Origin of the sequence: Streptomonospora nanhaiensis, from assembly GCF_026642255.1 — a bacterium.
Lineage (GTDB): Bacteria > Actinomycetota > Actinomycetes > Streptosporangiales > Streptosporangiaceae > Nocardiopsis > Nocardiopsis tropica.
The window spans coordinates 6,569,580-6,627,060 of record NZ_CP113264.1 but is presented as its reverse complement, the minus strand read 5'-3'; the positions used below and the strand labels follow the sequence as shown (position 1 = coordinate 6,627,060).

General features: G+C 71.9%; 52 protein-coding genes (2 of these 52 only partly in view). 41 read left to right on the top strand and 11 right to left on the bottom strand.

What is annotated here, in order from left to right; genetic code table 11:
• From folK to OUQ99_RS28535, 10 genes are all read left to right on the top strand, one after another.
• Positions 1–445, top strand: the 3' portion of a protein-coding gene (gene folK, locus OUQ99_RS28580) for a 2-amino-4-hydroxy-6-hydroxymethyldihydropteridine diphosphokinase (protein WP_267946858.1). The gene continues 92 nt to the left of window position 1, outside the view; only the last 445 of its 537 coding nucleotides appear in the window; the start codon falls outside the window, past its left edge; its stop codon occupies positions 443–445.
• The gene (locus OUQ99_RS28575) at positions 445–933 is read left to right on the top strand and encodes a DUF3180 domain-containing protein (RefSeq protein WP_267946857.1); all 489 of its coding nucleotides are present in this window, start codon (positions 445–447) and stop codon (positions 931–933) included. Before folK ends, OUQ99_RS28575 begins: the two co-directional genes overlap by 1 nt.
• 388 nt (positions 934–1,321) lie before the next feature.
• The gene (locus OUQ99_RS28570) at positions 1,322–1,768 is read left to right on the top strand and encodes a PH domain-containing protein (protein ID WP_346660255.1); all 447 of its coding nucleotides are present in this window, start codon (positions 1,322–1,324) and stop codon (positions 1,766–1,768) included.
• Positions 1,769–2,362: 594 nt separating this feature from the next.
• Complete coding sequence (locus tag OUQ99_RS28565) at positions 2,363–3,757, top strand: PH domain-containing protein (protein ID WP_267946855.1); 1,395 nt, start codon at positions 2,363–2,365, stop codon at positions 3,755–3,757.
• A 243-nt stretch (positions 3,758–4,000) separates the two neighbouring features.
• Positions 4,001–4,240, top strand: coding sequence for a chaplin family protein (locus tag OUQ99_RS28560; protein ID WP_267946854.1), 240 nt, complete (start codon positions 4,001–4,003; stop codon positions 4,238–4,240).
• Positions 4,241–4,741: 501 nt separating this feature from the next.
• Complete coding sequence (locus OUQ99_RS28555; RefSeq protein ID WP_267946853.1) at positions 4,742–4,984, top strand: hypothetical protein; 243 nt, start codon at positions 4,742–4,744, stop codon at positions 4,982–4,984.
• Between the two features lie 176 nt (positions 4,985–5,160).
• Complete coding sequence (locus tag OUQ99_RS28550) at positions 5,161–6,045, top strand: Rossmann-like and DUF2520 domain-containing protein (protein WP_267946852.1); 885 nt, start codon at positions 5,161–5,163, stop codon at positions 6,043–6,045.
• A gap of 80 nt (positions 6,046–6,125) precedes the next feature.
• Positions 6,126–7,004, top strand: a complete 879-nt coding sequence (panC, locus tag OUQ99_RS28545; RefSeq protein ID WP_267946851.1) for a pantoate--beta-alanine ligase — start codon at positions 6,126–6,128, stop codon at positions 7,002–7,004.
• 43 nt (positions 7,005–7,047) lie between these two features.
• Complete coding sequence (locus OUQ99_RS28540) at positions 7,048–9,639, top strand: L-aspartate oxidase (RefSeq protein ID WP_267946850.1); 2,592 nt, start codon at positions 7,048–7,050, stop codon at positions 9,637–9,639.
• Between the two features lie 65 nt (positions 9,640–9,704).
• On the top strand, positions 9,705–10,487 hold the full coding sequence (locus OUQ99_RS28535; RefSeq protein ID WP_267950542.1) for a type III pantothenate kinase: 783 nt from the start codon (positions 9,705–9,707) through the stop codon (positions 10,485–10,487).
• A gap of 78 nt (positions 10,488–10,565) precedes the next feature.
• Here the strand turns inward: OUQ99_RS28535 and OUQ99_RS28530 are convergent, their stop codons facing one another.
• A complete protein-coding gene (locus OUQ99_RS28530; protein ID WP_267946849.1) occupies positions 10,566–11,522 on the bottom strand; it encodes a cation diffusion facilitator family transporter in 957 nt (318 codons plus the stop codon).
• A gap of 179 nt (positions 11,523–11,701) precedes the next feature.
• Here OUQ99_RS28530 and lysX point away from each other — a divergent pair, with 179 nt between their 5' ends.
• The 7 genes from lysX to OUQ99_RS28495 all read left to right on the top strand — a co-directional run bounded on the left by lysX (position 11,702) and on the right by OUQ99_RS28495 (position 20,939).
• A complete protein-coding gene (lysX, locus tag OUQ99_RS28525; protein ID WP_267946848.1) occupies positions 11,702–13,204 on the top strand; it encodes a bifunctional lysylphosphatidylglycerol synthetase/lysine--tRNA ligase LysX in 1,503 nt (500 codons plus the stop codon).
• A gap of 768 nt (positions 13,205–13,972) precedes the next feature.
• On the top strand, positions 13,973–14,296 hold the full coding sequence (locus OUQ99_RS28520) for a LuxR C-terminal-related transcriptional regulator (protein ID WP_267946847.1): 324 nt from the start codon (positions 13,973–13,975) through the stop codon (positions 14,294–14,296).
• A gap of 391 nt (positions 14,297–14,687) precedes the next feature.
• Entirely contained in the window at positions 14,688–15,290 is a 603-nt protein-coding gene (locus OUQ99_RS28515; RefSeq protein WP_267946846.1) for an amino-acid N-acetyltransferase, read from the top strand.
• 440 nt (positions 15,291–15,730) lie between these two features.
• A complete protein-coding gene (locus OUQ99_RS28510) occupies positions 15,731–16,012 on the top strand; it encodes a hypothetical protein (RefSeq protein WP_267946845.1) in 282 nt (93 codons plus the stop codon).
• A 215-nt stretch (positions 16,013–16,227) separates the two neighbouring features.
• A complete protein-coding gene (locus tag OUQ99_RS28505; protein ID WP_267946844.1) occupies positions 16,228–16,566 on the top strand; it encodes a histone-like nucleoid-structuring protein Lsr2 in 339 nt (112 codons plus the stop codon).
• 862 nt (positions 16,567–17,428) lie between these two features.
• Complete coding sequence (locus OUQ99_RS28500) at positions 17,429–19,939, top strand: ATP-dependent Clp protease ATP-binding subunit (RefSeq protein ID WP_267946843.1); 2,511 nt, start codon at positions 17,429–17,431, stop codon at positions 19,937–19,939.
• Positions 19,940–20,348: 409 nt separating this feature from the next.
• Positions 20,349–20,939, top strand: coding sequence for a DUF3105 domain-containing protein (locus tag OUQ99_RS28495; protein ID WP_431061536.1), 591 nt, complete (start codon positions 20,349–20,351; stop codon positions 20,937–20,939).
• 22 nt (positions 20,940–20,961) lie between these two features.
• Here the strand turns inward: OUQ99_RS28495 and OUQ99_RS28490 are convergent, their stop codons facing one another.
• Positions 20,962–21,837 (bottom strand): A/G-specific adenine glycosylase, encoded by an 876-nt coding sequence (locus OUQ99_RS28490; RefSeq protein WP_267946842.1) that lies wholly within the window; start codon positions 21,835–21,837, stop codon positions 20,962–20,964.
• Positions 21,838–21,980: 143 nt separating this feature from the next.
• Between OUQ99_RS28490 and OUQ99_RS28485 the strand changes: the two genes are divergently transcribed.
• From OUQ99_RS28485 to OUQ99_RS28475, 3 genes are all read left to right on the top strand, one after another.
• On the top strand, positions 21,981–22,649 hold the full coding sequence (locus tag OUQ99_RS28485) for a hypothetical protein (protein ID WP_267950540.1): 669 nt from the start codon (positions 21,981–21,983) through the stop codon (positions 22,647–22,649).
• 283 nt (positions 22,650–22,932) lie between these two features.
• Entirely contained in the window at positions 22,933–23,661 is a 729-nt protein-coding gene (locus OUQ99_RS28480; protein WP_267946841.1) for an SGNH/GDSL hydrolase family protein, read from the top strand.
• A gap of 135 nt (positions 23,662–23,796) precedes the next feature.
• On the top strand, positions 23,797–24,201 hold the full coding sequence (locus OUQ99_RS28475) for an SSI family serine proteinase inhibitor (protein ID WP_267946840.1): 405 nt from the start codon (positions 23,797–23,799) through the stop codon (positions 24,199–24,201).
• A gap of 116 nt (positions 24,202–24,317) precedes the next feature.
• On the opposite strand, the gene radA is transcribed toward OUQ99_RS28475, so the two are convergent.
• Complete coding sequence (radA, locus tag OUQ99_RS28470; protein ID WP_267946839.1) at positions 24,318–25,700, bottom strand: DNA repair protein RadA; 1,383 nt, start codon at positions 25,698–25,700, stop codon at positions 24,318–24,320.
• A 168-nt stretch (positions 25,701–25,868) separates the two neighbouring features.
• Here radA and OUQ99_RS28465 point away from each other — a divergent pair, with 168 nt between their 5' ends.
• Positions 25,869–26,786, top strand: a complete 918-nt coding sequence (locus tag OUQ99_RS28465; protein ID WP_378553520.1) for an SGNH/GDSL hydrolase family protein — start codon at positions 25,869–25,871, stop codon at positions 26,784–26,786.
• Positions 26,787–27,013: 227 nt separating this feature from the next.
• Entirely contained in the window at positions 27,014–27,604 is a 591-nt protein-coding gene (locus OUQ99_RS28460) for a C40 family peptidase (RefSeq protein WP_267946838.1), read from the top strand.
• Positions 27,605–27,692: 88 nt separating this feature from the next.
• Here OUQ99_RS28460 and OUQ99_RS28455 read toward each other — a convergent pair whose 3' ends face one another.
• Complete coding sequence (locus tag OUQ99_RS28455) at positions 27,693–28,310, bottom strand: class I SAM-dependent methyltransferase (RefSeq protein ID WP_267950538.1); 618 nt, start codon at positions 28,308–28,310, stop codon at positions 27,693–27,695.
• Between the two features lie 299 nt (positions 28,311–28,609).
• On the opposite strand from OUQ99_RS28455, the gene OUQ99_RS28450 reads away from it, so the two are divergent.
• The 10 genes from OUQ99_RS28450 (at position 28,610) to ccsB (ending at position 40,114) form a co-directional block, all read left to right on the top strand.
• On the top strand, positions 28,610–29,554 hold the full coding sequence (locus tag OUQ99_RS28450) for a sugar phosphate isomerase/epimerase family protein (protein ID WP_267946837.1): 945 nt from the start codon (positions 28,610–28,612) through the stop codon (positions 29,552–29,554).
• A gap of 120 nt (positions 29,555–29,674) precedes the next feature.
• Complete coding sequence (gene proC, locus OUQ99_RS28445) at positions 29,675–30,469, top strand: pyrroline-5-carboxylate reductase (protein WP_267946836.1); 795 nt, start codon at positions 29,675–29,677, stop codon at positions 30,467–30,469.
• A gap of 705 nt (positions 30,470–31,174) precedes the next feature.
• Complete coding sequence (locus OUQ99_RS28440; RefSeq protein WP_267946835.1) at positions 31,175–32,698, top strand: DUF1109 domain-containing protein; 1,524 nt, start codon at positions 31,175–31,177, stop codon at positions 32,696–32,698.
• A gap of 210 nt (positions 32,699–32,908) precedes the next feature.
• Entirely contained in the window at positions 32,909–34,069 is a 1,161-nt protein-coding gene (locus OUQ99_RS28435; protein WP_267946834.1) for an acetoin utilization protein AcuC, read from the top strand.
• Positions 34,070–34,370: 301 nt separating this feature from the next.
• Positions 34,371–35,168 (top strand): phosphatase, encoded by a 798-nt coding sequence (locus OUQ99_RS28430; protein WP_267946833.1) that lies wholly within the window; start codon positions 34,371–34,373, stop codon positions 35,166–35,168.
• A gap of 254 nt (positions 35,169–35,422) precedes the next feature.
• Positions 35,423–35,626, top strand: coding sequence for a helix-turn-helix domain-containing protein (locus tag OUQ99_RS28425; RefSeq protein WP_013155995.1), 204 nt, complete (start codon positions 35,423–35,425; stop codon positions 35,624–35,626).
• A 239-nt stretch (positions 35,627–35,865) separates the two neighbouring features.
• Complete coding sequence (locus OUQ99_RS28420) at positions 35,866–36,600, top strand: TlpA family protein disulfide reductase (RefSeq protein ID WP_378553516.1); 735 nt, start codon at positions 35,866–35,868, stop codon at positions 36,598–36,600.
• Positions 36,600–37,430 carry a cytochrome c biogenesis CcdA family protein gene (locus OUQ99_RS28415; RefSeq protein ID WP_267946832.1) on the top strand — a complete coding sequence of 277 codons (831 nt, stop codon included), beginning with the start codon at positions 36,600–36,602 and terminating at the stop codon, positions 37,428–37,430. Before OUQ99_RS28420 ends, OUQ99_RS28415 begins: the two co-directional genes overlap by 1 nt.
• Positions 37,430–39,094 carry a cytochrome c biogenesis protein ResB gene (resB, locus tag OUQ99_RS28410; RefSeq protein ID WP_267946831.1) on the top strand — a complete coding sequence of 555 codons (1,665 nt, stop codon included), beginning with the start codon at positions 37,430–37,432 and terminating at the stop codon, positions 39,092–39,094. Before OUQ99_RS28415 ends, resB begins: the two co-directional genes overlap by 1 nt.
• 3 nt (positions 39,095–39,097) lie before the next feature.
• On the top strand, positions 39,098–40,114 hold the full coding sequence (ccsB, locus tag OUQ99_RS28405) for a c-type cytochrome biogenesis protein CcsB (protein ID WP_267946830.1): 1,017 nt from the start codon (positions 39,098–39,100) through the stop codon (positions 40,112–40,114).
• Positions 40,115–40,157: 43 nt separating this feature from the next.
• Here ccsB and OUQ99_RS28400 read toward each other — a convergent pair whose 3' ends face one another.
• Complete coding sequence (locus tag OUQ99_RS28400) at positions 40,158–40,745, bottom strand: DUF4291 domain-containing protein (protein ID WP_267946829.1); 588 nt, start codon at positions 40,743–40,745, stop codon at positions 40,158–40,160.
• Between the two features lie 72 nt (positions 40,746–40,817).
• On the bottom strand, positions 40,818–41,813 hold the full coding sequence (locus tag OUQ99_RS28395; RefSeq protein ID WP_267946828.1) for a LacI family DNA-binding transcriptional regulator: 996 nt from the start codon (positions 41,811–41,813) through the stop codon (positions 40,818–40,820).
• Positions 41,814–42,060: 247 nt separating this feature from the next.
• Here OUQ99_RS28395 and OUQ99_RS28390 point away from each other — a divergent pair, with 247 nt between their 5' ends.
• Positions 42,061–43,350, top strand: a complete 1,290-nt coding sequence (locus OUQ99_RS28390; RefSeq protein WP_267946827.1) for a pectate lyase family protein — start codon at positions 42,061–42,063, stop codon at positions 43,348–43,350.
• A gap of 210 nt (positions 43,351–43,560) precedes the next feature.
• Here the strand turns inward: OUQ99_RS28390 and OUQ99_RS28385 are convergent, their stop codons facing one another.
• Positions 43,561–43,914 (bottom strand): PLD nuclease N-terminal domain-containing protein, encoded by a 354-nt coding sequence (locus tag OUQ99_RS28385; protein ID WP_267946826.1) that lies wholly within the window; start codon positions 43,912–43,914, stop codon positions 43,561–43,563.
• Between the two features lie 119 nt (positions 43,915–44,033).
• A complete protein-coding gene (locus tag OUQ99_RS28380) occupies positions 44,034–44,234 on the bottom strand; it encodes a BldC family transcriptional regulator (protein WP_017535950.1) in 201 nt (66 codons plus the stop codon).
• Between the two features lie 425 nt (positions 44,235–44,659).
• Between OUQ99_RS28380 and OUQ99_RS28375 the strand changes: the two genes are divergently transcribed.
• Positions 44,660–45,055 (top strand): DUF4229 domain-containing protein, encoded by a 396-nt coding sequence (locus tag OUQ99_RS28375; protein WP_267946825.1) that lies wholly within the window; start codon positions 44,660–44,662, stop codon positions 45,053–45,055.
• A 307-nt stretch (positions 45,056–45,362) separates the two neighbouring features.
• On the opposite strand, the gene OUQ99_RS28370 is transcribed toward OUQ99_RS28375, so the two are convergent.
• Positions 45,363–46,628, bottom strand: a complete 1,266-nt coding sequence (locus OUQ99_RS28370; RefSeq protein ID WP_267946824.1) for a delta-60 repeat domain-containing protein — start codon at positions 46,626–46,628, stop codon at positions 45,363–45,365.
• Between the two features lie 128 nt (positions 46,629–46,756).
• Complete coding sequence (locus tag OUQ99_RS28365; RefSeq protein ID WP_267946823.1) at positions 46,757–48,145, bottom strand: DUF6177 family protein; 1,389 nt, start codon at positions 48,143–48,145, stop codon at positions 46,757–46,759.
• A gap of 383 nt (positions 48,146–48,528) precedes the next feature.
• Between OUQ99_RS28365 and OUQ99_RS28360 the strand changes: the two genes are divergently transcribed.
• The 6 genes from OUQ99_RS28360 (at position 48,529) to OUQ99_RS28335 (ending at position 54,754) form a co-directional block, all read left to right on the top strand.
• A complete protein-coding gene (locus OUQ99_RS28360) occupies positions 48,529–48,843 on the top strand; it encodes a hypothetical protein (RefSeq protein WP_267946822.1) in 315 nt (104 codons plus the stop codon).
• A complete protein-coding gene (locus OUQ99_RS28355) occupies positions 48,840–49,187 on the top strand; it encodes a DUF6507 family protein (protein WP_267946821.1) in 348 nt (115 codons plus the stop codon). The genes OUQ99_RS28360 and OUQ99_RS28355 overlap by 4 nt, the downstream gene beginning before the upstream one ends.
• Positions 49,188–49,357: 170 nt before the next feature.
• Complete coding sequence (locus tag OUQ99_RS28350) at positions 49,358–52,543, top strand: hypothetical protein (protein WP_267946820.1); 3,186 nt, start codon at positions 49,358–49,360, stop codon at positions 52,541–52,543.
• A gap of 50 nt (positions 52,544–52,593) precedes the next feature.
• A complete protein-coding gene (locus OUQ99_RS28345) occupies positions 52,594–53,433 on the top strand; it encodes an immunity 49 family protein (protein WP_267946819.1) in 840 nt (279 codons plus the stop codon).
• Between the two features lie 45 nt (positions 53,434–53,478).
• Positions 53,479–53,868: a hypothetical protein gene (locus OUQ99_RS28340; RefSeq protein WP_267946818.1), complete on the top strand. Its 390-nt coding sequence runs from the start codon at positions 53,479–53,481 to the stop codon at positions 53,866–53,868.
• Complete coding sequence (locus OUQ99_RS28335; RefSeq protein ID WP_267946817.1) at positions 53,861–54,754, top strand: hypothetical protein; 894 nt, start codon at positions 53,861–53,863, stop codon at positions 54,752–54,754. Before OUQ99_RS28340 ends, OUQ99_RS28335 begins: the two co-directional genes overlap by 8 nt.
• Positions 54,755–54,911: 157 nt before the next feature.
• Here OUQ99_RS28335 and OUQ99_RS28330 read toward each other — a convergent pair whose 3' ends face one another.
• Positions 54,912–56,831, bottom strand: coding sequence for a S9 family peptidase (locus OUQ99_RS28330; protein ID WP_267946816.1), 1,920 nt, complete (start codon positions 56,829–56,831; stop codon positions 54,912–54,914).
• 192 nt (positions 56,832–57,023) lie between these two features.
• Here OUQ99_RS28330 and OUQ99_RS28325 point away from each other — a divergent pair, with 192 nt between their 5' ends.
• Positions 57,024–57,481, top strand: partial view of a DUF1963 domain-containing protein gene (locus tag OUQ99_RS28325; RefSeq protein ID WP_267946815.1) — the 5' portion only. Its footprint extends 313 nt past the window's final position; the window shows 458 of its 771 coding nt (coding positions 1–458); it begins with the start codon at positions 57,024–57,026; its stop codon lies beyond the right edge, outside the window.

Genomic DNA, 57,481 nt, shown 5'->3' with positions numbered 1-57,481 from the left:
CGCGCCCGCCCCGGTGGCGGTCTCCCCGGTCTACGAGACCGCCCCGGTGGGCGGCCCCGACCAGGGGGCGTTCCTCAACGCGGTCCTCGTCGTGGACACGGCCGGCACGCCCGGGGAGCTGCTGGCCCGCGCGCAGGACGCCGAGCGGGCCTTCGGCCGGGTCCGCGAGGTCCGGTGGGGTCCGCGCACCCTGGACGTGGACGTCGTCTCGTACGGCGACGTGTGCGACGACGACCCGGACCTGACCCTGCCGCACCCGCGGGCGCACCTGAGGGCGTTCGTCCTCCAGCCGTGGCTGGACGCCGACCCCCTCGCCGAACTGCCGGGCCGCGGCCCGGTCGCGGACCTCCTGGCCGGCCTCGTGGCCGAGGACACCGGCGGCGCGCAGGAACTCCGCGTGCGCGAGGACCTGGGACTGCGGCTGCCGGGCGGGGAGGGCCGCTGATGGCCGGGGACGACGAGGGGCGGCTGCGGCCCACGGGCTGGCGGGTGCCGGCGCTGCTGGTGGTGGCCGGGGCCCTCCTGGGGGTCCTGCTGACCAACGCGCTGCCCGCCCTGCCCCTCCTGCCGTGGTCGGCGATCCCGACCCTGCTGCTGCTCGCCCTGGCGGAGGGGTTCACGGCGGGGCGGACCCGCAGGCGCATCCGCCACGAGCCCGGCACCGAGCCGATCCAGCCGCTCAGCGCGGCCCGCCTGGTCGCCCTGGCCAAGGCGAGCGCGCTGTTCGCGTCGCTGGCGCTGGGCTTCTTCGCGGGCATGGCGCTCACGGTGTCGGACATGCTGGTGCTGCCCACGCAGCGGGAGGTGTTCCTGACGGCGCTGTTCACGGCGCTGTCCGCCGGGCTCCTGCTGGCCGCGGCCCTCTACCTGGAGTACTGCTGCCGGGTCCCCGAGGACGACGACAGGGGCGACGAGCCCCCGGCCGCCCGGTAGGCCGCGTCCCGCGGGCTCCGGGGCCGCCGGGAGCGTCCACGGAACACGCCCCGGGCGCACCGCCCGCGGAAGCCGGCGACGCCCTCCCCGCCCGACGCGGGCGGGGAGGGCCTCCGGCGCCGACGGGACCGGCGGCCCGCCGCGCGGCCGGGGACGGCCGACCCTGCGACGGGCCCGCCGGCCGCTTCCGGGGCGCCCGCGCCGCAGTCCGGCCCGGGGCCGCGCCGAGCCGCTCCGGCGGGGGGTTGCCCGCTGATGGTTGACTGGCTCCGTGGAGACCAGTGATCCGACACCGCAGCCGACGCCGCCGACCCCGACCGGGGAGCCCCGGCCCGCCCGGCCGCTCGACGCGGCGTTCGCCCCGCCCGAGAACACCTCCTGGAACCGCGTGTCGCCCGCCCTCGCGTGGTACCGCAGGCTCGTGGTGGGCGCGGTGTGCCTGATCGCCGGCGTCGGGGGCGCCGTGACGCTCTTCGTCTGGGCCTCCTGGCCGTGGGCCGCGGGCTGGACGGCGGCGGCCCTGGCGGCCTTCGCCGCGGGCTGGCTCCTGGCCGGGCGGTTCCGCGGGTCGTGGGGGTACGCGGAGGCCGCGGAGGAGCTGTACCTGACCTACGGGGTGCTCGTCCGCCAGCTGGTGGTCGTCCCCTACGGCCGCATGCAGGTCGTCGACGTCACCGCCGACCTGCTGGAACAGGCACTGGGGATCGCGACCGTGCGGGTGCGCACCGCGGCGAGCACCGCCGACATCCGCGTGGTCGGACTCCCCCTGGCCGAAGCCGTCCAGTTGCGCGACCGGCTCGCGGCGCGCAGCGAGAGTTTCTCGACGGGGTTGTAAGTGCACGGATCAGCTCAGCCGTCCCAGGAGCCCCAGCGTCCACCGGGGGAACAGCCCTCGGGGGAGGGCGCCGCGCGTGAGGACCCGCCGGGGCCGCAGGACACGGCCGGACCGGGGTGGGTCCCGCCCGGCGGGGGCCCGCGCCCGGAGGCGGCGGGGGCGGAGCCCGGACCTGTGGGTCCGACCGGCGCCCAGGAGCCCTCCGGCGCCCAGGGCCCCTCCGGTCCCCAGGAGGCGCCCGGCGCCCCGCGGTCGGCACCGGAGGGGACCGCCGGGCGTGTGCCGCCCGGGCCCCCGCCCGCCGCGCACGCGGAGTCCGGCCGTCCGGGCGCCCCGGGGCGGCCGGGACCCGTTCCCCGGGACCCCCGGTCCGCGTACGGTCCGGGGATCCCGCCCGGACCGGCGCCGCAGTGGCCCGGCGGCCGACCGGCGCACCCGCCCGCCCCCGGAGCCGCTCCGGGTCCGTACGGTCCCCCGGGGCCCGGCGGGTACCCCGCTCCCGGCCCGCAGGGGCCGTACGGGGCGCCGTACGGCCACGGGGCCCGGCCCCCCGCCGGCTTCCCGCCGGCCGGCCCGTACCCGCAGGCGCCGACGATGCTGCCCCCCTCGGTGGCGTGGCGCCCGCAGCCGGTACCGCGGCGCGAACCCGACGAGGACGTCACCACGGGCGTGTTCCGTTCGCACTGGGCGGTCGTCCCGCTCCAGGTGGTCGCCGTCGCCCTGGTGTTCGTGGCGCTGGCCGGCCCGATCCTCACCATGTTCGGCTTCGGCTGGGTGGTGATGATGACGGTGGCCGTCGTGTTCGGCTCCCTCGCCTACGCCCTGCCCTCCTGGTGGTACGGCACCTTCGGCCTGCGCGAGGACCACCTGGTGGTCCACACCGGTCTCGTGATGCGCAGCTCACGGGAGATCCCGCTCAGCCGCCTCCAGGCGGTGGACGTGGTCCAGCCCCTGCTCATGCAGGTGTTCGGCATGGCCGAACTGCGCATCGAACTCGCCGGGGGCGACGGGAGCGCCATCCGGCTGCGCTGTCTGCGCAGGGGCCTGGCCGAACGGGTGCGCGCGGCGGTCCTCGCCCACGCGGCGGGGCTCCCGGGCCGTTCGCCCGAGGCGCCGGAGTGGCCGTTCTACCGGCTGCCGTTCCTCCTGCTGCTCGGCGCGCTGACCTTCCGGGTGCCGGTCCTGCTGTCGTTCGTGCTGCTGCTCATGCTGGCCACCGCCGGCGCGGTCTTCGCCGAACCGGGGGTGGCGGGCGCGCTCGTGCCCCTCACCCTGGGGCTGCTCCGCTACTTCTGGGGGCCCCTGGCCCGCTACACGGACTACTACGCCTCCCTGTCCTCGGACGGGCTCCGGCTGCGCTACGGCATGTTCCAGCGCCGCATGCAGACGGTCCCGCCGGGCCGGGTCCAGGCGGTGCGCGTGGTCGAGCCGCTGCTCTGGCGCGCACTGGGGGTGGCCCGTGTGGAGGCCAACGTCGCGGGATACGCGGGAGCCCGCCAGGGCGACTCGGCCACCCTGCTCCCGGTGGCCCCGCGCCGGAGGGCCTACGCGCTGGTCGACGAGCTGTTCCCGGACAGCGGGGCGGCGCACGTGGCGATGGTGCCGAACCGGACCTGGGTGCCGGGGCTGGTCGGCGTCGACCGGCGCCTGTTCATCAGCACCCGGGGCCTGTTCTGCCAGGTGACGGAGATCGTTCCGGTGGAGCGCGTCCAGTCGCTGCGGCTGACGGCCGGCCCGCTGGCCCGGTTCACCGGCCTCGTGTCGGTGGACGTGGACACGCCCCCCGGCCCGGTCCGGGCGAGGGCGTCCGCCCGGGAGGCGGGGGAGGGCCGCCGGCTCGTGGACGCGCTCGCCGCGTACGGCCGCCGGGCACGGGTGCCGTCGGCGGGGACGGAGCGCTGGGCGACCCGTTCGACGCTGGAGCGGCGTCCGGGGCACGCCGTGGGGACCGGGGCCGCGGACGGGACCTATGACACCCCCGAAACCTGATGTGACGTGCAACACAATATGGGCTCAAAGTGCTTCCAGTTGTGGACCACATGTCGGACATGGTTGGTCGCGAATGGTGATATCTCCAGCTCCGCGCCCCGGAAGACTTCCGAGTTTTGGTCACATGGAGTGGTTGAGTATGGCTAAATAGTGACTGAACACGGGGAGTGTTCAGTCTCATACACATAGTCAACGTTATCGACCGGTTGGCGCCCCCGCCGACCGGTCCGACGGGAGAAACACATGCTGAAGAAGGCTTTCGCCGCCAGTGCCATCGTTGCCGCCGCCGCCGGCGTCCTGTTCACCGGTGCTCCGGCCATGGCCAACAGCAACGTCTTCACCTCCGGCAACGGCAGCATCCTCGGCGGCAACCAGCTCGTCGCGGACCTGGACGTGCCGATCAACGTCTGCGGCAACGCGATCTCCGTCCTGGGCGTGGCCGGCGCCAGCTGCGTCGACTCCGGCGCCACGGTCAAGAACTAGTACCGCGGTCCCCGCAGCACACGCAGGACAGATCGATCCGGCCCGACCGGGCGGGGGTGTCCAGTCGGAGACGTCCCGACTGAACCGACCCGGCCGGGGTCCGCGAGCTTTCCGCGCGAGGCGCCATCCCGTGACGACGGGGTGGCGCCTTTCCCGTGTCCGGGGTCCGGCGCGGACGAGCCCCGCCGCCCCCGAGGGGCGCCCGCCCCCGGCCCTCCGGTCCGACACGGTTGACCGCAACCCGTATTGGTGCGCGACTGGAACCCCGCGCGGCGGTGACGCAGCGCGCACACCCCCCTCGCCGGTCCGCGACCTTTGCCCCGATCGACCCCGAGACGTTCGACTACGCAGGGTCGGCATCTCCGTCGATTTCGTGATCACTCCAGCTCAAGCCCGTTGAAGGGGCTTCTCGCCCAGTAACTTCATCACCAGCACTCCCGGGTGCCACGAACAACCGCGATCCGGTCGGCCCTCCCGGCCGGACAAAGAAGGAGTTCCATCGTGCTGAAGAAGACGTTCGCCACCGGTGCCGTGGCCATCGCCTCCGCCGCAATCCTTCTCTCCGCCTCTCCTGCGGCTGCGGACTCGGAGGCCTGGACCCAGAACTTCGATTCCGTGCTCAGCGGGAACACCACCCTCCACGAGCTGGAGAACGAGAGCGAGGGCTGCGGCATCTCCAACGCCGTCCTCGGCGGCAAGTCCGTGGGCTCCTGCTACAACACCGGCGTGATCATCCAGAACTGATCCGCGCCCCCACACGGGGGCGGGGAGCACGACGGGTGGGGACGGGCACGACGTGTCCGTCCCCACTCGCGTCCCCGGGGGCGGGGCGGCAGGTCACCGGCGGGGGAGGGCTATCGTGTGCACAGGCGTCACGGTGCGCGGGAACCGGACGCACCGCACCACGAGGGGGCACGCACATGGAGACGACGCAGGGGCGCCCCGCCCGACTGCGGGTCGGCGTCATCGGTCCCGGCCGCGTGGGCTCCGTCCTCGGCCAGGCCCTCGGCCGCGCCGGGCACGAGGTCGTCGCCGCCTCCGCGGTCTCCGACGCCTCCCGCGAGCGCGTCGCCGGGCGCCTGCCCACCGCGCGCGTCCTCGAACCGGCGCAGGTCGCCGAGGCCAGCGACCTCGTCCTGCTGACCGTCCCCGACGACGCCCTGCCCGACATCACCGAGGGACTCGCCTCCACCGGCGCCGACCTGCGCGGAAAACTCCTGGTCCACGCCAGCGGGGCGCACGGCTACGGCGTCCTCGCCCCCGCCACCCTGGTCGGCGCGCTCCCTCTCGCCCTCCACCCGGCGATGACCTTCACCGGCCGCGACGAGGACGTCGACCGCCTCGCCAACTGCGCGTTCGGCGTCACGGCGCCCGAGCAGCTGCGGCCCATCGCCGAGGCCCTCGTCGTCGAGATGGGCGCCGAGCCCGTGTGGATCGAGGAGGAGAGGCGCACCCTCTACCACGCGGCCCTCGCCGGAGGCGCGAACCACCTCGTCACCCTCGTCGCGGACAGCGCCGCCCTGCTCTCGGCCGCCGGCGTCCCCGAGCCGGGCCGCATGCTCGCCCCCATGCTCAGCGCGGCCCTCGACAACGCCCTCCGCCTGGGCATCCACGGCCTCAGCGGGCCCGTCCTGCGCGGCGACGCCGGGACCGTCGCCGGACACATCGAGCAGCTGCGCGAGAACGCCCCCGAGAGCGTCGCCAGCTACGTCGAGCTGGCCCGGCTCACGGCCGACCGCGCCATCAACGCCGGGATGCTCAAGCCGGAGGACGCCGTGCGCCTGCTCGACGTCCTCCGCCGCTGACGCCCTCCCCACGTCGCGCCCGGTGCGCGCCCGGCCGCCGCGCCGTGCGCGCCGCAGAACTCCACCACGGGAAACCACCGATGACCGAACCCACACCGCAGACCGCGACCGCCGGCGGCCCCCTCGTGGCACGCACGCCCGAAGAGCTGCGCCGGGCCCTCTCCGGCCCCGGGCACGTCGCCCTCGTCCCCACCATGGGCGCCCTCCACGGCGGCCACCGCTCCCTCATGCGCCTGGCCCGCGAGCGGGCGGACACGGTGGTCGTCAGCGTCTTCGTCAACCCGCTCCAGTTCGGCCCCGACGAGGACTTCGACCGCTACCCGCGCGACCTGGCGGCCGACACCGCACTCTGCGCGGAGGAGGGGGTGGACGTCGTCTTCGCCCCGTCCGTCGCCACCATGTACCCGGCCCCGCAGATGGTCACGGTCGACGCCGGGCCGATGGGGGAGCGGCTGGAGGGCGCCTCCCGCCCCGGGCACTTCACCGGGGTCCTCACCGTCGTCGCCAAGCTCCTCAACCTGGTCCGGCCCGACACCGCCGTCTTCGGGGAGAAGGACGCCCAGCAGATCGCGCTCGTCAGGCGCATGGTGGCCGACCTCGACGTGCCCGTGGAGATCGTCGGGGCCCCCATCCTCCGCGACCCCGACGGGCTCGCCTCCTCCAGCCGCAACGTCTACCTGTCGGACGCCGAGCGGCGCAGCGCACTGGCGCTGTCGCGCGCCCTCCGGGCGGGCCGTGAGGCCGCGGCCGGGGGGCCGGACGCCGTCCGCGCCGCCGCCCACGCCGTACTGGACGGGGCGGCCGGGGCCGCTCCCCCCGTCGTCCTCGACTACCTGGCCCTGGTCGACGCCGCGACCTTCACCGAGGCCGCGCCCGGCCACCGGGGGGACGCGGTCCTCGCCGTCGCCGCCCGCGTGGGCTCCACCCGGCTCATCGACAACGTGTCGATCCCCCTGTGACCGCCCCGGCCCCCGGGGCGGCGCCTCGCGAAAGAGACCCCAGATGAGTACACCCGCACAGACCAGGCTCGACGCACCCGGGCCCGGGTGGACGGTCGCGGCGGACGTCGCGGTCGTCGGCTCCGGCATCGCGGGCCTGAGCACCGCGCTGCGCTACGTCCAGAGGAGCGGGAGCGGACGGGTCGTGCTGGTCACCAAGGACCGGCTGTCCACAGGGTCCACCGCCTACGCCCAGGGCGGGATCGCCGCGGCCGTCGCGCCCGGCGACGACCCCGTCGCCCACATGGTCGACACCCACCTGGCGGGGGGCGGGCTGTCCGACCCCCACGCCGTCAACGTCCTGGCCACCGAGGGACCCGGCGCACTGCGCTGGCTCATCGGACTGGGCGCCGAGTTCGACCGCTCCGAGGACGGCGCCCTCGCCCTCACCCGGGAGGGCGGCCACCGCGCGGACCGCGTCGCGCACGCGGGCGGCGACGCGACCGGCGCCGAGATCCAGCGCGCGCTCGTCGCCGCCGTCCTCGCGGAGGAGCGGATCGAGGTCGTCGAGCACGCCCTCGCGCTCGACACCCTCCACGACCCCGCCACCGGGGCCGTCACCGGGGTGACCCTGCACGTGATGGGGGAGGGGGCCCGCGACGGCGTCGGCGCGGTCGTCGCACCCGCCGTGGTCCTGGCCACCGGGGGCATCGGGCAGGTCTTCGCGGCCACCACCAACCCGCCCGTCTCCACCGGGGACGGCCTCGCCCTCGCCGCCAGGGCCGGGGCCAGGATGCGCGACCTGGAGTTCATCCAGTTCCACCCCACCGTGCTCTGGCTCGGCGCCGACGCACGCGGTCGGCAGCCCCTGGTCTCCGAGGCCCTGCGGGGAGAGGGCGCCTACCTGGTGGACGCCGACGGCGCACGCATCATGGAGGGCGTCCACGAGCTGGCCGACCTCGCCCCGCGCGACGTGGTCGCCCGCACCATCGCCCGCACCATGGCCGAGCAGGGCGTTGACCACGTGTACCTGGAGACCCGCCATTTCGGCGCGGCCACCTGGGAGAAGCGCTTCCCCACCATCCTTGCCTCCTGCCGCGCCAACGGCGTCGACCCCCTCACGGAGCCCGTCCCCGTCGCCCCCGCCGCCCACTACGCGTCCGGCGGCGCCGAGGTCGACATCGACGGCCGCACCAGCGTCCCCGGGCTCTGGGCGGTCGGCGAGGTCGCCCGCACCGGCGTCCACGGCGCCAACCGGCTCGCGTCCAACTCCCTGCTGGAGGGGCTGGTCTACGCCGACCGGATCGCCGCGCGCCTGGCCGAGGACCCCCGGCCCGTCCCCGGGACGGGCGCCACCGCCGGCTCCGTGACCCCGCTCGCCGACCCCGCCGCCGCCACCCGGGTCCGCACCCTCATGTCGCGGCACGCCGGGGTGCTCCGCACGGGCGAGGGCCTCGCCGAGCTGGTGGCCGAACTCGACGCCCTCGCCCGGCCGACCGCGCCCGTCACCCCCGGCGTCGCCGCGTGGGAGGCCGCCAACCTGCTCACCACGGCCCGCCTCGTGGCCGCAGCCGCCCTGTACAGAACCGAGAGCAGAGGCTCTCACCAGCGTGCCGACTTCCCCGAGCCCAGATCCGGGCTCAGGATCCGGCCCGTCGTCGTCCGACTGGAAGGGGACACCGCCGTGACCACCGCCGAGGACTGGCAGCCGTCCCTGCCGTCCGCCCTCGTGGCCGAACTCGACGCCGTCTCCTTCCCCCTCGCCGGGGCCGACCGGAGCCCGGAGGCCCGGGCCGAGTTCTCCCTCTCCTGCACCGCCCCCCACCTGTCCCACGTGGAACTGGTCCGCCGCGCCCTCGCCGAGGACCTCACCGCGGGCCCCGGCATCGACGTCACCAGCGTCGCGACCATCCCCGCCGACCAGGTGCGCACCGCCCAGGTGGTGGCCCGGGCCGACGGCACCGTCAGCGGCCTCCCGCTCGCCGAGCTCGTGTTCTGGCTGGTCGCCGACGGCGCCCTGGAGGTCACGCGCACCGCACGGGACGGCGACGCGGTCAAGCGCGGAGACGTCCTGATGACCGTCACCGCGCGTACGCGCGACCTGCTCACCGCGGAGCGGACCGCGCTCAACCTCCTCACCCACATGTCCGGGATCGCGACGGCCACGCGCGCGTGGGTGGACGCCGTGGCCGGCACGCGGGCCCGCGTTCGGGACAGCCGCAAGACCCGCCCCGGGATGCGCGCCCTGGAGAAGTACGCGGTGCGCTGCGGAGGGGGCGTGAACCACCGGTACGGCCTCAGCGACGCGGGCCTGGTCAAGGACAACCACGTGGTCGCCGCCGGGGGTGTCGGCGAGGCGGTGCGCGCCGTCCGCGAGCGCTTCCCCGACCTCCCCCTGGAGGTCGAGGTCGACAGGCTCGACCAGATCGAGGACGCCATCGCCGCCGGGGCGGAGGAGATCCTCCTCGACAACTTCACCGTCGACGGGCTCCGGGCGGCGGTCGCCCAGGTCGGGGGACGTGCGCGGCTGGAGTCCTCCGGCGGACTGACCCTCGACGTTGCGGGGGACGTGGCCCGCACCGGGGTCGACTACCTCGCCGTCGGCGCGCTCACCCACTCCAGTCCCGCGCTCGATATCGCCCTCGACCTGTTGTGAGGGCGCCCGAGTGGTGGAAGATTCCTTGAGAACACACCACTTCGACCATGGATGAGGCCCTCAGAATGCTGCTCGCGATCGACGTCGGCAACTCCGAGACGGTCTTCGGTCTCTTTGAATCCGACGAGCTTCTCGAACACTGGAGAGTGGGGACCGACACCCGGCGCACCGCCGACGAGTGGTCGGTGGTGCTGCGCGGGCTCCTCGACGCGAGCACCCTCGGCGGCCCGGAGGACATCGACGGGATCGCCCTGTGCTGCTCGGTGCCGTCGGTACAGCACGAGATGCGCGACATGTTCCGCCGCCACTTCGGCGACGTCCCCGCCGTCATCGTCGAACCCGGGGTCAAGACCGGGGTGCCGATCCGGATGGACAACCCCAAGGAGGTGGGGAGCGACCGGATCATCAACGCCCTCGCCGCCAACCACCTCTACGGCGGTCCGGCCGTGGTCGTGGACTTCGGGACCGCGACGACCTTCGACGCGGTGAGCGTCAAGGGCGAGTACGTGGGCGGCGCGATCGCCCCCGGCATCGACATCTCCGTGGACGCCCTGTCCCGGCGCGGCGCCCAGCTGCACATGGTGGAGATCGTCAAGCCGCGTTCGGCCATCGCCAAGAACACCACGGAGGCGCTGCGCTCGGGCATCGTGTTCGGGTTCGCGGGCCAGGTGGACGGGATCGTCGACCGGATGGTCGCCGAGCTCACCGACTCCCCGGACGACGTGACCGTCGTGGCCACCGGAGGGCTCGCGTCCACGGTCATCGGCGAGTGCGAGACCGTGGACCTGCACGAGCCGTGGCTCACCCTGATCGGGCTGCGCCTGGTCTTCGAGCGCAACACGGGCTGAGCCCGGGCGCGGGGCGGGGGCGCACGCCCCCGCCCCGGACCGGGGCCGGTGCGGCGCGGGGGCCGCACCGGCCCCGGCTCACGCGGAGGTCCCGGCCCCGGGCGAGGCGGGGGACCCCGGCGCAGTGCGGAACAGGTCGGGCTCGATGTAGATCAGCGTGGCGATGGGCACGGACGCGCGGATGCGCTCCTCCGCCTCGTTGATCGCCCTGGTCACCCGGCCGGCGTCGTCCTCGGCGTCCACCGCGACCTTGGCGGCCACCAGGAGCTCCTCGGGGCCCACGTGCAGGGTGCGCATGTGGATGAGGCGGTCGACGTCCTCGACCGACTCGATGGCCCTCCGGATCGCCTGGACGTTCTCGCTCGTGGCGGACTCGCCGACCAGCAGGCTCTTCACCTCGGCGGCCAGCACGACGGCGATGACCACGAGGAGGATGCCGATGGCGGCGGTGCCCAGGCCGTCCCACAGGCCGTTGCCGGTGATCAGGGTCAGGCTGACGCCGAGCAGCGCGAACACCAGGCCGAGCAGGGCGCCGGCGTCCTCCAGCAGGATCACGGGCAGCTCGGGGGCCTTCGCCCGGCGGACGAACTCGACCCAGCTCGCCTTGCCGCGCACGGCGTTGGACTCCTTGACGGCCGTCCTCATCGCCATCGACTCCAGCCCGATCGCGACCACCAGGACCGCGACGGGCACCCACTGCCACTCGGTGATGGGCTCGGGGTGGGAGATCTTGTGCCAGGCCTCGTAGAGCGCGAACAGGCCGCCCACGCTGAACAGCACGATCGCGACCACGAACGCGTAGATGTAGCGTTCGCGCCCGTAGCCGAAGGGGTGCTCCTCGGTGGCGCCCCGCCGGGCGCGCTTGCCTCCGATGAGCAGCAGCGCCTGGTTGCTGGAGTCGGCGACCGAGTGGATGGACTCGGCCAGCATGGAGGACGAGCCCGTCAGTACATAGGCCACGAACTTCGTGACGGCGATCCCCAGATTCGCAACCAGTGCCGTGACGACGGCCTTCGTGCTTCCCTCAACGCTCATTGTTCGACTCTCGGTAGATCCTGCTCCGGTGGTGGGGGTGCGGGTCAAGGCAGCGCAATACTAGTGATCCGGGCACGCCCGTCCCACCTCCCGGATCCGCGTGGCACGATCCCGGGACCCCCGGCCGGGCGGGGTCCGGGCGGTCGGCCGGGGCGCGGACCGCCGGTAGGATCGTGCGCGTGACTGACACGCACGACGACACCTACGACGACCTGCCCGAACAGATGCGGGTCCGGCGCCAGAAGCTGGACCGTCTCCGGGAGGAGGGGATCGATCCCTTCCCCGTGACCTTCCCGCGCTCCACGTCGATCGGTGCCGTGCGCGACAAACACCAGGGACTGGAGCCGGACACCCGCACGGGCGTCGGCGTCTCCATCGCCGGTCGCGTGATGCTCTACCGCACCGGCGGCAAGCTCTGCTTCGCGACGCTGCGCGACGAGACCGGCGACGTCCAGATCATGCTGTCCCTGGACCAGGTCGGCCAGGAGCGGCTGGACGCCTGGAAGGCCGACGTCGACCTGGGCGACCACGTCGGCGTGGAGGGCGAGGTCATCACCTCCCGCCGTGGCGAGCTGTCCGTCCTCGTGAACTCCTGGACGCTGACGGCCAAGTGCCTGCGCCCGCTCCCGGAGAAGCACAAGGGCCTGACCGACCCCGAGGCACGTGTGCGGCAGCGGTACGTCGACCTCATCGTCAACCCCGACTCCCAGCTGATGGTGCGCCGCCGCTCGGCCGCCATCCGGGCGATCAGGGAGGGCCTGAGCCGGCGCGACTTCATCGAGGTCGAGACCCCGATGCTGATGCGCGTGCACGGCGGCGCCACCGCGCGGCCGTTCACCACGCACATCAACGCCTACGACATGGACCTGTACCTGCGCATCGCGCCCGAGCTGTCGCTCAAGCGGCTGGTCGTGGGCGGCCTGGAGAAGGTCTTCGAGGTCAACCGCAACTTCAGGAACGAGGGCGCGGACTCCACGCACAACCCCGAGTTCACGATGCTGGAGTTCTACCAGGCGTACGCCGACTACAACGTCATGGCGGACATCACCCGGGAGCTCGTCCAGGACGCGGCGCGCGCGGTGTTCGGCACGACCGTGGTCGAGCGTGACGGCGAGGCGTACGACCTCGGCGGCGAGTGGCCGCAGATCACCCTGTACGGGGCCGTCTCCGAGGCCCTCGGCGCGGAGGTCGACCCGCGTACCCCCGTCGAGGAGGTCCGCCGTCTGGCCGGGGCCAAGGGCGTCGAGTTCAGCTCCGACTGGGGTCAGGGCAAGCTCGTCGAGCACGTCTTCGAGGAACTGGTCGAGCACACGCTCCTCCAGCCGACGTTCGTGCGCGACTTCCCAGTCGAGACCAGCCCGCTCACGCGCCAGCACCGCGAGGACCCGCTGCTCACCGAGAAGTGGGACCTGATCGGGTTCGGCATGGAGCTGGGCACTGGCTACTCCGAGCTGGTCGATCCGGTCGAGCAGCGGGAGAGGCTCACCCGGCAGTCCCTGATGGCGGCCGAGGGGGATCCCGAGGCGATGCAGCTGGACGAGGACTTCCTGCGGGCGCTGGAGTACGGTATGCCGCCCACCGGAGGCGTGGGGGTCGGCATCGACCGCCTGCTCATGGCCTTCACCGGCAAGAACATCCGCGAGACCGTGCTCTTCCCGATCGTGAAGCCCTCGGGGGACTGACCGGGGGCGTCCGGCCCCGCGCCGCCGGGGCCCGGAGGGGCCGTGCGACGCGGGAGCGCCGGGACGCGCGCGTGTGCGGCGCGTCCGTGCGGGAATGGCCGATAAGGGTCGCGCCGAGTGGCCGAAATCGGGGACCGGGGTCGTCGCACCAGGGGTGCGCCGGCCCCTTCCGCATGTCCCGGTCCCGGCCCCGGAACAAGGGACATGACTCACCGACCGGACATAGAAGGCGAACCCGCGGTCAGACCGTGATGGCCGCGGGGATAGGCGAGAGTTTTTCCAGGGGCCGGAGTGCTATAAGCAGCCACTCTCCGGTAAAGATTGTTTACGCAGGTCAATGCCCTCGGGGATTTTTCTTTCCCCTTGCCTTGTCACAGAAGGATATTGCATAACTACACATGGTGATTTATCGGGTCTTGACGGTATCATCTCTGCGGCCTAGCGTGCTGAGGGCGGGCCGAGGCCCGTGAGTTTGCCGAAGTGGATCGAGAACGACGGTGAGCGCGAAACGGGACCGCCGATGCGGTCCGAATTCGCGCGCGCATGCGCGCCCTCGGTGTGGTCTGTCCGTCCCAGACCCCAGCGAGCCGGCCAGCCTGCGACCCGTGCGCCCGGAACTCCCCCGACCCCTGTGCCAGAGGGGTCCGCCGGGGATTTCGAGGCCCGCGGAGTCTCCGTCCGCTCCGACGGGGCGACCCCCGGTCGGCGCACTCGCGTCCATCAGGTGACGAGTTGATGTTCCGCACTCACATGATGAGGGAGGACGGAGTGGAACAGGCCACACTCGTACGACGTACCGTTGAGGACCATGGCGCTCTCCAGCCGAGGGAGCACCGGGAGAGCGTGGTTCCCCTTCAGGCCCGCCCGCGCGACACGGCTGTCAGCAGCCCGTACGCGCCGGTGGAACTGAGCCACGAGGAGCTCGAACTGCTCGCAGAGATCGCCACCGGCGTGACCACCGAGGTCGCGGCCCGGCACCTGGAGCTCAGCGCGAGGACCCTGCGCCGGCGTATCCGCAACATCTGCGACGTACTCGGCGTGAACACACCCATCGAAGCGGTCGTCTGGGCCGCGCGGCGGCAGCTCATCTGAGCCGAACCCCCGGCTGGAGCCGGAACCGCACACGGGAATGACCGACCCAGGGGGCGCACGCGCACCGCGAGGGCCGGGAGGAGACTCTCCGGCCGGCGGTGCCGCGGTGCCCCCGATCTCGTGTGTCCGGCCGGGCGCCGGCCGCCCCGGCCCGCGCGGCCGTGCTCCGGGGGGTGCTCTTGGTGTGGTCGCGGGTCTCGGGTAGGAGTTCTTCCCCGCCCCGGCCCGCGCGGCCGTGCTCCGGTGGGGTGCTCTTGGTGTGGTCGCGGGCCTCGGGTAGGAGTTCTTCTCCGCCCCCCGCCCGCGCGGCCGTGCTCCGGGGGGTGCTCTTGGTGTGGTCGCGGGTCTCGGGTAGGAGTTCTTCCCCGCGTGGGCATAGTCTGGTCCGGCTATGCCCGTTCGCCATGTTCACGTGCGTCGCGCCAGGACGCGCGACGTCGCAGCCATCCGCCGCCTCGTCGACACCTACACCGTCGACCGGCGGGTGCTGTCCAAGAGCACCGTCAACCTCTACGAGGACGTCCAGGAGTTCTGGGTCGCCGAGGCGGAGGTGGTTCCGGACATGTCGCCCGCCGGGCCGGAATCCTCCCCCGGTGTGGTCCCAGAGGCGGAGGTCGAGCACCGCCTGGTGGGCTGTGGAGCCCTTCACGTGCTCTGGGAGGACCTGGCCGAGGTGCGGACCGTCGCGGTCGACCCCTCCCTGCGCGGTTTCGGCGTGGGACACCGAATCGTGACCGAACTTCTCGCCACGGCCCGTGAGTTGGGTGTGCAACGTGTGTTCTGTCTGACATTCGAGACCGGTTTCTTCTCCAAACACGGCTTTGCCCCGATCCAGGGGACCCCTGTCTCGTCCCGTGTGTACGAGGAACTCCTGCGTTCCTATGACGAGGGAGTTGCCGAATTCCTCGACTTGGAGCGGGTTAAGCCCAACACCCTCGGGAACACCCGGATGCTTGTGCGCCTCGACGACGCGGCCCGCCCGGCCCGCGCCTAAAGGATTTCCGGTGTGCTTGGTACGGAGTTCCCCTTACGGGGCCCCGCCCGTGCCGCTCCGGCGTCCGGACTCGGGGCGGCTTATGCACACCGGGGGGTATGGAGGTGGAACAGGGCAGGTAATGTGTACCTGCGTCCGGCCGGCCGTCCTCATGATCGAGTTCGGCGGGGCGGTGACGAAGGGTTGTGATTTGACCCCGCAAGACCCCGTGTTCCGGCCGCGCCCGCACGAGGGCCCGAACCCACGACCGGACATTGGCGCCCACGGGGTTTGCGGGAGGCCGCTCGGGTACGTCCGGTGTCAAACCGGGGGCAAACGATGTCTATGATGTCGGGTATGCGTTTGCCAGGTCGTCCGGCGCGCCATCCCCCCGGAGTGGCCCGACACTGAGTCGGGTATTTGCTGCAATAAGTAACAACCAGGAAGGGTGGAGCGCTTCGATGGGTGACTTTTTGTCGTCGGTGGTTCCCCCTGGACTGATCGACGTATTGTCGGCGCTCATCCCCCCTGTGGTTGTCGGTACCGTCTTCTGTGCCTTCGTCATCAAGCTGCTGCGCAAGGAGATGGCGCCGCGGCGGATGGACGGAAGCCTGGTCAGCAATGACGGGGCGGCCCAGGACGCGACCGACCACAAGGGCGCTGCCGAGGTCCGCGAGACCGGGGCGACGAACGAGACGCCGATTGTCCAGGGTGGGGAACGCGCCGAATCCGACGGTCGTTGATACGGTACTTGACCGGTTGCGTGAAGCCCGGGGGCCGGGCCTCGGTCCCACCGCGTGCGCGGGCCAACTCGCCGCACCCGCGCTGCTCCGGCGACCCCCGAAACCACGGTCGGTCCCAGACGATTTCTGGCACGCCGGGAATTGTCTTCCGCGTTCGCGCGGGATAGCTTTATATTCAGGTGTGCAGACACCGCTCTTCTGAAAGGTTTGATTCCATGGCACAGAAGGTCCAGGTTTTCCTGGTCGACGACCTCGACGGCGGCGAGGCCGAGGAGACGGTGACGTTCGGTCTGGACGGATCGACGTACGAAATCGACCTCAGTGCGGGTAATGCCGCCAAGCTTCGCGAGGCCCTTAACCCGTTCGTCGAAGCCTCCCGCAAGGCTCCGTCCAAGGCGAACCGCGCCACCGCCCGCCGGGGCAGCCGTAATGCGCCCAGCCGCGAGCGCAGCGCCGAGATTCGCGCGTGGGCGAAGGCTGCCGGCAAGCCCGTCAATGAGCGCGGCCGGATCCCCGCCGCCATCGTCGCCGAATATGAGGCCATCAAGGGCTAGGTCCCGCGACCGCCTTCGGTTCGCCGAAATGTTGTCAGGGCTTGATCGAATTTCGACCGGTGCCCACCAGGAGCACCCGACTCCCTCATCCGGCACCGCCTGACACCGGTGGACCCGCCACGCGGGGGATCCTGTGACACGGGGTCCCGCGCCATGGGGATGCAGGGGACAAGGGGATACGACGGGCACCGGATCCCCGGCCGACGGCGCCGAGCCGGTGCCGCCGGATCCGGACCGCGGGCGCAGTGCGGCCCCGGGCCTTCCGGCCCCCGTCTCCGTGACGCGGCTCGGACGGGGCCCCGCCGCTCGCCGCGGTGTGCGCGGACGCGCCGACGACCGGGGCGCCACAGCGCTCCCCGTTCTCGTGGAGGCTCTCGACTTCCGGCCCTGCGGCCGCACGGCCGCAGGGCCCGGGGCCGTTCCGCCGCGACCCGGCGGGGCCGTACCGCGGCCCACCGGGACCGAGGCGCATTTCCCGCTTTCGGGGCCGCCTGATCCGGCCCGAAGAACAACACGCGGTTCGGCTTGTTCGCTCAGAGCCGATTATCGGGCTTGTACACGTGCGGTCCGGGGACTCCCGTGATGGATGGGAGTGTCCGGGCCGTTCGCCTTCGGCGTACAGGGAAATCTGACGCCTCAATTGGTAGTTGGATGTTGGGTGAACGCCCTATCGTCGGGGAAAGTCTCTGGCACGGACGGCTGGGAGGCCGGCCATGCGGAGATGTTCGCCCGGTCGGCAGCCTGTCGACCGGCGGGTGCGACAGTGCTCCCCTGGGCGGTTATCCCTGTGGGGCCGATATGCGGAAGAGTTGGGTCGGCGAGACCGTCCCTGCCTGACCGCTCTGTAGAGGAGCGACGAGACATGTTCGAGAGGTTTACCGACCGCGCACGGCGAGTGGTGGTTCTGGCCCAGGAAGAGGCCAGGATGCTCAACCACAACTACATCGGTACGGAGCACATCCTGCTCGGCCTCATCCACGAGGGTGAGGGCGTCGCCGCCAAGGCTCTGGAGAGCCTCGGTATCAGCCTCGAAGCGGTTCGGCAGCAGGTTGAGGAGATCATCGGCCAGGGCCAGCAGGCGCCGTCGGGGCACATCCCCTTCACCCCGCGCGCCAAGAAGGTCCTTGAGCTGTCGCTGCGCGAGGCGCTCCAGCTCGGCCACAACTACATCGGTACCGAGCACATACTGCTGGGCCTGATCCGCGAGGGCGAGGGCGTCGCCGCCCAGGTCCTGGTCAAGCTCGGCGCGGACCTGAACCGGGTCCGCCAGCAGGTCATCCAGCTGCTGCACGGCTACCAGGGCAAGGAGCCGCAGGCCACCGCGGGCTCCTCGGAGTCCACCCCCTCCACCTCCCTGGTGCTGGACCAGTTCGGCCGCAACCTGACCCAGGCCGCCCGGGAGAGCAAGCTCGACCCGGTCATCGGCCGGGACAAGGAGATCGAGCGCGTCATGCAGGTGCTCTCGAGGCGGACCAAGAACAACCCGGTCCTCATCGGTGAGCCCGGCGTCGGCAAGACCGCCGTGGTAGAGGGCCTGGCCCAGAAGATCGTCAAGGGTGAGATCCCCGAGACGCTCAAGGACAAGCAGCTGTACACGCTGGACCTGGGCGCGCTGGTCGCCGGAAGCCGCTACCGCGGTGACTTCGAGGAGCGCCTCAAGAAGGTGCTCAAGGAGATCCGGACCCGCGGCGACATCATCCTGTTCATCGACGAGCTGCACACGCTGGTCGGAGCGGGAGCGGCCGAGGGGGCCATAGACGCCGCCTCCATCCTCAAGCCCATGCTGGCCCGGGGCGAGCTCCAGACCATCGGCGCCACCACCCTGGACGAGTACCGCAAGTACCTGGAGAAGGACGCCGCCCTGGAGCGGCGCTTCCAGCCCATCCAGGTGGACGAGCCCACCATCAAGCACGCCATCGAGATCCTCAAGGGCCTGCGCGACCGGTACGAGGCGCACCACCGGGTCTCCATCACCGACAGCGCCCTGGTGGCGGCGGCCCAGCTGGCCGACCGCTACATCAGCGACCGCTTCCTGCCGGACAAGGCGATCGACCTCATCGACGAGGCCGGTTCGCGGATGCGCATCCGCCGGATGACCGCTCCGCCGGACCTGCGCGAGTTCGACGAGAAGATCGCGGGCGTGCGCCGGGACAAGGAGTCCGCGATCGACGCGCAGGACTTCGAGAAGGCCGCGTCCCTGCGCGACGACGAGAAGCAGCTCCTCAACAAGAAGGCGCAGCGGGAGAAGGAGTGGAAGGCCGGCGACATGGACGTCGTGGCCGAGGTCGACGAGGAGCTCATCGCCGAGGTCCTGGCCGCGTCCACCGGCATCCCGGTCTTCAAGCTCACCGAGGAGGAGAGCTCTCGGCTGCTGCGCATGGAGGACGAGCTGCACCGCCGGGTCATCGGCCAGGAGGACGCCATCAAGGCGCTCTCGCAGGCGATCCGCCGTACCCGCGCCGGTCTGAAGGACCCCAAGCGCCCGGGTGGCTCGTTCATCTTCGCCGGCCCGTCCGGTGTCGGTAAGACCGAGCTGTCCAAGACCCTGGCCGAGTTCCTGTTCGGGGACGAGGACGCGCTGATCCAGCTGGACATGTCCGAGTTCATGGAGAAGCACACGGTCTCCCGGCTGTTCGGCTCGCCTCCCGGCTACGTCGGCTACGAGGAGGGCGGCCAGCTCACCGAGAAGGTGCGCCGCAAGCCGTTCTCCGTGGTCCTGTTCGACGAGATCGAGAAGGCCCACAACGACATCTTCAACTCCCTGCTGCAGGTGTTGGAGGAGGGCCGTCTCACCGACGCCCAGGGTCGCAACGTCGACTTCAAGAACACGGTCATCATCATGACCACCAACCTGGGCACGCGGGACATCTCCAAGGGCCAGGCCATGGGCTTCGCCAAGGAGGACAACGCCCAGACCAACTACGAGCGGATGAAGGCGAAGGTCAGCGAGGAGCTCAAGACCAACTTCCGTCCCGAGTTCCTCAACCGCGTGGACGACATCATCGTCTTCCACCAGCTGACGGAGGCGGAGATCTTCCAGATCGTGGACCTCATGATCACGAGCCTGGACGGCCGCCTCAAGGAGCGGGACATGGGGATCGAGCTGCGCCCGAAGGCGAAGCAGATCCTGTCCGAGCGCGGCTTCGACCCCGTGCTGGGCGCCCGCCCGCTGCGCAGGACGATCCAGCGGGAGATCGAGGACCAGCTGTCCGAGAAGATCCTGTACGGCGACCTCAAGGCGGGTCAGATCGTCGTGATCGACGCCGAGGGCGAGGGCACGGACGCCAAGTTCACGTTCAAGGGCGTGCCGAAGCCGGCCGCGGTCCCGGACACCCCGGAGGTCGAGGAGTCGGCCGCGGGCAAGAGCGACTGACACGGCTGAACCGGACGCCGTCCGTCACGGGGGCACCCCTTCGGGGGTGCCCCCTTCGGCGTTCGGCCGTTAGTGTGCGTTCGTGACCCATCCAGAACCCCGGCAGCACGGTCCGTGGCCGCCCCATGGACAGCAGCCGCAGCAGCCCCCGTCCGCACAGCCCGGCGCCCCCGGTGGCCCCCCGCCCGGCGCCCCCGGAGGTCCCCCGCCCGGCGGCCCGCCGGGGCAGCCGCCCCACGGCGCGGTGCCGCCGGGCGGGATGCCTCCCGGCGGCGGGTATCCCCCGCCGGGCCCTCCCGGACCCCAGGGACCGGGCTCCCACGGGCCCCAGGGGCACTACGGGCCGCAGGGGCCGTACCCGCCGCCGCAGCAGGCGGGGGGCGGCCGCGGCGCCGGGCTCGCCCTGATCATCGGAGCGGTGGTCCTCGTCGTGCTCCTCGTCGCGGGCGGCGGCGTCCTCTACGTGGTGACGCGCCCCGGCGGCGGGGACGCCGGCGCCTCGGCCGGGGCGGGGCTGGAGGCGGTCCAGCACTACGAGGGCCTGTCCGCCGACCACGTCGAGGAGGGCGAGACCGTCGAGTACGACGTGTTCCCGCCCGTGGGCGGGGAGCACTACCCCGTCTGGCAGGACTGCGGCGTCTACGGGGAGCCGCTGCGCACCGAGTACGCCGTGCACTCCCTGGAGCACGGGGCCGTGTGGATCGCCTACGACCCCGGCCTGGACGCCGGCCAGGTCGAGGCGCTCGCCGGCCTCTACTCGCCGGGCGACTACCTGGTGATCAGCCCCGTCGAGGGGCTGCCCGCGCCCGTGGTGGCGTCGGCCTGGGGGTCGCAGATCCTGCTGGAGGGCGCGGAGGACCCGCGCCTCACCGAGTACCTGGTGCAGTACGTCCAGGGCGAGAACACCCCGGAGCCGGGGGCGCCGTGCAGCGGCGGCTTCGCCGGGACCGAGGCGGAGTTCGACGCGGGCGGCGGCACGAGCGCCCGCATGGACGACTGACCCGGCGCCGGAAGGGGCCGGATCAGGAGGGCAGGGCGTACCGGCCGTCGTCGAGCGGGTCCACCAGGCCGTCGGACACCAGGGCGTCCAGGGCGCGCTCACGCTGCACGCGGTCGTCCCAGACGGCGTCCAGGGCGTCCTTGGCCACCGGGTGCGCGGAGTCGCGCAGCACGGCGAGCAGGCGGCCGCGCACCTGGCGGTCGGTGCCCTCGTAGGTCTGGCCCCGCCGGGGCGGCCCGTCGTAGGCCGGCTTGCCCGCGAGCCTCCACGCGCACTGCCCGGCGATGGGGCAGGAGGCGCAGGCGGGCGTGCGGGCGGTGCACACCAGGGCGCCGAGCTCCATCACGGCGACCCCCCAGCGCGCGGCGACGGGGGCGGTGGGCGGCAGCAGCGCCTCCGCGAGTGCCGTCTCCGCCTTGGTCTGGGTTTTCGGAGGGTACTGGACTCCTGTTTCGGCCCTGGCCAGGACGCGGCGGACGTTCGTGTCCAGAATGGCGTGCCTCTGCCCGTAGGCGAAGCTCGCCACGGCCGCGGCGGTGTAGGCGCCGATCCCCGGGAGGGAGAGCAGCGTGGCGTGGTCGTCCGGGACCCGGCCGCCGTGCTCCTCGGTGATCGCCACGGCACAGGCGTGCAGGCGCAGGGCGCGGCGCGGGTAGCCGAGCCGGTTCCACATGCGCACTGCCTCGCCCGACGCCTCCCCGGCCAGATGGGCGGGGGTGGGCCAGCGCTCCATCCAGGCGCGCCAGGCGGGCAGGACCCGCACGACGGGGGTCTGCTGGAGCATGATCTCGCTGACCAGGATCGACCAGGGGGTGGCGTCGGGCGCGCGCCAGGGAAGGTCGCGCGCGTTCGACTCGTACCACGCCAGAACGGCGGTGCTGTAAGGGTTATCGCTCATCTTTAAAGGGAATCGGCGGGTTGAGTAGGTGGGTGGCACGCAAAACCGCAATACTACGGGCCATGGCGTCAAGTACCGGACATCCAGGAGCCGTCAGCCGCGAGACCTACTGGAAGCGGCGTGCCTTCGTCCTGATCGGGGTCATGCTGGTGGTCGCGCTGATCGCGTTCGCCTGTCAACCCTCGGACGACGAGACCGGTGAACCGACCCGGTCCGAGGCCGGTATGGACGCGTCGCCCTCTCCCAGTGTCCCATCCGGGGACCCCTCCGCGGACGAGAGCCCGGAACCCACGGCCGGGGCGTCGGAAGGGGCCGGGGAGAGCGCCTCCCCCTCACCCGGCGACGGGGCGTCCGAGGGCGCCGGCGGCGGGGAGGGCGGCGCCGGCGAGGTCGCCGCGCCCGAGCGCGCCGAGGACCTCTGCCGCCCGGAGGACGTCGTGGTGACGTTCGAGCTGGAGGGGGACCAGGAGGTCTACGGCTCCGGGAACGCGCCGGGCTTCAGGATCACCGTGGTCAACACGGCGGAGCAGACCTGCACCGTGGACGTGGGGGGCGCCGCCCTGGAGGTGCGCATCCACTCCGGTGACGACAGGATCTACTCCACCGCGGACTGCCTCAAGGACGGCGGCGCCGAGGAGCGCCAGCTCAGCCGGGGCGTGCCGCACGAGTTCACGGTCGACTGGGAGCGCAACCGCTCCTTCGAGGACTGCCGCGAGACCACCTCCAGCGCCCAGGCGGGCTGGTACCGGGCCAACCTGCACGGCGACTACGCGGGGGACCAGCCCCAGCTGGCGTTCCAGCTCAGGTCCTGAGCCCTGGCGGCGCCGCGGACGACGCGGCCCGTCGGGATCGCGCCCCGGGGTCCGGGTGGCGGCACTGCCACCCGGACCCCGGGGCGCGGCGCGCTTCCGGTCCCGCTGGGCGGGACGGGCCCCGCCCCTCCGGCCCGGAGGGGCGCCCGTGCGGCCGCGCGAAGACCTGCCCGTTCCGGGAGCCCCCCTTCCCGTGCGGACGCGGCGGGGGTACTCTGCCTGCGGTTGGGAGCGCTCCCAAGACGCTCTTCCCGGGGACCCGCACAGAGCAAGGAGTTTCCGCATGGACCAACGACTCTCCCGGGCCGCCCGGCGCATCGGCGCGGGCCTCGGGCTCACCCTGGCACTCGTCGCGGGTGCCCTCGCCCCCGCCGCGGCGGCGCGAACGGAGGAGGACACGGTGCGGATCATGCCGCTGGGCGACTCGATCACGGGCTCGCCCGGATGCTGGCGGGCCCTGCTCTGGGTCGACCTGGTGGAGGCCGGGCACACGGACGCCGACTTCGTGGGAACCCGGCCGGGCGACGGCTGCGGTTTCGAGTACGACGGCGACAACGAGGGCCACGGCGGCTTCCTTGTCACCGACGTCGCGGACCGCGGCCTCCTCGTGGACTGGCTCGCGCGGACGGAGCCCGACGTGGTGCTGATGCACTTCGGCACCAACGACGTGTGGAGCGGCGTCCCCGCGGAGACGGTCCTGGACGCCTACAGCGTGCTCGTCGCGCAGATGCGGGACCAGAACCCCCGCATGCGCGTCCTGGTCGCCCAGATCATCCCGATGGACCCCGCCCGCAGCTGCGCCGGGTGCGGGCGGGGCGTCGAGGACCTCAACGCGGCCATCCCGGCGTGGGCGGCCGGGGAGAGCACGGCGGAGTCGCCGGTGACCGTGGTGGACCAGTGGACCGGGTTCGACACCGGCACCGACACCTACGACGGGGTGCACCCCTCGGGCAGCGGCGACCGCAGGATCGCCGACCGCTGGCTGGAGTCCCTGCTCCCGCTGTTCTCCTGAGGCCGCCCCGGACCGGGGTCGCGCCGGACCGGGGCCGCCCCGGGCCCGGTCCGGCGATTCCAGGACGATCCCGGAGGGGAAGAAGTCGCCCGTGTTTCGGTAAAGTCGGCCGATTCCGGTGATCGAATGGTTACTATGCGTGGTGTCCTGATCGTTCGCACACCGGGAGCAGTCGTGCACCGCACCGCCCTGGCCCTCGCGGCCACCGCCGTCCTGTCCCTCGCCTTCGCCGTGCCCGCACAGGCGGAGCGCACCGTGACCACCAGCCACACACTGAGCATCCGGACGCCGTCCACGGGAGAGGTGCGGCAGGTCACCCTGGAGTGCCGGCCGACCGGCGGGGACCACCCCGAGGCGGAGCGGGCCTGCGCGGCCGTCGACGGGGCCGGATCGATCGCCCGGGCCAAGGGGGAGGGCGGCATGTGCACGATGATCCACCAGCCCGTCGTGGCCGTCGCCGAGGGCGCCGAGAGGTACGAGGAGGAGTTCTCGAACTCCTGCCTCCTCGTGAGCCAGAAGGGCGTCCTCTTCGACTTCTAGACGCGCTCCCCGGGCGCTTCCGGCGGTCCCGGAGCCGTGGCCCCGGACGGCCCGCGGACCACGGTCCGGGACCGCCCCGGGGCCGGCGGGCGGGGCAGGGGCCCGGCCCGCCGGCCTCAGTCGTCGTCCTGGGACTTCCTGGGCCGGCGCGAGCGCCTGGCGACGCGCAGGAGCGCCTCGCTCAGCTCCTCGACCTCCTGGGTGCGGATGCCCGGGATCGGGTCGCCGAAGTGCTTGGGCACGATGGCCTCGGTGAACCCGAGCCGCTGCGCCTCCGCGACCCTGCGGCGGACGCCCGAGACGGTGCGCACGTCGCCCGCGAGGCCGACCTCGCCGATCGCGATGAACCCGACGGGGAGGGCGACGTCGTTGCTGGAGCTGGCCGCCGCCATGGCGAGCGCCAGGTCCACCGCGGGCTCGGTGAGCTTCACGCCGCCGACCGTCGAGGCGTACACGTCCATGTTGGCCAGCCGCATGCCCGTGCGCTTCTCCAGCACCGCCAGGATCATGTTGACCCGGGAGGTGTCCAGGCCCGAGGTGGCGCGGCGCGGGGCCGGCAGGGGCGTGGGCGCGACCAGCGCCTGGACCTCGGTGATCAGGGGGCGCCGGCCCTCCATCGCGACGGTGACGCAGGTGCCGGGCACGGGGTCGGTGCGCTCGGTGAGGAACAGGCCGCTGGGGTCCGGCAGGCCGACGATGCCGCTCTCGGTGAGCTCGAAGCAGCCGATCTCGTCCGTGGGGCCGTACCGGTTCTTGATCGCGCGCAGCAGCCTCAGCTGGGAGTGGCGCTCGCCCTCGAAGTGCAGCACCACGTCGACCAGGTGCTCCAGCATGCGGGGGCCCGCGATCGAGCCGTCCTTGGTCACGTGGCCGACCAGGATGGTGGCGATCCCGCGCTCCTTGGCGATCTGGATCAGCGCGCCGGTCACCTGGCGGATCTGCGTGACACCGCCGGGAACGCCGGTGGCGTCGGGGGAGACCATGGTCTGCACCGAGTCCACGATCAGCAGCCGGGGGCCGACCTGGTCCACGTGGCTGACGAGGGAGGCGATGGAGGTCTCGGCGGCGAGGTAGAGCTTGTCCGACAGGGCCCCGAGGCGCTCGGCGCGCAGTCGCACCTGTCCGGCGGACTCCTCGCCGGTGATGTACAGCACGGGCCCGTCCGCGGCCCGCATCGCCGCGACCTCCAGGAGCAGCGTGGACTTGCCCACGCCGGGCTCGCCCGCCAGCAGGACGACGCCGCCGGGGACGGCGCCCCCGCCCAGGACGCGGTCGAGCTCGCCGACCCCGGTGGGGACGGCCTCGGCGCTCTCCACGCTGATCTCGGTGATGGGGCGGGCCCGGGAGGTGACGGGCGCGGCGGCGACGGACATCGCGGCGGGGGCCCCGGCCTCCTCGACCGTCCCCCAGGCCTGGCACTCGCCGCAGCGGCCCACCCACTTGAGGGTGGTCCATCCGCACTCCGCGCACCGGAACGTCGTCTTCGCTGCCTTTGCCATGGTCGCCACGCTAGCGGCTGCCGGGGACAGGCCCGTCGGGGGCGGAGCGGATTCTCCGCGACACACGAAAGTTACCTACGGGTTATGGGGAACTTCCGGTAGGTCGTGTTAAAGAATCTGTAAGGGTCCGACTACTCCCTGCCCCCCGCTCCCCGGAGAGGAACCCGCGTGCCCCGTAACGACGCAAACCCCGCCACCCCCCGACACCGGTGGCTCCGCCGAGTCCTGGTCCCCGCGGCCGCGGCGGTCCTGGGCCTGTCCCTGGTCTCGCCGCCGTCCGCCGCCGCGGAGGAGGCCGAGGCGGCCGCCTTCCAGCACTACGTGGCGCTGGGCGACTCCTTCGTCGCCGGGCCCCTGGTCCGCCAGCAGCAGGCCCAGGCCCGCGTGCCCCTGCTCGGCTGCATGCAGTCGAACCACAACTACCCCAAGATGCTCGCCGAGCGGATCGGGGTCGCCGAGCTGACCGACGCCAGCTGCTCCGGCGCGCGGATGGAGCACTTCTACGAGAACCAGTTCACCGACACGCTCCCGCAGCTCGACGCGCTGCGGCCGGAGACCGACCTGGTCACGGTCGGCATCGCGGGCAACGACTTCGGGTTCTCCGACGTGTTCGTCGAGTGCGCCAAGCGGAGCCTGGGCAACCCCCTGGGCAGCCCGTGCGCCAACTACTACGGCGACGAGCTCGACGTCCGGATCGAGGGCCTGCGCGGCGAGATCTCCCAGGTCTACGCCGACATCGCGGAGCGCAGCCCCGACGCGACGGTCCTCAGCGTGGGCTACCTCCAGCTCCTGCCGGAGAGCGGGGGCTGCTGGCCGAGCACGCCCATCGCCCGCGGGGACGTCCCGTTCCTCGACGCGGCGCAGACGTCGCTCAACGCGGTGATCAAGGAGGAGTCGGAGGCCAACGGCGCGGTGTTCGTGGACGTCCTGGAGCGGGGCAGGGACGTGTGCAAGCCCTCCGGCACCCGCTGGGTCGAGGGCCTGATCCCGGAGAACGGGGCCCCGGTGCACCCCAACCGGCTCGGTATGGAGGCGACGGCGGACTTCGTCCAGGCTGCGGTGGGCGTGCCCTCCCCGGCTCTGTGACGGAGGGTCGCCGACCCAGGGATAGGGGGTCCGTTTACTGGTCGAATGACCGTTATATCCCCTCGGGTAAAGCAGCCTTTACCCTCCTTGGCGGCCAACTGGACCACGGAGAGTGATTTCTTCGGGTGGCTGTGTGACGAATGGTGGTGCGTCGAGGCGGAGAGATCCGCGTCACAGCGGCGCGGACGCCCCGGCGTGACTACTCACACGAGTGGAGCACCACCGTCATGCGACTACCGCGACAGCACGAGCAAAGGCAGGCCTGTCGTCCTACGGACCCGGGGCGACAGGCCTCGCCCGCCCGCCCCCGCCGGGGCGGACCGCGATCGCTCACGGCCGCCGCGCTCGCCGCGGCCTTCCTGTCCTCCGGCGCGGCCCCGGCCCTCGCCCAGCACGCGCAACCGGCGCCGGCGGCCCCGGGCGCCGGCGCACCTACGAGGGTCCACCAGGCGGCGCTGCCCTCCTCCACCGTCGAGAAGGCCATCAGCGCCGCCGAGTCCAAGAAGGGCACCCCCTACGGCTGGGGCGGCACCGGACCGGACTCCTTCGACTGCTCCGGCCTCGTCCAGTGGTCGTTCGCGCAGGCCGGGGTGGACCTCCCCCGCATCGCCCACGACCAGGTGCGGGAGGGGACCAGGGTCTCCTACTCCGACGCCAGGAGGGGCGACATCCTCTACTGGGCCGACGGCGGAGGGTACGCCTACCACGTCGCCATCTACCTCGGCGGCGGCCGCATGATCGACGCCCCGAAGTCCGGGGACCAGGTCCGCGAGCGGGACGTCAACCGCTACAACCTCGCCGGCGCGGTACGCCTGTGACGGGGACGGTCCCCGCGGGCGGCGCCGACGGCGGCCGCGAGCGTCCCGGGCGGTGAACCCGGGACCCCGGACACACCCGGCCACCGGGTCAGTACCGCTTCCACCACAGGTTGACCGCGTAGTCCACCGACAGCCCGGGATGGGACCGCACGATCTCCGCGGCCAGCGCGGAGGGGAACTCGATCCGCACCACCGCCTCGAAGGCGCGGCGGTCGGTGAACGACCAGCGCATCGTCAGGGGCTCGCGGGTGAACCCGCGGGCCGCCCAGAACCGTTCCACGGCGGCCGGGTCGTACGACGGCAGCGAACGCCGGAACCAGGAGCCGAAGGTGGAGCGCGTGGCGTCGTTGTCGATCACGAACGCGACCCCGCCCCGCCGCATCACGCGGTCGAGCTCGGCCAGGCCGGGCTCGCACCCCGGACCGAAGAAGTAGGCCCAGCGCGCGTGCGCGACCTCGACGACGGAGTCGGGGACGGGCAGCCGCTGGGCCACTCCGTCCAGGACCCGGACGTGGTCCAGGCCCCGCACCCGGGCCCGGGCGGCCCCGGCCAGGGACGGGTGCGGTTCCACGCCGGTGACCCGGCTCGCCCGCGCGGCGAACCCCGGCAGGTGGTAGCCGGTGCCGCAGCCGACGTCCAGGACGTGGGCCCCGTCCATGGGACGGACGCGGTCCATGGCCGCGCCGATCACGCCCTCGGGGTCCACCGCCCGGTTCTCCAACTCGTACGTCTGCGGGTTCCGCCAGATGTTGGGGCTGGGGATCGCGTCCCTGGGGATCATGCACCGCACACTAGCCATCCGGCCCGACCCGGCCTGCGGGTCCCCCGCCGGTCCCCGTGCCGTGTTCCCGCGGTCCCGGACCGGTCGCGGCGGGCCCCGCCCCGCCCGGGCGCCGTGCGGGGGAGGGACGGGGCGGGAGGGGGCGGGGAGGCCCGGGGGACGCGGCGCGCCGCGCTCGTCCGGGCGGAACGCACGGAGGGCCCGACAGCGCATAGTCTGGGGGCGTGAGTCCTATCCAGGTCCCAGACGCACCCGTCGTCCTGTCGTCGGCGTCGGTCTACCCGGAGAAGACCCCGGCCGCCTTCGAGATCGCGGCGAAGCTGGGGTACGACGGGGTGGAGGTCCTCGTCTCCTCCGATCCGGCCAGCCAGGACATCGACCTCCTGCGGCGCCTCTCGGACTACCACCAGATGCCCGTCACCGCCGTCCACTCGCCCTGCCTGGTCCTCACCCAGCGTGTGTGGGGCAGGGAGCCCTGGGGGAAGCTCGTCCGCTCCAAGGAGATGGCCGAGGCCCTGGGCGCGAAGACCATCGTCGTCCACCCCGCCTTCCGCTGGCAGCGCGAGTACGCGCGCGAGTTCGAGAGCGGGATCTCCCGTATGCAGGACGAGACCGACGTCGTCTTCGCGGTGGAGAACATGTACCCCGTGCGGGTCCGCGACCGCGAGGTCGTCCCCTACGCGCCGAGCTGGAACCCCCTCGACCGCGACTACCCCGACGTCACGCTCGACCTGTCGCACACCGCCATGTCCGGCTCCGACGCCATGCAGATGGCCAGGCAGCTGGGCGACCGCCTCTCGCACGTCCACGTGACGGACGGCTTCGGCGGTCAGAACCTCGACGAGCACCTCATCCCCGGCCGCGGGACCCAGCCGGTCGGCGAACTCCTGGAGTACCTGGCCGAGCGCGGCTTCGGCGGGCAGCTGGTGCTGGAGGTCAGCACCCGCAAGGCCGCCGACCGCCAGGCGCGCATGCGCGAGCTGGCCGAGGCCCTGGCCTTCACCCGCCTGCACTTCGCGCAGACCTCCTCGGCGTCCGGCCGCACGCACGACCGCCGCGAGCGCATCGCCCTCCTGCGCCGGAAGCCGTCGGCGCCGCCCCGCCGCTTCTCGGTGGACGGCGGCGGCACGGTCGACGACAAGGGCACGGTCGACCCGGGCGGGAGCTGACGCGGTCCGGCCCCGGCGGGTCCGGGGCCTGCGCGGTCCGCCGTCCACAGGCCGGGACGCGGGGTCCCCCCGGGCCGGCGGGGCCGCTAGCGTGGACGTGACCCGCAGAGAGGACTCTTCATGATCGCGATCATCGGTGCCGGGAAGATGGGCGAGGCGCTGCTCGCCGGAATGCTGGCCAAGGGCCACGCGCCGGAGGACGTCCTCGTCACCGAGCCGCGCGAGGAGCACGCGGAGGAGCTGCGCCGCCGCTACCGGGTCGAGGTGGTCTCCGCGACGGACGCGGCCAAGCGCGCGGACACGCTCCTGCTCGCCCTCAAACCCCAGGACATGGTGGCGCTGCTGGACGACCTGTCCCCGCACCTGGGCTCGGAGCGCCTGATCATCTCCGTCGCGGCCGGGATCACCACCGCCGTCCTGGAGAACCACCTGCCCGCCGGGACGCCCGTCGTCCGCGCCATGCCCAACACGCCCGCCCTGATGGGAGAGGGGATGACCGCCGTCGCGGGCGGCGCCCACACCGACGGGGCCCACCTGGACCGGGCGGAGGCGCTCCTGGCCACGGTCGGCGAGGTGATCCGGGTCGGCGAGCAGCACATGGACACGGTGACCGCCATCTCGGGCAGCGGCCCCGCGTACTTCTACTTCATCGCGGAGACGATGATCGAGGCCGGTGTCGCCATGGGGATGCCGCGCGTCACGGCGCAGAAGCTCGTCGGGCAGACCATCACCGGCGCCGCCGCCATGCTCAACGGTTCGGGGGAGCACCCGGTGGTGCTGCGCGAGGCCGTGACCTCCCCGGGCGGCACCACGGCCGCCGCGCTGCGCGAGCTGGAGCGGCACGGCGTCCGGACCGCGTTCACCGACGCCATCGAGGCGGCCCGGGACAGGAGCGGCGCGCTCTCCGGAAGCTGACGGGGCCGGAGCGGGCCCGCCGCCGGTCCCCCCGGGGCGCCGGACGGCGGCCGCCACCGCAGGTCGGCGCGGGACCCGCGGCGGTGCGGGACCGGGCCGGGCGGGACCGCCGGCCGCGCGCGGGGCGGGGGAGCGCACCGCGCGGGGGAGACGCCGGGGACGTCGGCGATCGGGGGTTGGCCGGAAACGGCCTTTCTTGACGAATCCGGACGTCGTGGTCCATGTGTACTGTGCAGGGGAAGGGGCGCGCACGCCCCTCTCTGTCTCGCCCGCGCGAGCCATCCCCCTCTCCTGCTTCCAGGGTCCTCCATGACATCTCCCCCTCCCCCGTCCGACCCCTCCCAGCCGCCGGGCGGAGGCCCCCCTCCGGGAGGCCCGCCGCAGGGCGGCGCCCCCCGCGGTCCGGCGGGAGGCCCGCCCACGGGCGGATTCCCGCCCGGAGGCCCGCCTTCGGGAGGCCCGCCGCACGGCGGCGCCCCCCGCGGTCCGATGGGAGGCCCGCCCACGGGCGGATTCCCGCCCGGAGGCCGTCCCCAGGGCGGCGCACCCACGGGCGGCGTCCCTTCCGGGGGCGTGTACTCGGGCGGGATGCCCCCCGGCGGACCGCCCCCGGGCGGCTTTCCGCCCGGAGGCCTTCCCCCTGGCGCTCCTCCCGGCGGGATGCCTCCCGGTGGACCGCCCCCCGGTGGACCGCCCCCCGGTGGGATGCCCCCCGGCGGTTTCGGCGGCCCGCCTCCCCCGAAGCCTCCCCGCATGCCCGTCCTCTCCTCGCCCTCGGCGGTGCGGGCCTCCCTGCTCAACGCCTCCGGCCTCGGTGCCGGGTACGCCTACCTGCGGCAGTGGCCCTTCTTCGCCGCGGCGGTCGCCGTCACCGCCGGCCTCCTGGTCACCGCCGCGGTCCTGGGCGCCGCCGACAACCTGCTGGTCTGGGCGCCGGTCCTGCTCGCCTGGTTCGCGGCGGCCGCCGTGCACGGCCTCTTCGCGGGGCGCTCCCGCGACGAGCGGGCGCTCACCCGTGGCGAGCAGCCCGCGCGGAACAGGGCGGCGCTCCTCACCGCGGGCGGCCTCGTGCTGGTCATGGCGGCCTCCGTCGCCGGCGTCTGGCAGGCGGGAGAGTGGCGGCTGCGCGTCGCCGACGCCGCCCACGCCCGGGGCGAGTGCGGCCCGTCGGAGGCCGTGGCCGCCTACGGGAGCGTCGAGGACCTCTTCCAGCTGTCCTTCTCCCCGTCGCTCATGTCCAGGGCCCGCGCGGGCGCGGAGGCGTGCGCGCTGCTGGAGCGCGCCCAGGGCGACGTCGCCTCCGGCGACTTCGGGCAGGCCCTCGACTCCTACTCGGCCTACTTCGCCCACGGTTCGTCCCGGTGGGAGGACACCGACGGCGAGATCGCGGACATCCACTTCTCCTACGCGGCCGACCTGGCCGCCACGGCGGAGGAGGGGTTCGACGGCGAGGTCACCGAGGAGTACCGCGAGAGCATGAGGCAGGCCCACGAGGTCTACAGCGTGATCCCGGTGGACTACGCGGGCACCGAGGCCGCGGGGGACGTGCCCGCCGCGCTCGCGGAGCTGTACGGGACCGGCACGGCCGAGTACGCGGCCGAGAACTGGTGCGCGGCCTTCGACCAGATCGACCTGTTCAACGACCTGTCCTGGGAGGGCGCGCCCGAGATCGCCGACCGCCTGGCCGAGGAGCGTCCGGACGCCGCGTTCAACTGCGGCTGGGAGCACGTGGAGGAGGGCCGGTTCGATCCCGCCGAGACCATGGTCGCCCTGCTCGGCGACGAGTACCCCGACCACGAGGCGGACGAGGTCGAGAGGATGGTCGTCCACATCGGCGCCGGGCGCGTCGAGGCCGAGATGGACACCCTGACCACCATCGGCGAGGTCGACTTCGCCCCGGAGCCCACCGGGGGCTCCGGAAACGGCATGACCGTCCTGGAGATCACCAACAACACGCCCTACGAGATGAGGTTCCTCTACGTCGGCCCCGACCGGGTGCACGACGAGGTCGTCACCGAGGCGTGCGAGGAGTGCGAGACCTACAGCTCGCCCCCGACCGGCAACTCGTGCTTCGACAACGGCGAGGTCATGCGCCTCGAACTCGAACCCGGCGAGTACCGGGTGCTGCTCACCTCCAACGAGGGGTTCTTCGGCGCCGCGCCGCTGCACGGCACCGTCGACTTCGGGGCCGGTGACCTGTACGAGTCCTGCTACTTCATCACCGAGTAGCCGGAGCGGCGGGAGGGCCGGTGCGCACCGCGTCCCCCTCCCGCCCCGGGCGGGCGGACGCCGCCCGCCCGGGCCGTCCGCCGGTCCGGCGCCCGTCCCCGGGACCCGGGGTTCGGATCGGGGCCCGGTTTTGCGTACTGTGTGCTTCGGAGCACGCACACCTGAAACGGGGGTCACCACATGGGAGGGCGCACGTCCTGCTCGCTTCGGGTGGCATGGGATGACGGACTGACGGCCTACGACTTCGGGCCCCAGCACCCGATGGCGCCGATCCGTGTCGAGCTGACGATGGCCCTCAGCCGCGAACTCGGCGTGCTGGACGCCCCGGGGGTCGGCCTCCTGGACGTGGAGCCCGCGTCCGACGAACTCCTCTCGCTGGTGCACGACCGCGCCTACATCGAGGCGGTCAAGCGCGCGGGCAGGACACTGGCGCCCGACGACACCCACCTGCTCGGCACCGCGGACAACCCCGTCTTCCCCGACATGCACGACGCCGCGGCGCTCATCACGGGCGCGTCCGTCGCCGCCGCGAGAGCGGTGTGGACGGGGGAGACCGCGCACGCCGCGAACATCGCGGGCGGCCTGCACCACGCGATGCGCAACCACGCGTGGGGCTTCTGCGTCTACAACGACCCCGCGATCGCCATCAGCTGGCTGCTGGAACAGGGCGCCAAGCGGATCGCGTACGTGGACGTGGACGTCCACCACGGCGACGGCGTGCAGAACGCGTTCTACAACGATCCCCGCGTGCTCACCATCAGCCTGCACGAGTCGCCGGTGACCCTGTTCCCCGGCACCGGGCAGGCGTCCGAGACCGGAGGCCCGGACGCGGAGGGGTACGCGGTCAACGTCGCCCTCCCGGCGGGCACCGGGGACACCGGCTGGCACCGCGCCTTCGACGCCGTCGTCCCTCCGCTGCTGCACGAGTTCCAGCCGGAGATCCTCGTGACCCAGCAGGGCTGCGACACCCACGCCCTCGATCCGCTCGCCAACCTCACCCTCAGCGTGGACGGCCAGCGGCGCGCCTACTCCGAGCTGCACAAGCTCGCGCAGAAGACGGCGGGCGGCCGGTGGCTGCTCTTCGGCGGCGGCGGCTACGGGCTGGTGCACGTGGTCCCGCGGGCCTGGACCCACCTGCTCGCCGAGGCCGCGGGCCACCCGATCGACCCGGACACCGAGACCCCGCAGAAGTGGCGCGACTTCGTGCGGGAGCGCACCGGAGAACTGGCGCCCCTCTACATGACCGACGGCCGAGAGGTCTCGTTCGCGCCCTTCGTGGACGGCTACGACCCCGGCGACGCGGTGGACCGCGCGATCCACGCCACCCGCACCGCCGTCTTCCCCAGCCACGGCATCGACCCGAGCCTCTAGCCCCCGCCGACCGGACCGCCCGCGGCCCCTCCGCACGCGTCCCCGGCCGTCCCGGACCCGGAGCGGTTCCGGCGCGGCCCGAATTACGACCGGTTCGGACCGCCGCGCATTCCGGGATTCCGGTCCGTGGCCCGGCCCGCAGCGGCGCCCGGGAGTACGGAGGTGAATTCGTGGGGATTGCGCGTTGTACGCCGCAGGCGGGTAGGACAGAGGTTGAATACCGGGCGAACAGAGGCCGGCGTCGTGGTGGCATCACGGCGGGGCGCACGCTCGCTGCCCAGTCGAGGAAGGGGAACGCCAGGTGACGCCGCCGACACGCGCTGAACTCATCACCTATCTGGTTCGCACGGGGATCGCCGGGCACGTCGACACCCCCCGCCAGAACAACCTTCGGCACTACCGGCGGCTGGTGCAGAAGGACCCCTACCACCAGTTCGGTCTGACGTTCTCCCACGACTGGACGTTCTCCGAGGTCCTCTCCCTCATGAGCAAGCGGTGCGGCGTCGTGGGCGACGAGGAGTACGTGTGGGGCATCGACACCATCGACCCCGACCTGACCGTGGACGCCCTGGAGGCGCTGGCCGACCGGATGGCGCTGGCGGCGGAGCGCCGCGAGAGGGTCATGTTCGCCACCGGCCACCCCAGCAAACTCCGTGAGACCTACCGGGTCTGGAAGGACGCACTGGCCTCACGCGGCTGCCCGGTCGTCACCGCGGCAAGCGGATATTCGTACGAGGTGACTACCGAGAAGCCGCCCAACCGGCGGATCGTGGTCTGGAAGGACGAAGTCGCGATCGTGACGGACGGGCACCTCGCGCGTCACAGCCATCACCCCTTCGCCATGCGTGCCATTCTCGGGGACCTGGAGAACCGGGGTGAGGCATGGCCGCAGTTGGTCATCGCGGACCACGGGTTCGCGGGTGCGGCGGGGGAGGCCGGAGTGCCGACGATGGGGTTCGCGGACTGCAACGACCCCGCTCTGTTCCTGGCCGAACACGAGGGAAAGCTACTGGTCACGGTGCCTCTGGACGACGGATACCTGACCGAGGACTACGCCCCCCTGCGCGAGTACGTCCTCGCGAGGGCCGGTCTGATTTGACCAGGGCCGACCATTTATACCCACCGTTAAACCTCATCCGTCCCGTCGTCAACGTGTATCCCCGAAGACAGGACAATCGACCTTTCGCAGACGGGGTCTCGGCTCTACTCTGAAAACGGACGTGTCAGTAGTGACAGAGTGACACGCTGGCGTGGGGTTGGGACGGGCACATACCGGGGTTGCCCCTACCGCCGTAGATCACGCCGGGCTGAAGAGTGGACAATGCTCACGTCCGGGAATGAGGGCGTCGGAAGATGAACGGGAGCAAACCGCCTCTCGAAGAGGTCAGGTTCTTGACCGTGGCAGAAGTCGCCACGATCATGCGTGTGTCCAAGATGACCGTTTACCGAATGGTGCACTCGGGAGTTCTCCCCGCGATTCGCGTGGGGCGTTCCTACCGGGTTCCCGAGCGGGCCGTGCACGACTACCTCCGCGAGGCATTCGTCGAGGCTGGTTGATCCAGGGCCGAGGCCGGCCGGGGCGGCGACACGCGCGCCCCGGCCGACGCACAACCCCCGGGGGCGGTGCCCGACGGACACCGCCCCCACCGAGGTTTCCCCACCTCGCCGCAGGCCGCCCGGCACGCCGGACCGAAGGTCCCTTGTGCCGGGGCGGCCGAAGGGGCGCCAGGGCATCTACTACAATCTGTCGTTGATGTAGTCCGCCCTGTTCACCCCCGGTTCGCGAGGTTCCCTCGATGCCCAGTACCAGCTCAGGTACGCGGTCGCGCCGCGGCGTGCCGCGCCTTGCGGCGACCGCCCTGGCCGCCGCCATCGCCCTCACCGGCTGCGCCGGGGGCAACGAGATCGAGGCCGGGGGCGAGGACGACCGGTTCATCTCCGGCGACGGCAGCTCCACCACCTTCGAGGCCGCCGAGCGGGTCGAGGCGCCCGAGGTCGAGGGCACCACCCTCGACGGCGACACCGTGTCCCTCGGTGACTACGAGGGCGGCATCGTGGTCCTCAACGTCTGGGCGAGCTGGTGCGGCCCCTGCCGCGCCGAGCAGCCCGTGCTCGACGAGGTCCACGCCGAGTACGGCGACCTGGGGGTGGACTTCCTGGGCGTCAACATCAAGGACGACGAGACCGCGGCCCGGGCCTACCTCTCCGACAAGGACGTCGCCTACCCGAGCCTGTACGACCAGCCCGGCGAGGTGCCGCAGGCCTTCCGCGACACCGTCCCCCCGCGTGCGATCCCCAGCACCCTCGTCATCGACCCCGACGGCCGCATCGCGGCCCGCGTCATCGGTCCCACCACCTACGGCCAGCTCACGGGGCTGCTCAACCCCGTGGTGGTGGAGTTCGGCCTCGGCGATCCCGAGGAGCGGCCCCGGGTGGCCGACCAGGAGGCCTCCCCGGAGGACGGGGAGGCGTCCCCGGAGGAGGGCGGGGAACAGCCCTCCGACGCCCCCTCGGACGGGGACGACCGCTGATGGACGCGATCGGCACCACCGTCCTCACCGGGTCCCTCCTCGCCGCCGTCCCCCTGGCGCTCGCCGCCGGGCTCCTGTCCTTCCTGTCCCCCTGCGTGCTCCCGCTCGTGCCCGGCTACCTCTCCTACGTGACCGGCATGAGCGGCGCCGACGTGCGCGAGCGCTCCGCCGCCCGCGCCGCCGGGGGAGGGGCGGCCGAGGGGGGCGCCACGGCGACGGCCGTCGCCGACGTCGACGCCGAACTCGCCACGCGCCGGTGGACCATGGTCACCGGCAGCGTCCTGTTCATCGCCGGGTTCACCCTCGTGTTCGTCGCCGTCGGCGGCTTCATCGGCTGGCTCGGCGACCTCCTCGTGGACTACACCGACCCCCTCACCCGGGTCCTCGGGGTCCTCACCATCGTCCTCGGGCTCGCCTTCATGGGCGTGATGCCCGGGTTCGGGCGCGAGTTCCGCTTCCACCGGCTGCCCCGTGCGGGCCTGGCCGGCGCGCCCCTGCTCGGGGTCCTCTTCGGCCTCGGCTGGACCCCGTGCATCGGTCCGACCCTGGCCGCCGTGCAGACCCTCGCCTTCATCGAGGGCGGCGCCGGCCGCGGCATGCTCCTGTCCCTCGTCTACTGCGTGGGCCTGGGTCTGCCCTTCGTCCTCGCCTCCCTCCTCTACCGGCGCGCCCTGACCGCCTTCGGCTGGCTCAAGCGACGCACCCGCACCGTCACCGTCATCGGCGGGGCCGTGCTCGTCCTCGTCGGCCTGGCCATGGTGACCGGGCTGTGGACGCAGCTGACCGTCGCCATGCAGGGCTGGGCCGCCGACTTCCAAACGGTGATCTGATGAGTACGACGACCACGACCGACGACGACACCGGGAGCGGGGCCGGCCCGGGAGACGGGACCGGGGCCGGGGACCGGGAGGGCGGGCAGCCCAGGGGCCTGGGCCCGCTCGGCTGGCTGCGCTGGGCGTGGCGCGTCCTCACCTCGATGCGCACCGCCCTGATCCTGCTCTTCCTGCTGGCCGTCGGAGCCATCCCCGGCTCGATCCTGCCGCAGAACGTCGTGAGCGTGGACGAGGTCAACACCTACGTTCGGGAGAACCCCGAACTGGCACCCTGGCTGGACCGGTTCTACCTGTTCGACGTGTTCTCGTCGCCCTGGTACGCGGCGATCTACCTGCTGCTGTTCGTCTCCCTCGCGGGCTGCGTCTTCCCGCGTGCCGTCGTCCACGCCCGCGCCGTGCGGGCCAGGCCGGTGCACACCCCCAGGAACCTGGGGCGGATGCCGTACGCGGCGACGTTCACGACGGGCGCCGATCCGGAGACGGTCCTCGGCCAGGCGCGCAAGGTCCTCAAGGGCTACCGGATCGAGCGCTACGGGGACTCCCTCTCCAGCGAGACCGGATACCTGCGCGAGGCCGGGAACGTGCTGTTCCACCTCGCCCTGCTGGGGCTGCTGCTCGCGCTGGCCGCCGGGTCGTTCTTCGGCTACCGGGGCAACATGCTGCTGGTGGAGGGCGACGGGTTCGCGAACACCCTGCCCTCCTACGACGCCATCTACCCCGGGCACTGGACCGACACCGACGCCCTGGAGCCCTTCACCCTGCACCTGGACGACTTCGAGGCGTCGTTCATCGAGGACGGCAACCTGCGCGGACAGGCCGAGTCCTACGTCGCCGAACTGATCTACAAGGAGTCCCCGGAGGCGGAGGAGGCCCGGCACACGCTGGAGGTCAACCACCCCCTCACCGTGGACGGCGTGCAGGTCTACCTGCTCGGCCACGGCTACGCGCCCGAGTTCGAGGTCCGCAACGCCGACGGCGAGGTCGTCTTCGACCAGGCGGTCCCGTTCCTGTTCCGGGAGACCGCGACCTTCACCTCCGACGGCGTCGTCAAGGTCCCCGACACCGGCGGGGAGGAGCTGGGCTTCGTCGGGGTGTTCCTGCCGAGCGCGGCGGAGACGCCCGAGGGCGACCTCGTCTCCGACTTCCCGGGCGCGGAGAACCCCAGGGTGACCCTGGAGGGCTACCGCGGCGACCTCGGCATGCTGGACCCGCAGTCGGTCTACCAGCTCCAGACCAGCGGCATGGAGGAGCTCGGAAGCTCCCCGGTGCTGGGGATCGGGGACAGCTGGGACCTCCCGGACGGCGCCGGGTCGATCACGTTCACCGGGTACAGCGAGTACATCAGCCTCCAGACCAACCGCGACGGCGCGCGCGTCCCGGCGCTCGCGGCGGCCAGCCTCGCCGTCCTGGGCCTGGTCACCACGCTGTTCGTCCGCCCCCGCCGCGTGTGGGTGCGCGCGACCAGGGGCGCGGACGGGCGCACGCGGGTCGAGCTGTCCGGCCTCGGCAAGACCGAGGCGGCGGGCAACAACGCCGAGTTCCACGAACTCACCACAGAGCTTGCCGGACGGCTCCGGAACGACGAGTCGGACGACAACCCCCGAAATCCCCGAAGCAGCACACCATCCGACCCGCCAGAGTCGACGACAACGAGGGAGTGACCGGTGACGTACACACTCGCCGGAACGGTGGACGAGACGATGGCGTCGACCAGCGACATGTTGATCATCGCGATGATCGTCACGTACGCGGCGGCCCTGTTCCTCTTCGCCATCGAGGCCGCCTACGGAAAGCGCACCAACCTCAGGGCCGGCAAGCTCATGCCGGTGACCGTGGGCTCAGGGAAGGACGCCGGAGCCGCCGGAAGCGGTGACGACGACCTCGACATCGACGTCAACGTCCGCACCACCGAGGGGGAGGCGCAGGCCTCCCAGAGCAACCTCGGCCGGGTGGCGCTCGGCGTGACGACGCTCGGGTTCGTGATGGGCGTCGCCCAGATCGTCACCCGGGGCCTCGCCGCGGGCCGGTGGCCCTGGGGCAACATGTTCGAGTTCATCGTGGCGCTGTGCCTGGTCGCGGTGGGCGGGCTCCTGTACGCCTCGTTCCGCTACCAGGCGCGGTTCCTCGGGGCCTTCGTCCTGGTCCCGGTCCTGCTCCTGCTGGGCATCGGCGTCAAGTGGCTGTACGTGGACCCGGGCCCGCTGATCCCGGCACTGCACTCCTACTGGGTGCCGATCCACGTGACCGCGACGATCATCGCGGGCGGCGCGTTCATGGTGTCCGGCGTCGCGGGCGTCACCTACCTGGTGTCGCACCGCGCGGAGGCCAGGCGCGCCCTGGGACAGAAGGTCGCGGGCATCGCGGGGCGCCTGCCCAGCCCGGAGCTGCTGGACCGCATCTCGCACCGGTTCATCCTGTTCGCGTTCCCGCTGTGGACGTTCGGCATCATCGCCGGCTCCATCTGGGCGGACGAGGCGTGGGGCCGCTTCTGGGGCTGGGACCCCAAGGAGGTGTGGTCGTTCATCTCCTGGGTGATCTACGCCGCCTACCTGCACGCCCGTGCCACGGGCGGCTGGCGCGGCCCCAAGGCCACCTGGATCAACGTGCTGGGCTTCCTGACCATCCTGTTCAACTTCTTCGCCGTGAACTACATGTTCAGCGGCCTGCACTCCTACGCCTGACCCGGGCTGCGCACGGCGGCGGGGACCCCTCGGGTCCCCGCCGTCAGCCGTTGCGGCCCCCGCTCTGCGGTCCGACGCCGAGGCGTCCCGCGGCCGGCTCCGGCACCGGGTAGACGCGCTCCGGCGGGAGCAGTTCCCGGGCCCGGGAGGCGCGCCCGCCCCGCACCAGCTGCTCGATCCTGCGAACCCGGGGGGTGACGTCGGTAAGGCCGACGACCCACTCCTCGGCAAACTCTCGGATCAGCCCCCGGCCGACACCGACCTGGATGCTGTAGTGGTTGAGGGCGGCTCCGCGCAGCGAGCGTTCGGGGTCCCACTGGACGTGGACCCGGGCGCGGGCGACGGCCGCCGGGTCTGCGGTGGTCGGCACTGCGAGGGAAAGGGCCCTCTCCCAGCCGCCGCGGGTGACGCGTACCGCCAGGACGCGCTCCTGCCCCGCCTTGCGCGCCCAGTTGCTGCGGTGCATGAGCCACAGGAACGACGGCTTGATCCACGTCATGCGGTTGAGGGAGAACGGGGCGACGAACCGCCCGGCGCGAAGGGACGGGTCCGCGACCGCCGACGGGTACGCCTGGTAGACCACGATCGTGCTCGCGTCGTACTCGGCGCGTACCTGGCGCTGGGGCTGCATACGTCGCATACTGCCGGTCGCCCCCGGTCGGCGGCGACCGGTTTTCCGCACGGCGGTCCGGCGCCGGGGCGGTCAGGGGCGGGTCAGGGGGCTCCGGGGCGGCGCCGTGGACTCCCGGACGACGAGGCGGGTGTCCAGGGTGACGGTTCCGGGGTCCTCCCCCGTGGTCACCCGGTGGACCAGCAGGTCGATGCCCCCGCGCCCGGCGGCCACGACCGGCATGTCCACGGTGGTGAGGGCCGGGCGGCAGTGCCGGGCGATGTGGGTGTTGTCCACGCCGACCACGCTGAGGTCCCCGGGCACCGACAGCCCCAGGGCCTCCACCTCCCGGATCAGGCCCAGTGCCACGAGGTCGTTGTAGGCGAGCACGGCGGTCGCCGGCCCCGACACCACCTCGGCGGCGGCGAACGCCCCGCCCTCCTCGGTGGGAGGGTTCGGCCCGACGGGGTGCAGCCCGGCGCCGTGGCGCGCGGCGGCCTCCTCCGCGGCTCCCCGTATCCGCTGGGCGGTCCAGGACGCGCTCGGCCCGGTCAGCACGGCGATGTCCCTGTGCCCCAGCGCGACCAGGTGGTCCACGGCCTGCCGGGTGCCCGAGGCCACGTCCATCAGCACGCAGGGCAGGCCCCTGACCCGGCGGTTGACGACGACGAAGGGCACGTCGCGGCCGAGTTCGGCGATCACGCGCCCGCTGAGCCGCGAGGCGACGAGCAGCGCGCCGTCCACCTGCTTGGCCATGGAGCGCACCAGCTCCTCCTCCACCCGTGCCCGTTCGTCGGTGTCGGCCACGAACACGTGGTAGTCGCGTTCGCGCGCCTGCGCCTGGGCGGCCTTGATCAGCGGCGGGAAGAACGGGTTGGCGATGTCGGCGACGATCACCCCGAGGTTCGCGGTCCGCCGCGTGGAGAGGGCCCGCGCGGCTCGGTTGGGGCGGTAGCCGAGCCGCTCCGCCGCCGCCATGACACGGGTCCGCGTCACCGCGTTGACCATGTGGGCGGCGGAGAAGGCCCGGGAGACGGTGGAGACGTGGACCCCGCTCTCCCGCGCGACGTCCCTGATGGTGACGGCCACCCGGGGCCTCCGTTCCGTGGATGTTCCGATGTGCTCCGCTGGGACCCGAGGGTACGGCAACCGGTTGCGGAGCGGCAGGGTGCGGGCCGGGCTGCCGTCGCCGGGTTTTCCGGGGTTTTCCGGGGTTTTCCACGGAGAAGGCGGGGCGGAAGGGTTGACGTGGACGGGGGAGTCGGGAGATGTTCATGCAAACGTTTGCAGCCGGGTGCCGACCAGTACCCGGTATCCCCCCACCAGGAGCACGAACATGCGCAGGCTCATACTCCCCCTGGCCGCGGCGGTGGCGCTGACCGCCGTGCCGGCCACCTCCGCGAACGCCGCCCCCGACATCGGCCGGGAGGTCCTGGCCGACGGTGACGGATGGGGGTCCGCCGGGGCCGGGACCACCGGCGGGTCCGCGGCGGCGCCGGAGCACGTCGTCACCGTCTCCACCCTGGAGGAGTTCCGCGAGGCGGTCTCCGGCGACCACCCGAAGATCGTCCGCGTGGAGGGCACCGTCGACGCCAACACGGCGCCGGACGGCACCCCGATCGCGTGCGAGGACTACGCGGTCGACGGCTACACCCTGGAGGGCTACCTGGCCGCCTACGACCCCGCTGTGTGGGGGTGGGAGGACCCGTCCGGCCCGCTGGAGGAGGCCCGCGCCGCCTCGCAGGACGTCCAGGCCGAGCAGATCCGGGTCCGCGTCGGCTCCAACACCACGGTGGTCGGCGCGGGCGACGACGCCGTCATCTCCGGCATGAACCTCCTGGTCCACGACGTGGACAACGTCATCCTGCGCAACCTCTCCTTCTCCGACACCCACGACTGCTTCCCCGGCTGGGACCCCGCCGACGGCGGGACCGGCAACTGGAACTCGGAGTACGACCACGTGGAGGTCTCCGGGGCCACCAACGTGTGGGTGGACCACAACACGTTCGACGACGGGGACAACCCCGGGGCGGAGCTGCCCGACCACTTCGGCCGCAAGTACGAGGTGCACGACGGGCTGCTGGACATCGTCCGCGGGTCCGACCTGGTCACGGTCTCGTGGAACGACTTCGTCGAACGGGACAAGGCGATGCTGCTCGGCAACAGCGACAGCCGGACCACGGACCGGGGACGGCTCCGGGTGACCTACCACCACAACCACTTCGACGGGCTCGGGCAGAGGGCGCCGCGCGTGCGCTACGGCCAGGTGCACGTGTACAACAACCACTACACCGTGCGGGGCGGGCTCTACCAGTACAGCCTGGGCGTCGGGGTGGAGTCCCACGTCCACGCGGAGAACAACGTGTTCGACCTGCACGACGGGATCGGGGCGGAGGAGGTCCTGTACAACTGGGGCGGCGACGACATCGTCGAGCACGGCAACGCGGTGATGCGCGACGGCCGGGGGCGGCTGACCCGGGTCGACCTGGTGGAGGCCTACAACGCGGCCAACCCCGGCATGGAGCTGGGCACCGCCGGCACCTGGGTCCCCGAGTTCGCCCCGGACGTGGAGCCGGTGCACGCGGTGCGCGGGCTGCCGCGGAAGGTGGGGGCCGGGCTGCTCTGAACCGGGGCGGGCCGGGGGGCCGCCGTGAGCCCCTGACATGACGGTGGGGCCGTGCTCCGAGGAGTGCGGCCCCACCGTTGTGTTCACGCCTGTCGTGCCCCGCCTGCCGGGGCGGCCCTGTTCCACGCGGTCCGTCGGCGAGGTTCACCCGGGCGGGCCGGCGGCGAGGGGCCGGCGGGCCCCTTCTCCGACCGATCCGGCGAGGAGAACCTATTCTTCCGGGTCGATGCGCCGTTTGAGGCGTCGCAGGAACTCGGGGTCGTCATCGGGTCCGAGCGGGTGCGGGCTGTCGGAGGGCTTGGCGAAGTCGGACGGGTCAAGGTCGTCGGCCGACGCGGCTTGCGCCGGAGAGGGCGGGCTTCCGTCCACGGGGACCGCCCGGCGCGGGCGGCCGAGGAAGAGCCACAGGATCGAACCGACGGGCATGAACAGCGCGATGACGATCATCCAGAGGACCTTGGGCAGGTTCCGGACCTCTTGCGCAGGGGTGGTCAGCGCGTCGAAGAACGCGTACACCCAGAGAACGATCGATACGAGCGTGATCAGGCCACCAAGCCACACCATGGTTCCAGCCTACTCTTGCTGTCGACTCCTCACGGTCGGGACACCGAGCCAGGGCTGCGGGAGACCCCGCTGATTCCGAATGTCCGGGGCCGAAGGGGGTGAGGGGCGTTACCTCGCTCTCAGGGGGTGCTCTCGCTCGGCTCCCCGAGGAGGAGGGCACGCACCTCGGACTCGCGGAACCGGCGGTGGCCGCCGGGGGTGCGAATACTGCTGATCCGCCCGGAGGCGGCCCAGCGCGTGACGGTCTTGGGATCAACCCGGAAGAGTGAGGCCACTTCCCCGGGGGTCAACAGGCGTTCGCTTGCTCGTTCCACCTTCACATTCCCCCAATCGTGCCCGCCTCGGACTGTGGGGGCGGCGGGCGTTTGATCCCCTAGTGTGCACGAGTTGGTCCGTTTCCTCCCTAGTTTTCGGAGAAATTGCGGTGATGGGGGGAGGAGTACCGGATATGTGACCGGAACGTGATGTTCGGGCCCTGCTGTCGGGATTGGAAACATCCCATGACTATGTGAATCCAGTGGCCTGTGTGGTCCCGTCGCCATTGCGGCGGGGGACACGCCGCCCCGGTGCCCGCTGCGCCCGACACGCCCTTAACCTGGTGGTGAGGACATGCGGGAGCCACCCGTTCGGTCCTGTTCGGGGACCCGGTACCGCCCGGGCCACATGTGTGGACCCGGTCGTCTCGTGTGCTGATGGGCGTAGCGACCAATCTAGACCAGGTAATCATCTGTTGTGAGGCTTTTTCATGCGTAGCTGGCTGACCTATACCGCCGCCCGGGTGGGACTCTTCCTGGCGGCCTTCGGAGTGGTCTACCTATTCGGTGCCCGGTCGTGGGTCGCGCTCATCCTGGCGTGGCTGGTCAGCGGCCTCGCGTCCTATGTTCTGCTGTCCCGGCTGCGCGACCAGCTGTCGGCCCGGACCGTCGAGCGCCTGGAGAGCCGCCGGGGCGTCAACGTGGGAGACCGCCTGTCCGGAGGGGCCTCCCGTGAGGACGACCTCCAGGACGCGGCCGCGTCCGAGCCGGCCGGGACGCCCGTTGACGCGGCTCCTGAGGAGGCCGGCGCCGGGAACGCCGCCGGGAACGCGGACGCCGACGCGAAGCGGGACGAGGGCGCGGCCGCCGCGTCCAAGGACACCTGACGAACACCTGACGCACGCCCGTCCGGACACCGGCCGCGGCCCCGACGGTCCGGGGACCGGGCGTGCCCCGCCGGGACCGGGCGTACCGGTCGGCCCGGGGAACCGGCCGCCCCACCCGGCCACTTCACCCAGGGGGCCCGCCTCCGGCCGTCTCCTCGGGCTCTCCCCCGGGAAGGGGGAGAGGCCCCGCCGAACGGCGGGGCCTCCCTGCGGCAGGGGGCCGGAGCGGCCCGCCGCGCCGGCCGCCCCGGTGGACGGGTCGCACTCCGGGACCTGCCGCCCGGCGCGCCGCGCCGGACCGCCGCCCTCAGGCCAGCGGGAACATGCCGAGGCGCGCGTGGTACTCGCCGGCGAGGCGTTCGGTGTCGCTTCCCACGTACAGCCCGTCCGACGTGGCGTGCAGGGCCTCCGCGCCGTGCCCGCGCGCGCGTCCCGGGTTCCACGCCAGCGCGCGTCCCGTCCGCGGGTCCACGGCGCCGATGCCCTCCCGCTCCACCGACCCCGGTCCGGGGTTCAGCTCGCCCTTCTCGTTGTCCATCCAGCGCTGGTGCCCGCCCACGTACACGGCCGACTCGGTGACCTCCACCGAGTACAGGGAGTCGCCCCCGGTCTTGTTGCTCCACGTGGGCTGGGAGTCGGCCTTGTCGGTGTTCTCGAACCGGCTGGTCGACTTGCACAGGCCGGGCTTGACCTTGGGCCCGCCCCCGGTCACGACGGCGAAGTACGAGCCGTCGGGGGAGAACGCCATCTGCCGCATGTACGTGTGGATCCGCTCGTAGTCGCACGGGGCCTCGTAGGCGGACGTGGACCACGGAGTGACGAAGGCTTCCGCGGTGTCGATCATGGCGATCTGGTAGCGGTTCTTGTCGTCCACCTTCGTGAACGTCCCGTTGATGGCGAGCCGTCGGCCGTCCGGGCTCAGGGCCAGCTCCTGCACGCGCAGGCTGCCGCGGCGCGGCTCGGCGAGGCGCGGCGCGAAGTTGCGGTCCACCTCGCCGGTCCGGAGGTCGAGGCGGGCCAGGCCCGTGCGCTCGGCGCCGCTCACCCCCGTGAAGTTCCCGCCCACGTAGAGGCGGGCTCCGTCGGTGGCCAGGCGGTTGGTCGCGCCGTCGTCGAGGACGGCGCCGAACTCCCGCACGGGGCCGCCGTCGGAGAGGGACAGCCGCGCCAGCCCCCGGGAGGGCTTGCCGTCGACGGCGGTGAACCGGCCGCCGACGACCACGCTGCCGTCCGGCCCCGGGGCGAGCGAGGTGACCATCGCGCTGACGTCCGGTTCGAAGTCGCGGATGATCCGCCCGGTCCCGTGCTCGAAGGCGAAGAGGTTGCGGAGGGTGTGCTCGTCGCCGCCGGCCTCGGCGACCCGGGTGAACTCACCCCCGACGAGGACCGTGTTCCCGATCCTCAGGATGTCCTTGACCGTCCCGTCCAGGACGTGCGGGGTCCACTGGACGGGCTGCTCGCCGACCACGCCCCGGTGCGCGGCGTGCGCGGCCGGGGCCGTTACCGCGATGCCGACGGGGAGCAGGAGCATGGTGCTCATCGTCAGCGCGACGAACGAACGGCTGGGTTTCACGGAGGATTCTCCTTGGTGTGCGGACCTGCTTGTCGGGCGGGAGGCCGGACGGCCGGGGGGTGTCCGCATTCTTTCAAAGAGTCGCGAGAAAATCACACACAGTAATCATGTTGGCTCTGTCCGTGCCGTCAGGACCGGGGCGCCGCGGTGAGGTGGCGCAGCTGGGCCGCCACGGCCTCGGCCGCCCGTTGGCGGGTCGCCTCGGCGGGAGCGGGGTACCAGATCGCGCGGGCACCGGCCTCTCCCAGCGGTTCCCCCCGCAGGGGGCCGGCCAGCGCGTGCTCCTCCCCGGCCCGCCGCACCCCGTCGGGCCCGAGGGCCATGCCGACCGGGGCGGCCAGCCCGTGCCAGCGCGGCTCGAAGGTGACGTCGCGGCGACCGCGCGCCCGGCGCACGTGGAGCACGTCCAGAAGGTTCTCCGCCGCCAGGGCCTCCACCAGGCCGGGGAGCGCCCCCAGGGGCAGCGCCCCCTCGTCCTCGAACCCGATCGCCAGGGAGATCCGCTCCGCCGCCCTCTCCCCGTCCGGGGCCCACGAGACCCGGGCGCCGCCCGTGAAGGGGGGACCGGCGTCCTGGTGCCCCGAGAACTGGAGCACGGCCGTCCGCGGGGCGCGGTGGCGCACCAGCCGTACGAGCCGCTCCCGGTCCCAGGGCGCGAGCGCCGGCTCGTGCGGCCCCCAGCCGGCGGGGAGGACCCCGGCCAGGTGGCCGGTGACGAGCTCGACCGCCCGGCAGAGGGGCGGCGCGAAGGACGCGCCGTGCCGGACCGCCAGGTCGACCAGCAGGTGCGCCCCCAGGGGCGAGATGTCGAGGAACCCGCACGCGGGTTCGGGAGCGCTCCCGTTCCGGGCGTCGGGCACATACCCGTGCACCCGGTCCCAGCGGAGCGGGAGGCCGCTGACCCCGTCGAACTGGCCGCCCTTCCCGTCCAGCACCACCCAGCGGGCCATCGGCTGCGTGATCAGGGTGCGCAGTCCGTGGGTGAGCCGCGACGACCTGGGGGTGAGCACCTGGAGGACCGTGCCCCGGAGCGCGTTGGCCGACACGGCGTCGGTGATCCAGGAGGACAGCGGGACGACCTCGCGGTCCTGGGCGACGACGAACGCCTCCTCGGCCTCGAACTCGACGGCCGGGTGCCCGGTCTCCTCCCACAGCGAGAAGTCGCCCGGACCCGAGGTCCACACCCCCCCGCCCAGGCGCAGGGCGAGGCCGTCGGCGACGCGGTGCGCCGCCTCGCGCCCCGCGGCGTCGGGCCGCGCACGCACCTCGGCCCACCAACAGGTGTCGGGCAGGTTGACGGCGGCCTCGGCGCCGAGCAGCCGGGAGACCTCGCCCCGCGACTCGACCAGCTGGGCGGGTTCGAGGGTGGCCAGGACACGGGCCTCGGCGTCCCGCAACTGGACGACTCCGCCGTCCAGGGGGCGCACCGCGAGGTCGGCCCCCGCGTCGCGGAGCGAGTGGGCGACCGCGACCATGCCGGGTTCCGCCGCCAGCAGTGCGACCACGTCGTAGCTCAACGGTTCTCCTTGGCGATGCCGCCGGGGGGACGGCGGGGTCGGGTTCGGCGTGACCGGGCGAAGCGGGAGGGGTGTCCGGGTCCGGACCCGGACGGGGGCACGGTCGGCGCCGGGTGGCTGGTGGCTCGGTGCTGGTGGCTCGGCATGCGTGCGTGCGGGGGCCTGCGGGGAGGGGAAGCGTGGGAGCGGACGTCGTGGGGCCCGTCCCTCCGGTGGGGAACCGGTAGAGGGGGCCTGCGGTCAAGGGGTATCCGGAACTCCGTGCCAGTACGAACCTCTTCCGCGAGGGAGAGGTCACACATTGTCGTGGTGCATCGGCATAATACGCACAACGCGCCCCAGGGGGCGGCGGTTCCGACGGACCTGGGCAGGGTGACCGGTACATGAGATTCGAGCTGGTAGAGGTCCCGGGCGCGCTCGGGGAACCCGCGGGCGACCTCCCGCGCGGCGACGTCCCGCCGATGCGCGTCCCCGTCGCGCACGAGATCGTGGCCGTGCGCATGCGCGAGCGCACCGGGGAGCTGCGGACACATCTGACCAGCATCATCGAGGCGGTGCGCCCCGCCCTGAATCGCATGGATGCGAGCATCGTCCGCTCCGAGCGCGAGTTGGCCGATACCGGCCACGATTCGACTGCCGAACCGCCCCAGAACTTCCGGGGCGACCGCTTCTCCGCCCGGGAAGGCGGTGACCGGTGAGCGCGTGGGACATCGACGCCCCCTCCGTCGGGACGGTGCTCAACGAGGTGCTGGGCAAGGTCGGCGACGGCAGCGGCGACGCGCTCGACGGCGCCCTGACCACCACCGGCGACGAGATCATGAACGCCGCCACGGCGGCGTGCAGCGGACCGGTCGAGGGGGAGCTGTACCACTTCCTCGAACACGTCGGCGCCCTCGCGGAGGAGATGGTCGAACGGGCCGGCTCCGCTCTGGAGGGGTGCGCCCTGGCGGTGGACGCCTACCTCGTCGGTGACCTGGAGATGGCGGAGGAGGCCCAGGCCAACGCCACGTATGCCGAGAACCCCATGAACGCTCCGCACTGACCCGCGCCGGTCCGGCGCGCACGCCCTGCCGCGCACCGGTCGCGAAGCCCCGACCGGGCCGTGCCCTCCGTGCCCCGGTCACCCCCTCATCCACCCCCCACCCCCGCCCCCGCCGGGCCGGCTGCTCCCGCCCGGCGGCGGATCCCCCACCTCCTCCCCACGGAGTCGCCATGCCCCCTGCCGACGTGACGAGACCCGAGCCCGACCCCCGGAACCAGCAGCCCCTCGACAACGACTTCACCGTCCTGATCGTCCCCGAGGCCATTCCCGTGCCCGGCACCTCGGTGGAGGTCCTCCAGACGGCCGCGGCGAACCTCAGGGCCGCCGCGGAGGAGGTCGCGGAGGGAGGCGCGGGGGTCGAGAGTTCGTGGCAGGCCCTCCAGGCCCACTACACCGCGCCCGAGTCGGAGACCCTCCTCGCCGCGATGGGCCCGGTCGCCCGCAAGGGCGACACCGTCCTGGAGGACGTCTCAGCGGTCGTGACCGCGCTGGAGACCTTCGCCGAGGAGGCCGAGAGTGCCCGGACCCGGCTGCGCAACATCAGGGACGACGCCGTGGCCTTCGTGGAGGAGGTGCGGGACGAGGAGTTCTGGGCGCTCAACCCGTGGCACTACGGCAAGAACCGCTCCCTGAAGCTGTGGGCCAACATCGTCTGGGCGACGTTCCAGGAGGCGGAGAGGGAGTGCGCCACCGCCATCTCCGCGGTGAACGGGCAGGGCAACACCTACACGGCCGTGGGCGAGGAGGCGCCCGGTCCCCGGGAGGTCGCCTACGGCCTCGACCCGGACGAGGTCCCCGACATCGCGTTCGACCTCACCGAGTCCTCCGAGTGGCAGCGCGCGGGGGAGGAGGGCTGGGCCCACCTCACGGGGTCGGACAAGCCGTGGCCGCTCGACTGGGCCGCCGACGCGTTCGCCGCCCAGCAGGAGCACTTCGGCGTCGGGATGGCCTGGGGCCTCGGTGTGGGAGCCCTGTCCTCGATCGGGTTGTGGCGCGCGGGCAGCGGGTGGGCCGGCAGCGTCGGCGAGGCGGTGGACAACGCCGTCACCCACAAGGAGGAGACCTTCCAGGGGTACGGCGCGCTCGTCGGGATGTACGGCGAGGACGGGTGGATGAACCCGTTCGACTCCGAGGAGCGCTCGGGGCGGACCTGGCGGGAGAACGCCGGGGCGGCGTGGACGGAGGTCGGCCACGACCTGTTCCCCTGGAGGGAGTGGGAGGACCGGCCCGCGTACACGCTGTCCACGGCGGGCGGGAACCTGGCGCTGACCGTGGTGGCGTTCCCCGTCAGGGGCGGCATGCTGCTCAGCCGGATAGGCGGTGGCGGGCCCGACCTCCCGGACATCGACGTGCTGGAGCGCCCGGGGGTGGCCTGGGAGCCGGGCGCCGCGGCCCGGCCGGGGTTCAGCCTGGCCCAGACGCTGAGCGGGATCAGGACCGGGTTGTCCGACACCGCCAGCGGCATCGGGCTGCGCCTGGACCAGCTGCGCACGGGAGTGCTGGCCCGGTTCGCCCACTGGGAGGTGGTGGAGGGCGCGCCGGAGCCCGGCGGGAGCGGCGGGCCCGGGGCCGAGTCGGTGCCCGGGACCGGACCGGTGCCGGCGCCGGTGCACGCGGGGGACGGGGGTGTGCCGGACGGCAGGTCCGGGGCGCCCGCGGCGGCGGTCCCGGCCGGTCGCGGCGACGACGTGGGGGTCGCCGAGCTCGTCGCCGACGTCGAGCGCTACAGCGGCATGGACGCCGACGCGCGGCCCGCATGGCTCCTCGCACGTGAGGAGGTGCCGGTCGGCGCCGGTGCCCGGGGCGGGGGGATGGAGGTCCCCGGCGGGGACGGTACCGGCGACCGAACCGACCATGACTTCCGCGTCACCGCCGCCCACGACCCGGATCCGAAACCCGCCACCCCCGCCTCGACGCCCCGCGACGGGACGGTCGACATCCGCGCGGTGCCCCTCCATGGCGATCCCGCCGGAGCCTCCGGCCCGGGCTCCGACGGCCCGGCCCGGCCCGGAAGCGGCCTCCCCCTCACCCTGCCTGCCGATGGGGCAAGCGGCTCCGACGGACGTGGGGCCTCGAGTGAGGACGGGGAGAACGGCTCGGGGGCTCGACCCGTTGCTGACAACCGCGCGCCGGGTCCGACCACCTTGCAAGGGCTCGAGTCCCATTCCTGGGGGGACAAGAATGATCCGGCCAACCGGCTGGCTTTTCGCCAGGACCTCCAACGCCTCATAAATTCTGATCATGAAATCTACAAGGAGTACTACAAGGAGAAAAACGGCCACAGGAGAAGTGTTCAAACCACGATCGGTCCGGAAAAATATCCTCTGCCCAAGATCACCTGGGATGCCAGCACTCATCAGTGGGTATGCCTAGACGTTCCGAAGCAGGCGACATATGTCGGGGACAGGGTCATGATGCGGGTCCATGATCCTGACTTCATTCCTGAGGTTCACGACGGGCTCTCCTACGAAGAGCGAACGCGACGCGAAGAGCTTCGGGGGGAGATCGGAGCGGAAGAGCTCCAACGGCGCGAGTGGATCAGGGGTGAGTTCTCGATGCTCGATGACCTGGCAACAGGGCGTCGGGAAAGCATCACGGCGTCTCAAAAAGCCCAGGTCCATCTCGAGGCGATGCAGAGGACCCACGGATCCTATCTCAGGGGTGGTGACAACCACGTGGACCTTGAGAACGCAAAGGCATCCCAGAAGCTTGCCGATGCCGTGAGGACCGAGGTTGCCGAGAGATTCGGCGAAGAGTCGGCCAGGGTTGCCGCAAGGCATCAGTTCGATGGAAGACCTGTCCTGCGTTCCGACGGAACACCCCTGATGAGGGATGTTCTAGATGCGGACGGGAATCCGGTCGAGGATAACGGTCAAGTGCGGAGGGAGGAGGTGCGTCCGAACCTCGAAGGCGCGACCTACATAGAGCCCGCCGAGAATGCCCCGGGCAATGGGAATGACCAGTTCGACCAAATCTACCGCACCGTGGATGGTGATATCGTCATCATCGAGGCAAAGGCTGATGTCGGCACGGACCTGGGAGGAAGAATTGCCCGGCCGCAAGGGCGACCTCCTCAGGAGGTTCAGCAGGGAACGCGAGAGTATCTTCTGGATATCCTCAGAGTGATGGAGGAGAGGGCTCTGATTCTTCAAGAGGAAAGGGGGTTGGATGACGAAAGCGCACTGAGGGAGTTGGAGCTTGTGGAAGAAATTATCGAGAAGCTGGACCAAGGCAAGGTTGTCTATGCGGTTTTCAAGGGCAATGCGGAGCCTGCGGGTGCGGGAGGTGGAGGGGGTCCTCTGGAGGTTGCGAACGGGTATAATTACCAGGTTTTCGATGTCTTTGGCGGGAGTTGAAATTGGGGAAGAAAATTCCTCGGGCTGACTTGAGTCACATGGTCAACGATGTGAAGCTCGAACAGAACATCAAAAAGCGGGAAAAGCATTTCAATGCGGTGGTGCGGAAGGCCTCATCGTTCGATCTGTGGTTCGATTCGATGTACAGGTACGCCAAGGAGGCTCTTGTCGCGGACCCGGAAGCGGGGAAACTGGAGACGTGGGAGGCCTGGGTCGCCCTGATGCAGTACTACGGCGCGGCCCTCGCCGCGACCACGGGCCCCGAGGGCACTGAGGTCGAGTGCCGACTCGGTCACCAGGTCAGGAGGATCACGGGGATCGGGCCGAGGTACTTCACGAACGCCGGCAACTGGGAGACGGCGTTCTACTTGGCAGTGACGTGCCGGGACAGGACGCGTGTGGAGAACCTGTGCTCGATCCCGGTGGACCTCCTCCGGCGAGCGGGTGAGGGCGACGGTGCCAGGTACAACGAGTTCACCTACCACTGGGTTGCGGCGCTGCAGGCCTACGTCAGGGGCAGTGACTCTCTGGTGGGAGAGTTGCGCCAGGCGATGGAGTTGTCCGACCCTCGCACCGGCGCGTTCGGCGGGGACTACCTGAACCTGATCTCCTTTCCGCAGATGGACGTGTTCAGGTGTCTTCTGAAGGGAGACTCCGACGAGTTCAACGAAACCCTGACACAGGGGTTGGAGTGGTTCAGGGACTACTACAGCGTTGATCGTCCCGGCCAAGGCCCCTTGACGGGTGTTGTGCCTATGGGGCTCCTGGCGTTGGCTTGTCTGGCTCACGACCGCAGTCAGGTAGATCCCGCTTTCGAACTCGAGGTCGAGTCGGATTATCTTCCCAAGCACATCGTGGAAGGGTCCTGGTACGGAGAGTTCCCTACCTGACCGCCGTAGGGAAATAATGGATTTTTTCCCGTGGGAGGATTGGGATTGATCGAGCAGCAGGAGATCCTTCAGGGGATCGGTGGAGATCTTCTTGGTTTTGCCCCTGAAGGTTGGGGGCGACTCCGTTACGAGTATTCTGCTGTTGCGAAATATGCAACCGACAGTCTGACGGTTGAATACTCGAACGGTGAGTCCGAAATGGTGGACTGCCCGGTCACGGTTCTCTCGAAGCTCGCAAGGCTGCGGGCGGGAATGTACCAGGAGGGGAAGGGGACGTGGTTCTCGGTCGAGTACACGATCGAGCGCCCCTCGAACTACAGCGTGGACTTCAACTACGACGAGTACCCGGACTTCACGTTCCGCCCGAGCCCCGAGGGTTTCGCGGACGACCTGAAGACCTTCCCCGGGCCGAGGAGTTCGTCCCCGATTGGCTGAGGGAGCAGGTCGAGGCCGTGTCGGGCAGGCTCTGGTTCCCGTGAGGCGAGTTGATTCGGAAGAGCTCGATTACCTGGATGAAATTTCAGTCAGGATACCAGGGGGAAGTTTCACCGGGCAGGCCGTTGAGAAAGACGGGAGGTTCACGCATTACCAGACCTTCGTGAAGGGCTACGCCCTCGGTCCGGTTTTCCTGCTGAATGAACACGGTGTGGCCCTTGAGTATTCCAATCGTGTAGGAAATATCACCACTGGGCCATATTTCTTCTGGGATGAAAACGGAAGGCTTCGTGAAGAAGGTGTCTCGGACTACTCGGACGGGAGTCTGAGGGTTCTGCGGCGATGGGACGAAGCGGGAATCCTTGTTCACTTCGAGGAGAGTTCGCCGCGTATGCCGTTTGTGGATCCCGAGACAGGGGAAAATATTTTCCGACCTTGGCGCTCTGTCCCTTCGTGTCCTGGCGTACCAGGGCGTGAAGGCTATGTGGAGGCTGTCGGGATGGATGAGTTGGACTTCGAAAGCCGAGTGACTTATCAAGGTGTCGCCTATACAGGCGAAGCGGTGCTCGTCGAAGGTTCCGGTCGGACCGAGATGCGGACTTTTGCGGAAGGGGCCGAGGACGGTCCTTTTCTTGTGTGGTCGCCCAGCGGAAAACTCGTGACCCAGGGGGTTACCCGAGATCCCTACGGTCCGGTCGGTCCCTGGCACGAGTGGGACGAGGAGGGGAGGCTTCTCTCCGAGACGATCTACGACGCGCTGGGCAACCGCATCATCTTCCGTGGGATGGACGAGGCGGGGAACATGGTGAAGGAGGAGGTCTTTCCTCCGGAGCGCTTGCTGCGGGACCCCGAGACCGGGGAGGAGCGCCCGGCTCCGTGGCTGTAGCTTCCCTCGCGAGGACTCCTGAACGGTCAGGCGCCCTCAAGTCTGTCGTCGTCGGCGCGCCCCGCTGTGACCGCGACCAGGTCGAGGCGGCGCGGGGCGGGGCCGGGTAGTCCGCACGCCCACCCGACCCTCACCCCCACCCCGCCACCAGCCGGTCCTACAGCGCCCCGGACCGCCCGCCGAGGTGCTCCGCGAAGTGCCTCTCGATGGCGTGGTGGAGCATCACCTGGTTCTCGGGGTTCGCGAAGCCGTGCCCCTCGTCCTCGGCGACGATGTACTCGACGGGCACCCCGCGCGCACGCAGGGGCCCGACGATGTTGTCGGACTCCGCCTGGACCACGCGGACGTCGTTGGCGCCCTGGGCGACGAGCAGCGGGGTGCGGATCCGGTCGACCATGGTGATGGGCGAGCGGGCCAGCATGTCGGCCTCCTGCTCCGGGATGTCGGGGTCGCCGACGTAGCGGTACCAGTTGTTGGCCATGCTGGGCCTGAGGAACGGCGGCAGGGTGCGCATGAAGTTCGCCAGGTCCGAGATGCCCACGTAGTCCACCGCCGCGGCGAAGTAGTCCGGGGTGAACGTGACGCCGACGAGCGCCGCATAGCCGCCGTAGGAGCCTCCGGCGATGCCGATGCGGGCCGGGTCGGCGTAGCCACGGGCCACCGCCCAGTCGGCGGCGTCGATGAGGTCGTCGTGCATCTTCCCGGCGAACTCGCCGATCGCGGCGGAGATGTGCCGCTTGCCGTAGCCGGTCGAGCCCCGGAAGTTGACCTGGAGCACCGCGTAGCCGCGGTTGGCCAGGAACTGCACCGTCTTGTCGAAGGACCACGTGTCGTGGGCCCAGGGCCCGCCGTGCACGAGGAGCACCAGGGGCAGGTTCTCGGGCGCCGTCCCGGCCGGCAGGGTCAGGAACCCGTGCAGCGGCAGCCCGTCGCGGGCCGGGAACCGGACCGGGGTCATGGGGGACAGCTCGGCGGGGTCCAGCTCCGGGTGCGGGCGGAAGAGCAGCCTGCTCTCCCGGGTCGCGTGGTCGTAGAACCAGGTCGCCCCCGGGTCGCGGTCGTGGACGAAGGAGACGACCCACCGCTGCTCGGACTCGTCCGAGGACACCGATCCGAGCACGCCGTCGGAGAGCTTGGACAGCTCGGCGTACACCTCGGCGAAGTGCGGGTCCAGCACCTCGATCCTGGGCCGGTCTCCCACGAAGCGGGCCGCGAGGACCTCCCCGGTGCGCCGGCTGAAGTACAGGGCGGGGGGCATGCCTGGGGCCACCATTCCCATGGTGCACAGGCTGTGCCCGTCCACGGCGGCGACCACGGTCTCCTCGCCGGTCTCCCGGTCGAGGCGGACGACCCGCATGTCGTCGGAGTCCTGGTGGGAGCCGAGCAGCAGGCCCTTCCCGTCCGGGGTCACCAGCTGGAGGGGCAGCCCGTACGGGTACTCCGCGCCGCCCTGCCGGGACAGGAGGCGCTTGTCCCCCTCCGCGCCGTCGATCGCGTAGAAGGAGTGGGTGCCGTCGTCGGCGACCTCCACGTGGAAGGCCGGTTCCCCCTCGCTGTCGACCAGGGTGTTGCTGGTCGGGTCGGTCTGTTCCACGAGCACGGTCGTCTCGCCGGTGGCCACGTCGATCCGGAACACGTCGAAGAGCATGGGCCTGAGGTTCATCCAGACCCGCACGCTGCCGGGTGAGGGCTTGTGCGGTTCGACGACGGCCACGCGGGAGCCCGGGGCCATGGGCGTGAGGTCGACGGCGGGCTCGTCCGGTGCGTCGAGGTCCACCCGGTAGAGGTGCCAGTCCTCGTTGCCGTCGGTGTCCTGGAGGTACAGGAGCCAGCGCGGGTCGTCGGTCCAGTGGTAGGTGTGGACGCCGCGCCGGGTCTCGTGCGTGACGCACACCGCGTCCTCGTGGCCCTCCCCGACGCCGCGCACCCACACGTTCGTGCGGCCGTGCTTCGGCGCCAGGTAGGCGATCCGGGTTCCGTCGGGCGAGATCGACGCGCCGGCGAACTCCGGGTCGGCGAAGAACTCCTCGACGTCGAACAGGGTCGGAAGGGACTCTCGGCTGGGTGTCTGGGTCATCCGGTGCTCCAGTCGGGGTCGGCGTCGCGTGAGCGGGCGGCGCGCCCCGTGCGGTGCGCACCGCTGCCCGGGGCCCTCCCGCGGACGGCCCCGGAACCAACGCAACACCATGACGCAGGGGCATGGTCAATCCGGCGGGACGGCGGTCCGGGCCCGCGCCGAGTGTCCTCCGGCTGCGGCAGCATGTCCGGTATGGACAACCCCCAGACCTATCGGGACGCGGCTCGCGAGAAGGGCGTCCCCGAACACGTCATCGACCACGCCCTGCGCCTCACCCTTCCCCAGACCGAGCTGACCACGTCGGACGCCGACGGCGGCGTCCCGGCCGGGAGGTACGGCGGTCTCCCCTCGCTCCCCGCGGGGGTCGAGTGGGGCGGCGGGCTGGACCTCGTCGCGACGGTCGACTGCGCGGCCCTCCCCCCGGACGGGTTCGACCTCCCGCTGCCGCGCGACGGGCACCTGCTGTTCTTCGCCGACAGGACCGACCCCGAGGGGGCCGTGCTGATCGAGGACTCCCGGTCCGTGATCCACGTCCCGGCCGGGACGCCCACGACCGAACGGGCGCTTCCCGGGGACGGGGGCGCCCTCCCCGCCCTCGATCCGCAGACCCTCTACGCCCGGACCGTCCGGAGTTTTCCGTCGGGCGCCGA

Coding starts and splice junctions, on each gene's coding strand:
- OUQ99_RS28575 (WP_267946857.1), top strand. CDS start 445: ATGGCCGGGGACGACGAGGGGCGGCTGCGGCCCACGGGCTGGCGGGTG.
- OUQ99_RS28565 (WP_267946855.1), top strand. CDS start 2,363: ATGCTGCCCCCCTCGGTGGCGTGGCGCCCGCAGCCGGTACCGCGGCGC.
- OUQ99_RS28560 (WP_267946854.1), top strand. CDS start 4,001: ATGCTGAAGAAGGCTTTCGCCGCCAGTGCCATCGTTGCCGCCGCCGCC.
- OUQ99_RS28550 (WP_267946852.1), top strand. CDS start 5,161: ATGGAGACGACGCAGGGGCGCCCCGCCCGACTGCGGGTCGGCGTCATC.
- panC (WP_267946851.1), top strand. CDS start 6,126: ATGACCGAACCCACACCGCAGACCGCGACCGCCGGCGGCCCCCTCGTG.
- OUQ99_RS28540 (WP_267946850.1), top strand. CDS start 7,048: ATGAGTACACCCGCACAGACCAGGCTCGACGCACCCGGGCCCGGGTGG.
- OUQ99_RS28535 (WP_267950542.1), top strand. CDS start 9,705: ATGCTGCTCGCGATCGACGTCGGCAACTCCGAGACGGTCTTCGGTCTC.
- OUQ99_RS28530 (WP_267946849.1), bottom strand. CDS start 11,522: ATGAGCGTTGAGGGAAGCACGAAGGCCGTCGTCACGGCACTGGTTGCG.
- OUQ99_RS28515 (WP_267946846.1), top strand. CDS start 14,688: ATGCCCGTTCGCCATGTTCACGTGCGTCGCGCCAGGACGCGCGACGTC.
- OUQ99_RS28510 (WP_267946845.1), top strand. CDS start 15,731: ATGGGTGACTTTTTGTCGTCGGTGGTTCCCCCTGGACTGATCGACGTA.
- OUQ99_RS28505 (WP_267946844.1), top strand. CDS start 16,228: ATGGCACAGAAGGTCCAGGTTTTCCTGGTCGACGACCTCGACGGCGGC.
- OUQ99_RS28500 (WP_267946843.1), top strand. CDS start 17,429: ATGTTCGAGAGGTTTACCGACCGCGCACGGCGAGTGGTGGTTCTGGCC.
- OUQ99_RS28490 (WP_267946842.1), bottom strand. CDS start 21,837: ATGAGCGATAACCCTTACAGCACCGCCGTTCTGGCGTGGTACGAGTCG.
- OUQ99_RS28485 (WP_267950540.1), top strand. CDS start 21,981: ATGCTGGTGGTCGCGCTGATCGCGTTCGCCTGTCAACCCTCGGACGAC.
- OUQ99_RS28480 (WP_267946841.1), top strand. CDS start 22,933: ATGGACCAACGACTCTCCCGGGCCGCCCGGCGCATCGGCGCGGGCCTC.
- OUQ99_RS28475 (WP_267946840.1), top strand. CDS start 23,797: ATGCGTGGTGTCCTGATCGTTCGCACACCGGGAGCAGTCGTGCACCGC.
- radA (WP_267946839.1), bottom strand. CDS start 25,700: ATGGCAAAGGCAGCGAAGACGACGTTCCGGTGCGCGGAGTGCGGATGG.
- OUQ99_RS28460 (WP_267946838.1), top strand. CDS start 27,014: ATGCGACTACCGCGACAGCACGAGCAAAGGCAGGCCTGTCGTCCTACG.
- proC (WP_267946836.1), top strand. CDS start 29,675: ATGATCGCGATCATCGGTGCCGGGAAGATGGGCGAGGCGCTGCTCGCC.
- OUQ99_RS28440 (WP_267946835.1), top strand. CDS start 31,175: ATGCCCCCCGGCGGTTTCGGCGGCCCGCCTCCCCCGAAGCCTCCCCGC.
- OUQ99_RS28425 (WP_013155995.1), top strand. CDS start 35,423: ATGAACGGGAGCAAACCGCCTCTCGAAGAGGTCAGGTTCTTGACCGTG.
- OUQ99_RS28420 (WP_378553516.1), top strand. CDS start 35,866: ATGCCCAGTACCAGCTCAGGTACGCGGTCGCGCCGCGGCGTGCCGCGC.
- OUQ99_RS28415 (WP_267946832.1), top strand. CDS start 36,600: ATGGACGCGATCGGCACCACCGTCCTCACCGGGTCCCTCCTCGCCGCC.
- resB (WP_267946831.1), top strand. CDS start 37,430: ATGAGTACGACGACCACGACCGACGACGACACCGGGAGCGGGGCCGGC.
- OUQ99_RS28400 (WP_267946829.1), bottom strand. CDS start 40,745: ATGCAGCCCCAGCGCCAGGTACGCGCCGAGTACGACGCGAGCACGATC.
- OUQ99_RS28390 (WP_267946827.1), top strand. CDS start 42,061: ATGCGCAGGCTCATACTCCCCCTGGCCGCGGCGGTGGCGCTGACCGCC.
- OUQ99_RS28385 (WP_267946826.1), bottom strand. CDS start 43,914: ATGGTGTGGCTTGGTGGCCTGATCACGCTCGTATCGATCGTTCTCTGG.
- OUQ99_RS28375 (WP_267946825.1), top strand. CDS start 44,660: ATGCGTAGCTGGCTGACCTATACCGCCGCCCGGGTGGGACTCTTCCTG.
- OUQ99_RS28360 (WP_267946822.1), top strand. CDS start 48,529: ATGAGATTCGAGCTGGTAGAGGTCCCGGGCGCGCTCGGGGAACCCGCG.
- OUQ99_RS28350 (WP_267946820.1), top strand. CDS start 49,358: ATGCCCCCTGCCGACGTGACGAGACCCGAGCCCGACCCCCGGAACCAG.
- OUQ99_RS28330 (WP_267946816.1), bottom strand. CDS start 56,831: ATGACCCAGACACCCAGCCGAGAGTCCCTTCCGACCCTGTTCGACGTC.